Origin of the sequence: Porphyromonas levii (genome assembly GCF_018206105.1) — a bacterium.
GTDB classification, from domain to species: domain Bacteria; phylum Bacteroidota; class Bacteroidia; order Bacteroidales; family Porphyromonadaceae; genus Porphyromonas_A; species Porphyromonas_A levii.
In genome coordinates, this window is sequence record NZ_JADRGN010000017.1 from 1 (window position 1) to 42,805 (window position 42,805).

34 protein-coding genes are annotated in these 42,805 nt (G+C 46.5%); 1 reads left to right on the plus strand and 33 read right to left on the minus strand.

Going from position 1 to position 42,805, the window contains the following annotated elements:
- Positions 1-75: 75 nt before the first annotated feature.
- From rny to IX315_RS05015, 3 genes are all read right to left on the minus strand, one after another.
- On the minus strand, positions 76-1,653 hold the full coding sequence (gene rny / locus IX315_RS05005) for a ribonuclease Y (protein WP_018358577.1): 1,578 nt from the start codon (positions 1,651-1,653) through the stop codon (positions 76-78).
- A gap of 74 nt (positions 1,654-1,727) precedes the next feature.
- The gene (locus tag IX315_RS05010) at positions 1,728-2,036 is read right to left on the minus strand and encodes a cell division protein ZapA (RefSeq protein ID WP_018358576.1); all 309 of its coding nucleotides are present in this window, start codon (positions 2,034-2,036) and stop codon (positions 1,728-1,730) included.
- Between the two features lie 54 nt (positions 2,037-2,090).
- Positions 2,091-2,396, minus strand: coding sequence for a hypothetical protein (locus IX315_RS05015; protein WP_018358575.1), 306 nt, complete (start codon positions 2,394-2,396; stop codon positions 2,091-2,093).
- A 119-nt stretch (positions 2,397-2,515) separates the two neighbouring features.
- Here IX315_RS05015 and IX315_RS05020 point away from each other — a divergent pair, with 119 nt between their 5' ends.
- Positions 2,516-3,826 carry an L-cysteine desulfidase family protein gene (locus IX315_RS05020; protein ID WP_211635170.1) on the plus strand — a complete coding sequence of 437 codons (1,311 nt, stop codon included), beginning with the start codon at positions 2,516-2,518 and terminating at the stop codon, positions 3,824-3,826.
- 276 nt (positions 3,827-4,102) lie between these two features.
- Here IX315_RS05020 and IX315_RS05025 read toward each other — a convergent pair whose 3' ends face one another.
- The 30 genes from IX315_RS05025 to IX315_RS05170 all read right to left on the minus strand — a co-directional run.
- Positions 4,103-4,855 carry a biotin--[acetyl-CoA-carboxylase] ligase gene (locus IX315_RS05025; protein ID WP_134848978.1) on the minus strand — a complete coding sequence of 251 codons (753 nt, stop codon included), beginning with the start codon at positions 4,853-4,855 and terminating at the stop codon, positions 4,103-4,105.
- The gene (locus tag IX315_RS05030; protein ID WP_018358572.1) at positions 4,833-7,325 is read right to left on the minus strand and encodes a YfhO family protein; all 2,493 of its coding nucleotides are present in this window, start codon (positions 7,323-7,325) and stop codon (positions 4,833-4,835) included. Before IX315_RS05030 ends, IX315_RS05025 begins: the two co-directional genes overlap by 23 nt.
- A 6-nt stretch (positions 7,326-7,331) precedes the next feature.
- Positions 7,332-8,798: a CCA tRNA nucleotidyltransferase gene (locus IX315_RS05035; protein ID WP_211830490.1), complete on the minus strand. Its 1,467-nt coding sequence runs from the start codon at positions 8,796-8,798 to the stop codon at positions 7,332-7,334.
- A 102-nt stretch (positions 8,799-8,900) separates the two neighbouring features.
- A complete protein-coding gene (locus IX315_RS05040; protein WP_211837245.1) occupies positions 8,901-10,946 on the minus strand; it encodes a tetratricopeptide repeat protein in 2,046 nt (681 codons plus the stop codon).
- A gap of 14 nt (positions 10,947-10,960) precedes the next feature.
- The gene (gene def / locus IX315_RS05045) at positions 10,961-11,512 is read right to left on the minus strand and encodes a peptide deformylase (protein ID WP_018358569.1); all 552 of its coding nucleotides are present in this window, start codon (positions 11,510-11,512) and stop codon (positions 10,961-10,963) included.
- Entirely contained in the window at positions 11,509-11,940 is a 432-nt protein-coding gene (gene ruvX / locus IX315_RS05050) for a Holliday junction resolvase RuvX (protein ID WP_018358568.1), read from the minus strand. The genes def and ruvX overlap by 4 nt, the downstream gene beginning before the upstream one ends.
- Positions 11,925-12,380 (minus strand): 2-amino-4-hydroxy-6-hydroxymethyldihydropteridine diphosphokinase, encoded by a 456-nt coding sequence (gene folK / locus IX315_RS05055; protein WP_018358567.1) that lies wholly within the window; start codon positions 12,378-12,380, stop codon positions 11,925-11,927. Before folK ends, ruvX begins: the two co-directional genes overlap by 16 nt.
- Positions 12,381-12,416: 36 nt before the next feature.
- A complete protein-coding gene (gene queA, locus IX315_RS05060; RefSeq protein WP_018358566.1) occupies positions 12,417-13,472 on the minus strand; it encodes a tRNA preQ1(34) S-adenosylmethionine ribosyltransferase-isomerase QueA in 1,056 nt (351 codons plus the stop codon).
- Positions 13,473-13,477: 5 nt separating this feature from the next.
- Positions 13,478-14,164, minus strand: coding sequence for a tRNA pseudouridine(55) synthase TruB (gene truB, locus IX315_RS05065; RefSeq protein ID WP_211635176.1), 687 nt, complete (start codon positions 14,162-14,164; stop codon positions 13,478-13,480).
- A gap of 38 nt (positions 14,165-14,202) precedes the next feature.
- Complete coding sequence (locus tag IX315_RS05070) at positions 14,203-15,057, minus strand: undecaprenyl-diphosphate phosphatase (protein ID WP_211639558.1); 855 nt, start codon at positions 15,055-15,057, stop codon at positions 14,203-14,205.
- On the minus strand, positions 15,054-15,332 hold the full coding sequence (locus IX315_RS05075; protein ID WP_211639557.1) for a DUF3098 domain-containing protein: 279 nt from the start codon (positions 15,330-15,332) through the stop codon (positions 15,054-15,056). The genes IX315_RS05070 and IX315_RS05075 overlap by 4 nt, the downstream gene beginning before the upstream one ends.
- Positions 15,333-15,362: 30 nt before the next feature.
- Positions 15,363-16,250, minus strand: coding sequence for a cell division protein FtsX (locus IX315_RS05080; RefSeq protein WP_018358562.1), 888 nt, complete (start codon positions 16,248-16,250; stop codon positions 15,363-15,365).
- A gap of 204 nt (positions 16,251-16,454) precedes the next feature.
- Positions 16,455-17,504 carry a DUF4876 domain-containing protein gene (locus tag IX315_RS05085; RefSeq protein ID WP_211639556.1) on the minus strand — a complete coding sequence of 350 codons (1,050 nt, stop codon included), beginning with the start codon at positions 17,502-17,504 and terminating at the stop codon, positions 16,455-16,457.
- A gap of 133 nt (positions 17,505-17,637) precedes the next feature.
- Complete coding sequence (locus tag IX315_RS05090) at positions 17,638-18,711, minus strand: DUF4876 domain-containing protein (protein ID WP_211837246.1); 1,074 nt, start codon at positions 18,709-18,711, stop codon at positions 17,638-17,640.
- Positions 18,712-18,747: 36 nt separating this feature from the next.
- On the minus strand, positions 18,748-20,121 hold the full coding sequence (locus IX315_RS05095; RefSeq protein WP_134848986.1) for a hypothetical protein: 1,374 nt from the start codon (positions 20,119-20,121) through the stop codon (positions 18,748-18,750).
- A gap of 12 nt (positions 20,122-20,133) precedes the next feature.
- Complete coding sequence (locus IX315_RS05100) at positions 20,134-21,423, minus strand: hypothetical protein (RefSeq protein WP_211639555.1); 1,290 nt, start codon at positions 21,421-21,423, stop codon at positions 20,134-20,136.
- A gap of 15 nt (positions 21,424-21,438) precedes the next feature.
- Entirely contained in the window at positions 21,439-23,805 is a 2,367-nt protein-coding gene (locus tag IX315_RS05105; protein WP_156808699.1) for a TonB-dependent receptor, read from the minus strand.
- 574 nt (positions 23,806-24,379) lie between these two features.
- On the minus strand, positions 24,380-25,339 hold the full coding sequence (locus tag IX315_RS05110; RefSeq protein WP_211639554.1) for a PorV/PorQ family protein: 960 nt from the start codon (positions 25,337-25,339) through the stop codon (positions 24,380-24,382).
- Positions 25,340-25,362: 23 nt separating this feature from the next.
- Complete coding sequence (locus IX315_RS05115; RefSeq protein ID WP_211635163.1) at positions 25,363-27,987, minus strand: S8 family serine peptidase; 2,625 nt, start codon at positions 27,985-27,987, stop codon at positions 25,363-25,365.
- Positions 27,988-28,136: 149 nt separating this feature from the next.
- A complete protein-coding gene (locus IX315_RS05120) occupies positions 28,137-29,942 on the minus strand; it encodes a BACON domain-containing protein (RefSeq protein ID WP_211635162.1) in 1,806 nt (601 codons plus the stop codon).
- A gap of 31 nt (positions 29,943-29,973) precedes the next feature.
- On the minus strand, positions 29,974-31,764 hold the full coding sequence (locus IX315_RS05125; RefSeq protein WP_018358553.1) for a BACON domain-containing protein: 1,791 nt from the start codon (positions 31,762-31,764) through the stop codon (positions 29,974-29,976).
- Between the two features lie 612 nt (positions 31,765-32,376).
- Positions 32,377-34,650 carry an NADP-dependent malic enzyme gene (locus IX315_RS05130; RefSeq protein WP_026215689.1) on the minus strand — a complete coding sequence of 758 codons (2,274 nt, stop codon included), beginning with the start codon at positions 34,648-34,650 and terminating at the stop codon, positions 32,377-32,379.
- 78 nt (positions 34,651-34,728) lie between these two features.
- A complete protein-coding gene (locus tag IX315_RS05135) occupies positions 34,729-36,177 on the minus strand; it encodes a lytic transglycosylase domain-containing protein (RefSeq protein ID WP_211635158.1) in 1,449 nt (482 codons plus the stop codon).
- Entirely contained in the window at positions 36,177-36,893 is a 717-nt protein-coding gene (locus IX315_RS05140) for a DUF5683 domain-containing protein (RefSeq protein ID WP_211635157.1), read from the minus strand. The genes IX315_RS05135 and IX315_RS05140 overlap by 1 nt, the downstream gene beginning before the upstream one ends.
- Positions 36,890-37,789 carry a ParB/RepB/Spo0J family partition protein gene (locus IX315_RS05145; RefSeq protein ID WP_018358549.1) on the minus strand — a complete coding sequence of 300 codons (900 nt, stop codon included), beginning with the start codon at positions 37,787-37,789 and terminating at the stop codon, positions 36,890-36,892. Before IX315_RS05145 ends, IX315_RS05140 begins: the two co-directional genes overlap by 4 nt.
- A 2-nt stretch (positions 37,790-37,791) precedes the next feature.
- The gene (locus tag IX315_RS05150; protein ID WP_018358548.1) at positions 37,792-38,556 is read right to left on the minus strand and encodes a ParA family protein; all 765 of its coding nucleotides are present in this window, start codon (positions 38,554-38,556) and stop codon (positions 37,792-37,794) included.
- A gap of 266 nt (positions 38,557-38,822) precedes the next feature.
- Entirely contained in the window at positions 38,823-41,192 is a 2,370-nt protein-coding gene (locus IX315_RS05155) for a TonB-dependent receptor domain-containing protein (protein ID WP_211837247.1), read from the minus strand.
- A 132-nt stretch (positions 41,193-41,324) separates the two neighbouring features.
- Positions 41,325-41,660, minus strand: coding sequence for a GntR family transcriptional regulator (locus tag IX315_RS05160; protein WP_018358545.1), 336 nt, complete (start codon positions 41,658-41,660; stop codon positions 41,325-41,327).
- The gene (locus IX315_RS05165; protein ID WP_134849902.1) at positions 41,657-42,391 is read right to left on the minus strand and encodes a hypothetical protein; all 735 of its coding nucleotides are present in this window, start codon (positions 42,389-42,391) and stop codon (positions 41,657-41,659) included. The genes IX315_RS05160 and IX315_RS05165 overlap by 4 nt, the downstream gene beginning before the upstream one ends.
- 23 nt (positions 42,392-42,414) lie before the next feature.
- Positions 42,415-42,805: hypothetical protein (locus tag IX315_RS05170; RefSeq protein WP_211837248.1), on the minus strand; the 391-nt coding region annotated here is incomplete at its 5' end.

The window sequence follows — 42,805 nt, forward strand, 5'->3', positions numbered from 1 at the left end:
ACCCTATAATTAGGGGTATAGAAAAAGGGGCGCAGCCCATATGGCTACGCCTCTTAGGATGTATTTGTTGTCTATTTACTTCGCGAAAGCTACTGAGCGAGTCTCGCGGATAACGGTAATCTTTACCTGTCCTGGGTAGGTCATCTCATCTTGGATACGCTGAGCAATATCGCCTGAAAGTTGTTGTACCGCTGTGTCGTCCATCTTGTCAGCTCCGACAATCACGCGCAACTCACGTCCGGCTTGGATAGCGTAGGTCTTGATGACACCTGGATAAGATAGTGCTAGTTTCTCCAAATCGTTGAGGCGCTTTATGTATGCCTCAGCAATCTCACGTCGAGCACCAGGGCGGGCACCACTTATAGCATCGCACGCTTGGACTATTGGCGCTATCAAAGACTCCATCTCTATTTCTTCGTGGTGTGCACCTACAGCGTTGCAGATGTCTGCTTTCTCCTTGTACTTCTCGCAGAGCTTCATGCCCAGAATTGCGTGTGGGAGCTCTGGCTCCTCATCGCTTACCTTACCGATATCATGGAGGAGACCTGCGCGCATTGCCTTCTTCGGATTGAGCCCAAGCTCAGCAGCCATCACCGCACATAGGTTGGCCGTTTCGCGGGAGTGCTGCAGGAGGTTCTGACCATAGCTTGAGCGGTATTTCATCTTGCCCACTAAGCGAATCAGCTCAGGGTGCATGCCATGGATGCCAAGGTCGATCATGGTGCGCTTGCCCGTCTCTACTATTTCCTCCTCTATCTGTCCCTTCACCTTTGCTGCCACCTCCTCTATACGTGCAGGGTGGATGCGTCCATCCTGTACTAGCTGGTGTAGGGTGAGGCGAGCTATCTCGCGGCGTACTGGATCGAAGCAAGACAATACGATGGCTTCTGGGGTGTCATCTACGATAACCTCTACACCGGTAGCAGCTTCTAGTGCACGTATATTGCGTCCTTCACGTCCAATGATACGCCCCTTCATCTCATCGCTCTCGATGTGGAATACAGTTACAGCATTCTCGATAGCTGTCTCTGTCGCTATTCTCTGAATGGTCTTTACCACCAGTTTCTTAGCCTCTTGGCTGGCGGTCATGCGTGCCTCATCGATTATCTCGCTCACATACGAAGCCGCATTGGCACGCGCTTCATCCTTGATACTTTCAATCAATTGGATCTTTGCCTCCTCTGCTGATAGCCCACATATCTGCTCTAGCTTTTGCTCCGCCTCATGCTTTACACGGATCATCTCCTCCTCTTGTATGCGAGATACCTCCAGCTGCTGCTGTAGCTCCACTTCGAGTTTGTCTATCTCCTGATTCCGAGCGTTGAGTTCGCTCTGTTGCTTATTGAGAGATTGTTCACGGTTCTTCAGTTTGCCCTCTAGGTTCTGGAGGCGAGCATCGGTGCTCTGTACCTTGCTCTTCCAAGCCGAGATTTCCTGCTCTAGTTGCGTCTTACGCTGGAGTGCCTCCTCCTTTACCTCCAGCATCTTATCCTTTCTTAAGATCTCTATATCTTCCTTGGCTTGTTCGATATAGTTCTCCTTCTCCTCCTTGGCTCTTTGGTTAAGCGTCTTCCAGATACTTTTCCACAGAATTACGCCGCCCACAGCGAGTACTATGAGCGCTAATACTACAGCGATAATTATCTTTTCCATTCAAATTACTACTAAAAACTACATGAACTGCTCTCTTAGCATGTAGAAGTGTCTATTGGGGGTAGTTTTAGATATCAGAAGACTTGTTCCAGGTTGTTATTCAGCGTCTTTAGTCTTGCTTCTAGATTCAGTTCGTCAGCCTCCATCTCCATCTTCTGTAGTCGACTAGCCAAATCCAATGCTACATAACTAAGTAGTTCTGCCTGAGATACCCTAGGGAAAGCGACTCGGTAGCGTTCGATGGTCTCATTGACTCTCTCTGCTCCTCTTCTGAGGGCTTGCTCCGAATTCTCGTCTCGGGGTATTGTGAGCGTCATCCGTACGCTACCGACTCGGAGATTGATCTCTTGTGTGGGTTCGCTTTTCGCCGTTATGTCGCTCATCTCACAATATATCTATACGTGGCTCCCTTTAGGGGGTATACCGTTTGTCCAATATCACTCAATTCTGCCATCGAGCAGTGTAATACACTCATCTATCACTCCCATAATCTGCGACAATTCAGCCTCAAGACCCTCGAGTGCAGCCCTTGCTTCTGGTGAAGTAGCGCCACCCGATATTGTGGCAATGGATAGATTTTGCTCTAAGAGGTTGATCTTCTCCGCCTGCTCGCCTCTCTGGCGAAGGAGTGCTTCGCACTCCTCTGTCTTCCGAGCGAGAGCTTTTTTTTGCTCACTATATTTACGCATCAATGCAGTGATACGAATCTCCAACTCTGTTAGTTGGTCATTGCTATTGCTCATCAGTTCTACAGGAAAGGATATTTCAACTCTCAAGCAAATGTACCAAAAAATCCCAAAATTCGTGAGAATAGTGTATATTTACCGTCGCAAATATTTTTCAGGTCTAAGGCTATAATCAAATGGAGAGACAGACACAATTAGACATTATTAAGATGGTGCACCGTGAGGTGCTACCCGCTACTGGCTGCACCGAACCTGTGGCAGTAGCATTGACCACTTCACATGCTGCACATGTTCTAGAGGGTAACCCTACTCACATACAGCTCTACCTCAGTGCCAACGTGCTAAAAAACGCTATGGGAGTGGGTATCCCTGGTACCGGCATGATAGGACTTCCAATTGCTGTAGCACTAGGTGCAATAATTGCTCAGCCCCAAAAGGAGCTGAAGGTACTAGACAGCTTTACTGACGAACAGTTTGCCAAAGCCAAGAAGCTCGTAGAGGAGCAGCGCATAGAGATTGCGCTTAAGGAGGGCGATGTGGATAAGCTCTATATAGAAGTAGAGATAGATGATGATCAGGGAAACCAAGCCTTGGCAATCATCCAGCGCACGCATACTGAATTGCATACCCTTACACTCAATGGGAAACCTCTAGAGGTGGCGAACTCAGGATCGGGGGAAAGTGATGGCGGTAGCCATCTTTATGATGGTCCAGAGGTGCCTCTAACCTTCGATATGGTTTACGAATTTGCTACAGAGATGCCTCTTGAGGAGATTTCTTTTATCATGGAAGCTGCTCACCTCAATCGTAACGCTGCAGATTACTCTCTCAGTGGAGACTATGGTCATGGCGTGGGAAAGATGATTAGTGGTGCAAGAGCCAAAAAGTATCTCGGTGATAATACCTATACTCACCTTCTTACCTATACTAGTGCAGCATGCGATGCACGTATGGATGGCGCTCCTGTGACTGTAATGAGCAACTCTGGGAGTGGTAATCAGGGGATTACTGCTACGCTCCCTGTGCTGAGCTTTGCTGAAGACGAGGGGGCAACAGAGGAGCAGAAGATACGTGCTCTTATGCTTAGTAGCCTCATGGTCATCTATATCAAGCAGAAGCTAGGACGCCTCTCTGCACTCTGTGGCTGTGTAGTGGCTTCTACTGGTTCATCTAGTGGTATCACCTACCTTATGGGTGGCACTAAAGAGCAGATAGGTTTTGCTATCAAGAATATGGTGGGCAACCTCACAGGAATGATATGTGATGGCGCAAAGCCTAGCTGTAGTCTGAAAGTGACTAGTGGGGTAAGCTCTGCGATGCTCTCCGCTCTCCTTGCAATGGAGAAGCGTGTTGTGACCAGCAACGAAGGGGTAGTAGATGATGATATCGATAAGAGTATTGATAACCTCACCAGCATTGGTCGTGATGCCATGATAGAGACGGATAAACACGTGCTCCACATTATGACACACAAGAATCAGGCATAATGAGACTGTTGCACGGTGGCGGACTACTGCGTTACTTTCGACATTCGGCTTCGGTCACGTACGTGAGTACGCTCCCGTCAGACTCAGTCTCAGTGCCTTGTATTTCACCACCGTGCAACGTCTCAGCCGATTTGCTTACAAATCGGCGAGAATGGCACTTCGTGCAACATTCTCATAATACCTCCTCCTTTATAGTAAACGATTGCTCCTCTATTGAGAATGTCCATATCTCAGCAGAGGAGCAGTCATTTCATATTAGGCGGAAAGCCCTCCACACTATAGCAGCATGCGAATCTCTTTGAAATGGTAGTGATGGATGCCTTGTGGGGTATTTATTTCTAGTAGACCATTGGGGCGTACGCATCGGATGGTGCCGAGGAATTGCGTGCCGTCAGGAAGAGTATAAGAGCGTTCTTCTCCTAGCCCAAGTAGTCGGCTATGGTACTCTTGTCGGAGTTCATGCAGCTGCGTTCCCAACAGCTCCTGCCGCGCTTGCATCGATGATGCTATCTGCGCTATGAGAGTAGGGTGCCATTCTTCATAGTGTAGAGGGAGTTGGGCACCCTCAAGTGCGAGAGAAGTAGCTACGGGGTGATATTCACCAAAGGCTGTTTGTCGTACATTGAGTCCGATACCGATGATACTGTACTCAAGCTGTGAACCCAGCCATTCGTTCTCTATCAGTATGCCTGCAATCTTTTTGTTATGCCCTACTATAATATCATTGGGCCACTTTATTTGGATACTCTCAGGAGCTAGGTATCTACTGAGGGCATCGTGGAGTGCGAGAGAGACGACGATGTTGAGGTCGAAAGTGAATGCCTCTTCTGGTAGATTGGGGCGTAGGAGGATAGAGCAGGATATATTTTCTCCTGCGTTACTTTCCCAGCTATTACCCCTCTGTCCACGCCCTTCTGTCTGGGCATAGGCATCTACTATCGTGTACTCAGGGAGCTCGGGCTGTTGCTCGAGCATTTGCCTAAGGTAGTTATTTGTAGAGCCTACTTCAGGCAGGTGTATTAGCTCCATGGCGTCGCCTCTGTAAGAAGTAGTAGACCACTATCCCGATACCTGCGATAGCTAGTAGGATGCTTCCGACTATGGCTACTGCCTCTGTGGTGTGTAGGCTCTGAGGGTCGAAGACAAACTCTACTTCGTGCTCCCCTTGTGGTACCACAAGTGCGCGAAGGATATAATCGGCACGAAGTATCTCGGTAGGAGCCCCATCTATAGTCGCATGCCAGCCGTGAGGGTAGTAGATCTCACTAAATACGGCTACTCCTTCGTGGTTATTGGTGGTGCGGTACTTTACTCTATTGGGTGCGTAGCTAACTAAGCTAATTGAGGCGAGGCTATCTGGGGTAATTACACTTGGCGCTTTGTCGGCAAAGTTCCCCGCCAGCACTGCTACCTGATTGAGGGAGACTTCCCCTAGTGCGGTAAACTCTTCATCTGGAGTAGATACTGGCTTTACAGACCCCACAAACCAGGCATTGCCATAGGTGTCGGGATCGGTAACGGCTGTCGGTACTCCTACACTATCGGGTACGATATAATACTTGGTATTGAGGGCACGGAGGACATTGAGGTCTCGCTTTACCAGATATCCTTCGATGATATCTTGGTAGCGTTGTAGTTTGGCAGCATGATAGCCACCTACAGAGCGATGGTTGTACGAAGTCGTAGCGTCGTTGAAGGTATTGACGGTGGTATTAAATACCCTATACTGAGTTGTATCGGCAAGAATCATCTGGTCGGCAGCTGTAGTCTCTGTTACCCTTGCGGTTACTTGGCTCGCCTCCATATACTTGCCGTCATTGAGGAAGCGCTTATCCACACTCCATAGGTCTACGAAGATAAGGAGCACCAGTAGGGGCAGCATTACTTGCTTGCTTACCTTCTCTCTGTCGTAGAGGAAGAGGAGCGCTACTGATAGAATCAGAAAGCTGATGGTACGGAGTGTATCGCTCTTGAAGATATGCTCTCTAACGCTCTCGAGTGCACCCCTTAGTAGGTTCATATCGGGGTTTTGTGCCGCCACGGTAGAGAAGTAGTCTGCTTCGTACTTGCTGAGGAAACCTCCCGATAGGCTTGGTATGATATAGAGTATTAGCGCTACGCCAAGTGTGAGCGCTGTGGCAATAATCGCCTCTGTTTTATGTTTGCGTATGAAGGCTGGCTCTCGAAGGATGAGCACTAGTCCCCAGATAGCAAATAGCGGGAGGGTAAACTCTGCTACCACTAGGATAGAGGAGGGGGTGCGGAACTTGTCGTACAAAGGAAAGTAGTCGATAAATAGCTCTGAGAGCCACATGAAGTTGTGTCCCCAAGAGAGCATGATGGTGAGTGCCGTGACCCCGATGAGCGACCACTTCATGGGTCCTTTGGCTACCATCATACCAAATAGGGCAAGTAGTAGTACGATAGCCCCGATGTATACCGGTCCTGCTGTAAAGGGTTGGTCGCCCCAGTACCTATTCATACCGCTCCTTGGGTCGGATAGAATCTGTTGTAATTGGGGATTGGATACATTGCTCTTCTGCACTTCCTCCGCAGGGATAGCACCTGAGGCTCCACCCTTCGCATCGGGGATGAGGAAGGTGAGCATCTCGTCTATCCCATAGCTCCACTGAGTAATATAGGCGTGGTCTAGTCCGTTGTTGGTTACTTGGGTAGCATTTGGATTATCCAATACCGTTATTTCTCGTCCGCCGCGCATGGTCTCTTTGCCATATTCATAGGTGTGGTACAGGCTCGTGCCATTGATAGCGATACCAATAAGTCCGCCAGCTACGACTACCCCAAAAGCCTTAGCAAAGTGTGCCCACTCCTTCTTCCTCCCAGCCTCGATTGCCCAAGCAATAATCATTGCCAGCATGAGGAAGGCGAAGTAGTAGCTCATCTGTATGTGATTGGAGTAGATCTGAAGGGCTGAGAATAGTCCTGTAACGAAGAAACCAAGGAGGTACTTTCGCCTGTGGAAAGCGAGTACTAATCCAGCTATTGTAGGGGGAATATATGTGAGGGCTAGGAGCTTCCAAATGTGGCCTGCATCTATTAGAATAAGGAAGTAACTGGAGAAAGCCCACATAATAGCGCCCCCTACGCTGAGTTGTCGCTTTATTCCCCAGCTCCGCATAAAGATGTAGAAGCCAATCAGGAGCATGAAGATGAGGTAACTTTCTCCCAATAGTATGCTCCGTGGGCTATATATCTTCTGCACGGCTTTGATGCCTTCAGCGCTTGGGTATGATGGGGATATCTGATAGGTGGGCATGCCACCGAAGAGGCTCCCAGTCCAGAAGGAGCGCTCGCCTGTTTGCTCCATGTATTCTACGACATCACGCCCTGTGCCTGCGGCAGCTGCCCCATCGGCTTGGAAGAGTTGGCGCCCCTCAAAGGCTGCGGGGTAGAAGTAAGCAAGGGCGATGACGAGGAATAAAAGCACTACGCCTACAATCTGTACCCATGACTGATGATACCACTTTTGCTTATCCATAATCTGTTACTCCTCTATTCTATTGACTACGGTAAAGTGGGGGAACTGCTCCTCCACGATCTTATACATATATTGTAGAGCGGCTTTACGCTCATTGGGGATGATACCATCGAGTATGGCATCCTTGATTTGGTCTTTGATTTGTCCCAGTTCGCGACAGGGTTGGAGCTGGAAGACCTCCATGATATCATTGCCTGTTACTGGTGGCTGGAAGTTGCGGATACGATCCTTCTCCTCTATCTCCTTGAGTTTCTCTCTGACTATAGCGAAGTTGTCGAGATACTTCTGTACCTTCTGTGGGTTCTTGCTGGTGAGATCGCTCTCACAGAGGGTCATTAGGTCGTCAATATCATCGCCTGCCTCGAAGAGTAGTCTGCGTATAGCAGAGTCTGTGACTCCTTCATCTGCTAATTGTGCAGGGCGCATGTGCAAGCGTACTAGCTTCTTCACATACTCCAATCGCTCACCTAAGGGGAGCTTCACACGGCGGAAGATACGATTGACCATCTTCTGCCCTACGAAGTCGTGGTTATAGAAGCTCCAGCCAATACCCGATTCGAACTTCTTGGTTACCGGCTTGCCAATATCATGGAATAGAGCTGCAAGCCTTAGGAAGCTATTGTCGCTCACGCTCGCCACATTGTCCACTACGATGATAGTGTGGACGAAGTTGTTCTTGTGCCCGATGCCCTCACGAGTCTCAGCCCCTTGTAGTGCAGAGACCTCAGGGAGGTACTGCTCCATCAGACCACTACGATGCATCAGTCCCAAACCTATTGAGGGCTTGGAAGAGTCGATGATTTTCATAAACTCTGTAGTGATGCGCTCTATAGAGACCACTGGTGGATTGAGGCGCGTGGCATTACGCTTGATAGAGTGGAAGGTATCGTCGTCTACCTGAAAGTCAAGTTGGCTTGCGAACCGAACTGCCCTCATCATCCTTAGAGGGTCGTCGGAGAAGGTTTGGTCTGGTGCAAGCGGGGTGCGAATGACCCTCCTCTGGATATCTGCCACGCCACCGAAGGGGTCGTGGAATGCTCCTCGTGCTTCTCCATTGAGGGTGATAGAAAGGGCATTTATTGTGAAGTCGCGACGCTCCTCATCCTCCTCGAATGTGCCACCTTCGACGAGCGGTTTACGGCTATCGCTGCGGTAGCTTTCACGCCTAGATCCTACGAACTCTAGGTCTAGATCTTTCCAGTGGACTTGAGCAGTGCCAAAGCTTTTGAATACAGATAGTTTGGCACCACGCCCTAGCAGCTCGGCAACTCGCTCTGCTACTCGAATACCACTCCCTCGGGTTACAAAGTCGAGGTCTTGCTTGACTTCTCCCTTAAGAATCAAGTCTCTTACAGCCCCGCCTATGAGGCGTACCTCTTGCCCTACGTCGTCGCCAGCTGAGGCAATGGTATCTAGCAACTGATTGCCTAGCTTGGAGTAAAGCTCTTGATATATTGCTGAATAATTATTCATCCTTTGTTTGTTTCCCAATGTCTTGATAGGCTCAGCAGCCTAAAGACAATAATAAAACGACTGATGGCAACCAAGAGATTGGTTCCCGTCAGTCGCTATTCGTTATTTCATCCTCTTGATGATAGAGTATGCTTTATAGAGCCCCAGAGCTCCTGCTTGGCTGAGGTCTCGATCACCCTTCTCCTTCTCCCCTGTCGCGTAGTAGCAAAGCCCACGATTGTAGTAGGCACTGCCTAGGTTTGGCTCAGCTTGTATTGCTTGAGAATAGTACTTGATGGCGTCGTCATAGCTACCGAGTGCTGCATGGATGTACCCTAGATTAAAGAGCGCTGGTACATAGTTGGGCACTAGCTCAAGTACTTTCAAGAGATCTTTAGATGCCTCTTGCATGGTTGCCTTCTTCTGCACGTACTCAGTAGAGATGGTGCTCTCAGAGAAAATGATAGACGGCTGGCTCCCTCTGCCGTGTGTCGCTTGATCAGCCTCATAGGCGAGGACTCTGGAGACTGCTCTTTGGAAATAAGGGGCAGGGTCATCGGGTACTGCGTCTATGACAAGGGTCATCACATCGATGACTGATTGATGATCCTTGAGCGTGAGCTGGTCTAGAGCATAACGTATCATCGCATCTGCGCTTTGATTGCTCGTGATATCGAACTTGCTTATGCTATCAAGGTGCAATTGCAGTTGCTGACTAGTCAACTGTGGTACACGCTGAACGACTAAGACGTTATACTCCTCTGCTGGGAGTTGTAGTTGCGCTGAATAAGCGACGTTGGTATTCCCTTTGAGTTGCTTATCCACAGCTACATAGTAGGAAAGGCTAAAGAGTGGCTCTGGCTCTACAACTACCTCTAAATCCTGAATACGACCGCGGATACCTTGGTCTTCTGAATACAGCTCATCGTATGTATTATCGTTACTAGCATAGACGAGCGAACGGAATTTTTGGATATTCTCATCCTTATCGTCACGTACCCGATCCTTGGTCTCTGCCTCCAGAGCATCCTGAGTGTTTTGTTTCGCAGTGGCAGCGTTGAGTGCCTTCTGATCGTAAGTCATCTTGCTCGCAGCATAGAGGTCTTGTTTGGCAGCCATTGTCTTCCCCAGTCCATTCCGAGCATCAGCTCGCTCTACGAGAGCGGGGAGAAATGTAGGGTAGCGCTCAATAATCCTGTCTAGGTCTGCTTCGGCCTGCCGATATTCACCCACCTGATTGGAGAGAATTGCTCTATTGAATAGGGCGAAGTAATTCCCTGGTTCCAGCGTTGCCACCCTATTGAAGTCCTCAAGTGCACCATTAGTTTCGCCTACCTGACTTCGGAGCAGTGCCCGATTGTAGAGCGCAAGGGTATTCTCAGGAGAGAGGTCGATAGCTGTAGAGTAGTCGGTCATAGCTCCTTTGATATTGTATTGTTGGAAGCGTATGATGGCTCTATTGATATATAGCTCTGCTAGATCAGGCATATACTCCAGTGCTCTATCAATGTAGACTTCCGCATCGGTGTACTTCTGGCGGTCGTAGGCGATACCCGCCATAGAGAGGTAGGCGTTGGGTAAACTGGGGCTAACCTCCAAAGCCTTCTCAAATAACTTAAGTGCTGCCACGGTATCCCCTTGCTCTAGTCGTAGTCCACCGTCAATCACATAGGCATGAGCATAGTCAGGGAAATAGCGCTCTAGATGGTCGAGTACCTTTCTCGCCCCCTCATTGTCTTTCAAGGCAATACGTAGGATTGCGGAATTGTGCAACGCCCCCTTATGATCTGGATTATCCCGAAGCACTACTTCGTAGTCCTGTAGCGCTAGAGAGTCCTTTCCTAGTGTGTGTCTTGAGATTGCTCTCAGATAGTGTGCCCCATAAATAAATGGATTGCGTTCTAGTGCCGCATCGCTATCCGCTTCCGCTCCCAAGTAGTCGTCCAAGCTGTACTTGGCTAGTCCCCGTAGGTAGTAGGGGTCGGCAAGGTGAGGGTCAGCCTGAATAGCCGAATTGAAGTACTGAATGGCTAGCACATAGTCCTTGAAGTAGAGCGCATTGCGCCCTACTGTAATCGCCCTATCGGTATCAATTTGGGCAGTTCCCTTCGTGGCAAACAGCCCAAAGAGAAGGAAGGTAAGGAGTATAGACCTAGATAGCCGTGCCATATCAGTCTCCGTTTTTACTTAGTGATCACACGATAGTCGGCACGAACCTGCCCACGCGACATCTTCTGAAGTTTATTCTTAATCATCGCCTTGCGCATAGGCTTTACGCGATCGGTAAAGAGTGTCTGCTCTAAGTGATCGTACTCGTGCTGAACTACACGAGCATTGAACCCAGAGTAGGACTCCACATGCTCCTGAAAGTCCTCGTCTACGTATTTGATTGTAATCTGCTTAGGACGCTCCACATTTTCGGAAAGACCGGGTACACTAAGGCATCCTTCCTGCATCGTACAAAGCTCAGAGCTATGTTCGGTAATCACAGGATTGATAAATACTTTCTTGAAGCCTGCACTATCTGGATAGTCGTCTTTGAGAGGGTCAGCGTCAATGACAAATAGCCGAATTGCCTTGCCAATCTGAGGAGCTGCTAGTCCCACACCATTCGATGCGTACATCGTCTCAAACATATCCGCAATCAGCTTCTTTAGCCCAGGATAGTCCGCATTTATATCCTTGGTCTTTTCCCTCAGCACGTCCGTGCCATATACATATATAGGTAGTATCATCTGTACTTCTCTTGATAAAATCTACTTTCCATAAATCCTTGGAGGATAATCACGGCACTCACTTCGTCTGCCAGACCTTTCTCCCTTCTTTTCATCTTACTTAATCCTCCCTCTATCATTGCCCTATGTGCTAACACAGTGGTGAACCGCTCATCGTGCCGTACGATCTCTATGTCTGGTAATATCTTTTGTAGTCTATTCACTACAGGCTCTATATACTTCACACTCTCCGAGTCGCTCCCGTCGACTTGAGTTGGCTTGCCTATCACAATCAGGTCTACAGGTTCCCACTCAGCATACGCCTTGAGCCAATCAGCTACACTGCCTGTAGGCTGATACCCAAGACCATTGGGGGTAATTCGTAAAATATCAGTGGCAGCTACTCCCGTGCGCTTCCGCCCAATGTCCAATGCTACAATACGTCCCATAATAGCTCATTAATACGCTTCCCTGTCACAGGGTCAATGACCTCAGGGGCAATCTCTGCCAAAGGCTCTAAGACAAACTTGCGCTCCCTGAAGAGCTTGTGTGGAATTGTCAGAAACGCTTCCTCCATTATCCTATCACCATACAGAATAATGTCCAAATCACAAGTGCGATCAAGGTACACGCCATCCACACTCTTGCGCCATCGCCCGAGCTCTCGCTCAATATTCTGCGTCGTCTCCAATACTTCCAGAGGGGACAACTCAGTATCTACCGCTACCACTTGATTCAGGAAGGGATGCTCCGAGACAAATCCTACTGGTTCCGTCTCCACCACTTTTGACTCCACCGTTACCACCCCCACACGCTCCGAGAGTAGCCCCACAGCTTGGGCTAGAATAGATGCTCTATTCCCAATGTTTGACCCTAAAGCTATATACACCCGCTCTCTCACCTTGCTCGATATTATACAATGGTATTATAAGATAAGCATTGCATCACCGTACTGTCCGAAGCGGTAGCCCTCCTTTACGGCAACCTTGTACGCCTTCATTACATGGTCGTAGCCACCGAAGGCTGCCGCCAGCATCAACAACCACGAAGAAGGTAGGTGAAAACCTGTTACCATCGCATTCTGTAGACCATACTTATACTCTGGGAAGATAAACTTACTACTCCACCCATCGTAGGGTTTTACGAAGCCATCCATACTTACTGCTGTCTCTAGAGCCTTGGCTACGGAAGTCCCCACAGCTACAATGCGCTTCTTGTTCTCAACTGCCTTATTAATAACATCACAAGTCTCCTGTGTAACAATCATTCGCTCCGATCCCATCTTGTACTTAGAGAGATCGTCTACATCTATTTCATCATACATGACTCGGCTGGTGTGCAGGGTGAGATTTGTAAATCTGACGTCCTGTAGTTCCAAACGCTTAATAAGCTCCCTACTGAAGTGAAGCCCTGCAGCAGGTGCTACCACAGCCCCTTCCTCTGTAGCATAAATTGTCTGATAGCGCTCCTCGTCCTCCTCTTCTACGGGGCGTTTAATATAGTCCGGAAGCGGAGTCTCTCCGAGTTTGAAGAGTGTCTTCTTGAAGTCCTCATAGCTGCCATCGTAGGCGAACTTTAAGATTCGACCACGAGATGTAGTATTGTCTACCACTTCGGCTACTAGCTCGTCATTTTCCCCGAAGAATAGTTTATTGCCAATCCTAATCTTTCGTGCTGGGTCCACTAGCACATCCCAAAGCATAGGCTCATTGAGCTCACGGAGTAGAAATACGTCGATCATTGCATTGGTCTTCTCCTTATTGCCTACCATCTTAGCTGGAAATACACGCGTATTATTCATCACAAAGAGATCATCTTTGCCAAAATACTCGATAATCTGCTTGAATTGCTTGTGCTCTATTACGCCCGTATCCTTATGTAGCACCAGTAGACGGCTCTCATCCCTGTGCCTCACTGGGTACATTGCAATCTGATCCTTAGGTAACTTAAAATTAAAATTGGATAGCTTGTACTCTGCCATAATCTCTATTCCTCCTTGTATTTATCTAAACTTTCCTCTATAAATTCGCTAAACTCCTCAACCGTAATAGCCTCTTCTGTGGTGAATGTCCCCACTCGCTCTCTGCGCAGCGCTGTTAGGTGCCCTCCACTTCCTAGTGCTGCGCCGATATCCCTCGCAAGTGCCCTAATATAAGTTCCCTTGCCACAAGTGACCTTGATGTCAATGTCTGGTAGCTCATATCTTAGGAGCTCTATACTATATACTACGATGCGTTTGGTATCTAGCTCTATGTCGTGCCCCTTGCGTGCGTATTCGTAGGCACGTTTACCATCTTTCCTCACAGCCGAAAAGGTCGGTGGTACCTGGTTTATCTCCCCTACAAATCGTGCCAACGCTTCTTCTACTAACTTCTGAGTGATATGCTCTGTAGGGTAAGTGGCATCCGCCTCGCTCTCAAGGTCGAAGCTCGGGGTAGTGGCACCAAGTCGTACTGTAGCTGTGTAGACCTTCTCCTGCCGCTGCACCTCATCTATGCGCTTAGTGAACTTGCCTGTGCAGACCACTACGACGCCTGTCGCGAGGGGATCCAGTGTGCCAGCATGCCCCACCTTTAGTTTCTTTATCCCTAGTCTACGGCATAGTAGGTATCTAAACTTATTGACGATATCAAAGCTCGTCCACTTTAGTGGTTTATCTACCACTACAAACATCCCTTCGCAAAAGGGATTTTGCTTCTGTTGGTCGTTATTCACTGAAATACTGCTAAGTCCATACCCAGCGCAATCATCCCGAGTATCACGCCACCAATAATAATACGATAGATGCCAAAAGCCACAAACCCATGCTTCTGTAAGAACTTGATAAAGGTCTTAATCGCTATCATAGCCACTATAAAGGAGACTACATTACCAATGATTAGCGTAGTCATATTATCCGTAAGGATATTAAGCGTACCTGCCTTCCAAAACTTTATAATCTGGAGGAGGAAAGCACCTAGCATCGTTGGCACAGCAAGGAAGAAGCTAAACTCCGCCGCCGTCTCACGTTTCAGCCCAGTCACCATACCACCCACAATCGTACTCATAGAGCGCGACATGCCAGGGAAGAACATGGCAATCGTCTGGAAAAGACCAATAATGAAAGATTTAGGATAGGTGACCTCCGATGCATGATTATGCTTTATCAGTTTATCTATGAAGAGCATCAGGATGCCTCCAATCACTAGATTGGCAGCAATAATCCATACTTCGCCAAGCACCTCATCTACCCAGTCATTGAAGAGTAGTCCCAAGATAGCTGCAGGTACCACGCCCACGATGAGTAGGAAATAAAACCTAAATCGGCTCAGAGCCCTCCTGACATTGGAGTGGTTGCCATGCCACATATCGGCAGGAAGATCGAATCGGAAAAAGCGCTTGAAATATAGCGCCACCACAGATAGGATGGCACCAAATTGTATCATCACGGTAAACGCTTTCACATACTCCGTGCTCTCAATGCCCATAAGTGCTTGGGTAATCACCATGTGCCCAGTACTCGAGATTGGGAGAAATTCCGTAATTCCCTCTACTATCGCAAGTACAATAGCTTCAAATATTGTCATGCCTCTGAACCCTCCTTCCTCTGGTCAGCGCTTTTAGATTTCTTGCCTCTCCATAGCACAGCCACGAGGATGCCAATGTATCCTATGGTGAGTACTACAGGTGCTACCCTTATACGTATCGTACTAAAGACCTCGGGGTTGAAACTCACACCATCCTCCGATTTCCCCCCTGCCATCAGGGTATACCCCAGCACTATCAGGAGAATAGATACGACTAGGATTCCTAGATTAGTTTTGGTGAAGCCATACGTCTTCAGACCTTTCTCTTTACTCATTATTTTTATATGTGTGTCGTCTGTATGTCGTCAAGCTCTGTAGAGCTTATTTACATTCATTCTCAGGTACTTGGTTACTGCTCTAGAGGCTGAGAACCAACTAATCAGTATGCCAAGAATAAATACCACCCCGAGTACAATCAATCCATTATGGAGCGTTAGTACCGTCTGCATCAGTGGGTAATTGGTTGTCAAGTGATACCATAACCGACCGAGAAAACAGCTGGCAACAATAGAAGCCATGATGCCACTCCATATATTGTAGCGCACAAAAGGTCGGCGGATAAAGCGTGGGGTAGCTCCGACTAGCTTCATGGTGTAGATAAGAAAACGCTTGGAGTAGATTAGGAGTCGTATGGTATTATTGATGAGTACAATAGAGATGAGTAGGAGTAATACTGATAGTACAATCATCACAATCGTTAGCGTCTGTATGTTGGTATTGATTTGCTCTACTAGATCCTGTTTGTAGCTTAGTGATTGGGTGAGCAAGTAATTATTAAGAGCTTGCTCTACCTTGGTGATACTATCACGCTCCGAGATGTACGCTTCCTTCAGGGTAATCTCAAACGTTGGCGAAAGCGGATTCCATCCAAGAAACTCCTCAGGACTTTCGCCCAACTCCTCCGTAAGGCTTGCTAGTGCTTCCTCCTTGGAGAAATACTTAATGTCCCTTACGAAAGGCTCCTGCTTTAGCTGAGCCTCCATGATACTAATCTCCTCGGGCTGAGCCTCAGGCGAAAGCACTACTGTAAAGTTGACACTCTCTCGGACATACGTCTTGAGTCCATTACCTACCAATCCCAGCATCGTTACGATGCCCAATAAGAAAAGCACCATCGAGATACTGATGATACTTATCAGTCGTGAGTGTACAAAACTGGGCGTCCCACCCTTCTTATGTTTATTCTCGGACATAATTCCAATCTTATAGCAGCCTTTTATCTACAATACCCTGCAAATGTACTAAAATTCCAAGCGCTTTTCAATAGGGAATAGCCAATACCTGTTAGCTCTTGGAAATCATCACAGGGAGAGAGTAAAGTAGGAAGGAGTCCTCACTAGACTCCTTCCTACTGGGAAATGATTGAGTTGAATGGTAATTATTGTATATTGCCGTTATTACTTAGCATTTGCCGACGGATTGTGCTGTGCTTTATCTAGAGAGGCTTTAACGACTTCAAAGTCTAGAGAGGAGTTATTGGTGTCTTCATAACTCTTGCCATTCCACTTGCGTCTGATGGCTTTACCTGTGTCTTCTTTTTTCTTTTTCGCGTCAATTAAAGTCTTTTGCGAAACGCCAAACCATCCGGCATCAATCTTCTCGACAATATTTCTCATCTTGTAGTCGTTCAGAGGGGATATGTTTACTGCATCAATAATCCACTCATTAGGCACTACAGGAGCTTCCGTATTACTATCGTAAAGGGCGCCATGGTGATGTCGTTCGGTAATCGAATAGTGTTTGAAGTAAGTCGGCTCCTTGGTGCCCAGTTTAGTGAAGTACTCGTTATCCTTTACTTCGAAAAGGACTAAGGTTCTATTGGTGGGATCAAACTTGAAGTCCTCGTCTATGAAGAAACTCCGATTAAGGTTGGGAACATTGGGATTATCCTCACAGTCTTCTTTCTTAATTTGGTCTGAGGTGAGCCACTCAAAGGTTGCTTTAGAGAGGTCTATTGATAGCGGATTGCCCTCCTCCTCAGAAGTCGGATTGGGCTTAGTAAAGTCAATCGCCATCTTGGCAATAACGATAGTTGCACCTGCCTTGATGATATGCTCCTTCCCACTTCCTGGGATTTGTAGAATTTCATTTGCCGCAAAGTGGGTTTTGAAGAAATTGTCTTCTGGCTTATCAAACTTGGTCTGTGTGAGAGTATTGTTTGTATGGCGTGAAACCGCAATGCACAACCCATCAAGATATTTAGGCTCTTCAGTGGGGTTGAAGATCTTGATGTACATTGGTTTGGGGTCATGATACCCATATTCTTTTCCATTGACTGTGCGAGAACGCCAATTTCCTGAGTAGAAGACCTCCCATATTACGAGATGGTCTAGCTGAGTCTTGGAGCTATGTGGGTCAGGATTATCTCCTCCGTTTGCCTTAGGCTTACAGCCTACAAGGAGTGCAGTTAGGGATAGTATAACGATGTAAAACTTAACTTTTATCATAACTTTACAGATTTATTATCGGTGTCAAGATGCTAGAGAGAAGGGGGGGGCAAAGAGCTCTACGCTCCGGAGTCGTCCCCCTCCTCTCTCCATGTACAATGTCTAAGGATAGATTTTTAGATGATCTACCGCATTATTTTTGGGTACTTGCCGACTCGCCTTGTTTTGCTGTTTCGAGTGAGGCTTTGACGACTTCAAAGTCATGGGAAGAGTTGTTGGTATCTTCGTAGATCTTGCCATTCCACTTGCGTCTTATGGCTAAGCCTGTGTCCTTCTGCTTCATAGAGTTTACAGACCACTCACGTTGAAATACCCCATACCATCCTCCGTCAATCTTCTCATCAACGTTCCTCATTTTGTACGCATTGATAGGAGAGATGTTTACTGCATCAATAATCCAGTCATTCGGCACTATCGGAGATGTCCAAAACTCATCATACGTATTTGAAGCAGCGTATCTGGTGATAGTGTATTTTTTGTAGAACTCAGGCGCGTTTTTGTTTATTTTATCAAAGTACTCAATGTCCTTTGCTTCGAAAAGAATCAGGGTTCTATTAGTAGGGTTAAGCCCTTTCGACTCATCATCTTTATAAAAGAATTTCCGTTCGAGGTTAGGGACTTTTGGGTTGTCTTTACTGTCATCCTCTTCAAACTGCTCAGGCATAGAGAACCACTCAAAGTTGGCCTTGCTTAGATCTAGGGATAGAGGATTCCCTTTTTCTATTTCCTCATCGTCTTCAGAGGAGGGAGCACCTTTCGTGAAGTCTCGAGCAATTTTGGCTACCAAAATGGTTTCTCCTGGCTTGATAGGATGCTCTTGCCCACTTCCAGGGAATCGAAGAATTTCCCCCACTGCAGCGTTGGTCTTGCAAAAGTCTTGATCAGAATTCTCGAGTTTTATCTCGGAATGGGCTGTATTAAGGTGTGCTGATGTAGCAAGTCCCAGACCATCAAGATATTTAGTCTCCTCTGTCGGATTAAATATCTTTATGTACATAGGTTTCATATCTGCGTATCCACTAGCACTCCTGCTACCACCACCAGTTCTAGCTTGCCAGCTACCAGTGTAAAAGACCTCCCAGATAACGAGATGATCTAGCTTTGTTTGAGACGTAGGGATGTCAGGTCTATCACCTACTTTGGGTTTACACCCAGGAAGTAGGGAGAAGAGTAAAAGAATACTTAGAAAGAACTTAACTTTTGTCATAACAATATAAGTGATGTTGATAAATTATATAATGTATCATAGGAAGAAAGAGCCATAGCCTTGCCCCCCTGATCCGTCATTGCCGACAACAACTCTGTTTCTGCTCAGCTCATATGCTTCTTCTGGCGTTACTCGTATCTCTTTCGCGATACTCACATAGAATGGTTCGTATTGATGAGGCGAGACCGGATTGCTATCAAAAGCATCTGCGATAAGACAAACCGGAATATTAAATCTAATGATTTCTTCCCAACCGCTAGAGTCTATAGGTCCTGTATGTGGTGAACACATCATGGCTTCTGCACCTCTTGCTTTGTAATAATTCCTATTCTCTGGAGCTTTAACCAATAGTTTATTTCCATCTTTTCGTTTCATCACACGCACAGCAAGATAGAACTTTGGTAACAAGTGGGTCTTACGAGTATACGGTTGGAAAAAGCTTCTATCCCCTCCTTTTATACGTTTTTGCTCGACCCAATCTTTTGCTTCAATTCCATCGTCCCATCCCCAATCGAATGAAAAGTGTCCTTTGAGTCCCACACAATCTATATCACACTGATCCACATTCTCGGCTTCTTCTTTTGTAAGAGGTGGCAGAAGTTTGATGTTATAAAAAGCATTGACACCATTTGCCATATCGTCTTTCCTCCATGTGTCTCGGTAAGTGTACTGGAACACTTCGGGTGTGTGTTTCTGTCTCTCTTCAAGGCTTTTTTTGTCCTTAAAGTAAGGAGAGGGGATAGGCTCTTCCCCTCGAGGGTGCTTTGGCTCTTCCGTGGGTGTTAGCTGCCCTTTTCCTTGCCATCTTACATCCATTACATCGTAAGGTTTTCCCTCACTATCTAAATCACTGATGCAATAGAATATCTGGTATTTGTTGGAGTACTTAAGGATAGAGTCGTTCATCAAATTCCCCTCCTTGTCGAAGAAATTAAGCAATAATGCCCAACGTCTTTTGGCACCTCCGATAAGGCGAATATGCTTAGGTGCCTCTAGCTTACGCTCGTTCTCTAGATAGGTGTTTATAGACTTGCTATCAAGTACTATTTCAGGATGTTGTCCACTTGGGCGGTTGAAGACCTCGAGGAACTCCTCTTGTGGCCAGGGTCCTTTCTCGTAGACATAGTTCCCATGCATCATGCCATCACCATGGTCATGCCCTTCCTTGAACATGAGATAGCACGAACCCCAGTTTGCAAAGGCTCCATTGGGGTCAGGATTACTAAGGTTAGGTGTTTCATTTTTCTTCCCTTGGTAAAGATCCATCTTAGTTCTCGGTATCTTGTGTTGGATACGTGGGTCATCCTCTGGAGCTACTTCTATTCTTCCAAAGACAAACTCTCCACAAGAAGTAAGAAGTAAGAGAAGAGTGGAGAGGGTAAAAACGTGTGTTGAAATATTTCTTTTCATATGTTTGAGGTACTACATTGTTGTAGAAGGAATCCTATGGAAGTAGTCAGATGAGTTGTCAATCATACGACTTACCTCTTCAGAGGTCGCATTAGGGTAAAATCTTTGCAGACTCTCAACAAAAGAATCTCGTTCTCCATCTAGATCTGCGATTACCTTAAAGGGCAGTGGAAAGTCCATATCGAAGCTATTCCAAGCACTAGAAATCTGGTAATGATAACGGAGATGATTTGGGTTACTCCAGAGATCATACTTCCCTTCCCGGGTCAGAATATGAGCTATAGATATCCGCATTTGGAAAGCAATACCAGATTGCTTGAATTGGAGTACACCTTTAAAACCCAAGGCGTCTCTCATGGCACCGGGGAGTAGCGATCGCTTTTGTCTGAGTAAGCTTACCGGTTTCCCTATACGTAGTCTTCCTAAATCATCAGAACCTACAACTATACTCCCTAATTCTGATTGAACGGGGTCTGTATCTCGGTATTCATAAGAGAATACTTCGGGGGTAATTGCAGCCAGTTCAGGCAATCCCAAAGCTCTGTATAGATAGTAGGTTTGTGCACTCTTCGGATCTACAAATGGCTGTGTTGCCCGATCTGAGATGGCATTCTCTGTGGCCTTCTGAGCGAGTAAATAGTTGTAACGAAGCTGGTTGGGTTCATGCCCTTTTTCAGGTGCATAAACGACAAATGGCGAAGCCATAGAGGCCCGTCTGGGTTTGCCTTGCTCATCGAACTGGTAAAGATATTTATCGTAATACAAGCTATCAAGAGACATTGGGTACACTACAGTGCTTTTGTCAAGAGAGTAGTTGTGTAGAGTAAAGAGCGTCTGGTGTACCATAAGGGTGTTATAATCCTCAGCCCCTTCTTTTCCCTCCTTCTCTGTATCATAACGAGAAAATTGGTAATTAATCTGCTTGCCATTGATATCGAAATATTTGAGTTCTAAGGCATAATATATGTCCTTCCCCTTAATCACATCGAAGTGTTTCCTGTTAGAACTGATACTGAGACTTCCAGTCTCATCTTTGTCTAGCGTAATCTCTTGATAGATAGGGAATGGAGTTTCATGCTGGCTAAGGTCGTAAGCACGATAGGTGCCTTTATTTGTCTTTCGTGCATATCTGAGGATTGCCTGTACTGAGTAGATCTGCTCGTGCCCTCGGACATCGCGCTCGATACTAGACTCTGGTGCCACCACGATAGGTGCCAATATGCTCTTCATACGCTCATTGGAGCATCCTGCAGTAAGTAGTACCACTAGGGGTAGGTATAATAGCTTTCTTAATTGTGTCATATCTCTCTTATTATCTTAAAAAGAAATGATTGTGCGTAAGGAAATCTGTGCCCCTCGTGCGTGGGCATAGTAGCGGAAGCGGTCGGTGTACTCCTTATATAAGGTATTGAAGATATTATCTCCCATCAGCATGAACTGAATATACCGAGCATTGGGGAGGTCGTACTTGAGTTCTGCCTGGGCATTGAGTAGGGCATAAGCTGGAGGACTATCTGGTACTAGGTCTTTTTCTGGGTCGAAGCGATGTTGCTTCGTCACATATTTACCATCAAGAGAAATGCCTGCGTGCCACTTCTTCTGCTCTCCCTTGCCGAAGTCAAAGGAATAGTTGGCCTCGAGAGAATACCTATCCGAGGGCATAAATGGGAGCCAAGCATTGGTCGTAAGGTTGCGGGCGTTGATCCACTCACCTTTGGCTGTAAACGACAGACCAGCAAGCGGCGCTACGACGACCGTGAGGTCGCCTCCTAAAAACTGCGCATCGTCTTGGGTGAAGATAAACTTGGGGTACTTGCCACTTGGATGATTGTGGAAGCGATCCTTTCCTTCTCCAATATTGTCGTATATGTAGTTATTGATGCGCTGGTAGAAGATACTTGGTTCCACCGAGAGCCAATCGTTATGGTACCGTCCTGCTAGAATAGACTTATAGCCCACTTCACTAGTCAGATTGGGATTACCTACCACCCAGTAGATACCGTGATTGAGTCCTGCGGCATAGAGCTCATTGATACTCGGAGGTCTCCAAGCCAAACCAATATTGCCCCTTACATCAATGTTATTGGTAATCTGGTAGTGAGCTGCGAGTGTGCCGGTCACGTTTTGGTGTACCATGAAGTCGTTGAAGTACTCAAAGTTGGTAAGACTCTTATAACCATCCACATGCATTGCCCTGAGGTCGTACCTTGCTCCTATAGAGGCTTGTAGGTTGCCAATGGTTACCTTATTGAGGAAGAAGGTACCCACGGTCATGGCAGCATAGTTAGGGATAAAGGCGGGTTGCTTAGTCCCAGGATAATTGAGGTTGTACTGGTACATCCCCGATATACCTGCTTGGGTATTCATACCCCAGAAGTTCCACCTGCCGTCCCAAGAGAGGTCGCCGTTGTATGTGATGAGGCGAAGGTCTTGTACAGGAAGCCAGCTGTAAGCAGCTATCTTTCTATTCTCGTACTCTTCACGGAGATTGTCTTGGTAGGAGAGCTTGAGCTGTAGCGTATGTCGGGGATGGATGCGCGCTTCTATATCGCCCTTTACCGTGAAATGCTGTACCTGCTGGAGCGGTGGCTCAATACGATAGGAGAAGGGTTTGAAGGAGTCCTCTTCGGGCCTCCCCGCCTTAAAACGCTCAAGGAGTTGGTTGACATCTGATATCTTGCTCGCATAGTAGATACCCGAGCGGAGGAAATAAAGGCTGGCGTAGACTGTGGCTGTGAGCCACTTGTTTTCGTATCCTGCTGTGCCCGAGAAACTCAGGTTCTGTATGCCGGTATTATTGAGGATATACTCTGCTGTGGAGTAGTCCCCAGTGCGTTTGTACATGCCATGGAGCCTGAGTCCCCACTCTTTGTATCCGAGATTGAGGCTCCCTGCCATATCATAGCCCTTACCATTGCTTTCGAAGCCTGTATTAAGTTTGCCGCCAACATAGAGCTTTTGGTGTCCATAGGGCAATGGCGCTTGATTGAAGAGGACGACACCGCCCTCTGCTCCGTAACCATAACGAATAGCCTCTGCTCCTTTGACTACTTCGATAAGGCTCGCACCCGTGTGATCAATCTCGGGGGCATGGTCGTCGCCCCAAGTCTGGCTCTCTAGGCGTACACCATTATTCATCAATAGGATACGGCTGCCGTGCATCCCCTGTATCACTGGTTTGGAGATATTGCTACCCGAACTGATAGAGCTCACACCAGGCACTGTCTCTAATAGCTTCGCTAGCGTAAGGGAGGGCGCCTTCTCTATGTCTTTCTTGCTAATCTTCACGGAGTGTTGCTGATTGGTGGTGTGTCTTCGCTCAGAGACTACGGTGACCTCCTTGAGGAGTTCGACTGATGCCACCATCTTGATCACAAGAGTTTTGCCCGCCCGATACTGATAGGTATGGGACTTGATTTCTTTATACCCCAAGGACTTGAGAGACAAGGTTATCTTAGAGGAGGATGAGGTGGGGATGGAACAATAACCATCGGCATCAGTCACAAAGCCCGACTTTTCGCACTTGATGACCACGCCAGGGATAGGATAGCCAGTATCCTGCTCTACCACTTGAACCCTTACCTTACTACTTTTCTGAGCGAGTGCAGACTGCGGCGCTAGCCAGGAAAGCGCAAAACACAAGAAGAAAAGGAGATGTATGCTCCTTTTGAGATGACGAATCATAAATATAAACATGTATGTAATATGTAATAAATAAACAGCCTCCTATCCGTGGTAATACCTAGCGATAACGAGCGATCTCTAAGGATGGATAGGAATGTATCCAGGAGCAATCTTCTAGGCAAGATGGATGTGTGCAAGATCAAGGATAGAATGCTCCTTTAACATTGGCACAAAGATAAAAAGATTATGAATAATAGGGTATCCCTATAAGTAGGTATTTTGTGGCATCCATCAGCCCTTATCAGCAGCAAGGACGGAATATTACCTTTTCTATCTGTTATCTCCTATAGTAGTCAATGAATCTAGGTCGGTCGTCATTTTGAGACGTAGGGGTCGTATATTTTAGAATGTTGCACGGTGGTGAAATACAAGGCACAGAGACTGAGGCTGACGGGAGCGTACTCACGTACGTGACCGAAGCCGAAAGTCGAAAGTAACGCAGTAGTTCGCCGCCGTGCAACAGTCTCTTTATATGACCAATACCGAGTACAATTCAGGATAGCCAGCATGAAAAAAGAGGGCACCGAAGAAGTCTTCAGCACCCTCTTGCTTTATTCTGTAAGTAGGCCTATGCTCAGAAGCTATAGCCTAGGGATATGAGGAGCGTATTTACTCCAAAATCTTTTGCGGTAGAAATCCTATAGGCAGTATCTAGTGTAATACCTTGGTATTTACCACCTAGACCTAGTGTGCCAAAGGATTGTGCATGCTGACCATACTGGAATCCTGCACGAGCAAAGAGGAAACCTTTATACCCATATTCGGTACCTAGCCCCATGGTGAATAGACTCGCCTCCTTGGGGAGGAAGAAATAACGAGTACCTGCAAGTAGGTTTACTTGATGTTTAGGAGTCAGCTGGAGATCTAGCCCACCGCTCAATTGGAGAGAAGTAGGTAGAGCATAGCTCATGCCCTCCGCCTTATATGAGAGAGGTGCACCTATGTCCATTACCCTCAGCCCTACGCTAGCTATTGCTGGGATATAGCCAAGGGTTACGTCGCCTTGGTAGTAAACTCCAAGAGCAAAGCTGCCAGTGTAGGAACCCTTACCAATCCATGAGGCAATGAGGTTAGCAGAAGCATCAACCGAGAATTGTTCGCTAAGCTTGAATGCATAGCCAGCGTCGATGATCCAATTAAAGGGCTTGACAACGACTCTATTGCTCTCTAGATTGCCATCTATATAGGTATGCTCAGTGCCACCCTGGTATCTGAAGCCTAGGAATGCTGCATGGCGGTCTAGAAAATGATAGGCTCCAGTAAGGTTGTATTGCATAGTACGCCCTGTGATGTCCTGAACCTTGGGGTACATTTCTGTACTGAAGTCAAACCGTAGTTTCTGATCCTGAAAGAGCATAGCACTGGGAGAGCTAAATAGATACATTCTATCTGTTTTCGCTCCTGTGGCTCCGCCCATAGCCGCTGTGCGAGCATCGGGGTTGCTTTGCAATACTGGGAGAGGACGACCTATCTGAGCCGATGCACTCAATACCCAAGAAAGTAGCAGTGCGGAGATAAATAGCTTTGTTTTCATCTCTATAATAATCTAATTGGATATTAATGTTTTAGGAAAGAGGTGCGATAGGTGCCCTTTGCCGATACCACTGTTAGGGTATAGGTGCCAGCTACCAATTTATGTACATCAAGGGTCACATGGTGGCGATTATCGATGATCTTTTCTTCTCTGAGCAATACCTCTCCCCTTACAGAGGTAATCACAAAGGTTGCAGACTTGAGCTCTCTATTGAGTGCTATATTTAGTTCAGTCTTGGTAGGTATTGGGTAAAGAAGATATACTGAGGCTTCTATATCCTGGACTACGCTAATCTTCAGATCAGAGCTTGATCTATTAATCCCATCATCATAAGTGAGTGTCAAAGGAGAGACCCCAATAGCCTTAGGGTCGAGGATAAGCATGCCCTCATTGACCTTGGCATCGATGATGTTGTCTTTTGCTCCTGTGATAGAGATTGCTGTTTTCATCCCTTGGGCAAAAGAGATAATATCGGTAAGGGCAATCTTATAGCCTTTGTCTTTGAGACCTACGATAATATCCTTGGATCCTACAAATCTAGGCGCTTGGTATTTGACCACCTTGTAGGTGATAGGGTACTCCTTAGCTTTCTTGTGCTCATCGATGAGCTTTAGGGTAAAGGTGTATTCACCCTCAGGCTGCTCAGGATAGATAGTGATATTGACTTTATCTTCACCACTATTACGCTTTATCACTACGCCCTCGAGTATACCACTCTTGTCGAGAGTCCACTTATGACCCTCTGGATCCTTCACGGTTAGTACGAGGTCTAGGGTAGACCTATTGGTGAGGATAAGAGGCATATCGGATAGCCCGCTAATGACGGCAGGAGCTTCGTTCTTTTTGGTCTGGAACTCACCCTTTACGACACCAGACTTAGCACCCCAGCGGTCGACAGCACGGATAGCATAGAAGTACTTGCCTTCGTCTGTAAGTTCATCAGAGGTGTATTTTACCTTTTGTCCTACCCTGAGGGTCTCACCGAAGATCTTGATAGGGGTAAGCTGGTCTAGCTCACTATCGTTGGTGATAGCCTTGTCGGTAATATAGAGGTCGTAGAACTGTGCTACCTGGTTGTGCGCATCGGCATCCTTAGATACATCCCATGTAAAGTCTACATAGGTATAGTCTGCAGTAGCGACTACGTTGGCTGGGGTTGCAGGAGCAGTATTGTTTGCCCCTTTAGCGTCTAGAGCTCTAGCGGCATCTATGTATCCGGCACCAAGTTTCCCACGATAGTTGGCATGGTTGAGCGCATTGATGTCGTAAGGACGCAGTGCTGTAGTGAGCATCTCTTTAAGTTGTTTATTGGTAAAGCCCTGCTTGCCATATTTGGAAACGACCAATGCGGCAATGCCTGATACATGAGGACAAGCCATGGAAGTCCCCTGCATAAATCCATACTTATTCTTCGGTAATGTGCTGAAGACACCACCAAACTTCCCGAACTTGCCTTGGTCTCCACCTGGAGCCATGATATCGACCCAACTACCATAGTTGGTAAACTCCGACTTGGTGAAGTCACTTGCCATAGATGATACAGCAATTACTTCTGAATACATAGCAGGAGAGGCATCATAGCCTACGTAGTCATTACCAGCTGCAAATATCACTACTCCTCCTGCCATAGGAGAGTCTGGGAGTTGTTTCTTGCCGTCCTTATCCATGCCAGCATACTTGATAAAGTAGTCGATAGACTCTTTATCGTGTGGAAGTACTTGGCGAGGTCCTGGATATCTATAGCCCCAAGAGTTCTGGCTGATAACGGCGCCATGGTCTGCACCGTATTTGATACCTATGGACGAAGGAGGTGTTTTATCATTGCTATAGCCATATACCTGAGCACTGATTAGGCGAATACCTTTGCCTTTTCCATCTCCACCAGCGATACCGGCGACACCCTTCCCGTTGTTATTCACAGCGGCAACAGTACCAGCTACGTGGGTTCCGTGACCATCAACGTCTGGATATATGTTTTTGCCATGGTCTTTCCCATCTTTATCTTTAATGAAGTTGTAGCTATTCTCTATGTCGAGATTATCTACTAGGTCTTCATGCTTGAGGTCGATGCCGCCATCTACGACACATACCTTAACCTTAGGCGAACCTGTCTCTACCTCCCAAGCTTCGAAGAGGTTGATATCTGCTCTTGGCTTAGAGTACACTCTGGTACCATTGTTGTAGTAGTGCCACTGTAGGGATAGGAAGGGGTCATTGAAACCAGAGATTGCATCTGCCTTTTCTTCCTTAGGAATTTCGTCGGCAGACATAGGCGTGACCTTTACCTTAGGAAGCGTTTGAACATATGAGAATTCGACATACTCAAAGTCCTCCAGACTACGTACCATCGAGCGAGTCTCGGGTAGTTCTTGCTGTTCATCAAACTCAAGTATCATCCAACGGTCTAGTCCCTCTCGCTTTGTGCGCTCTTCAAATTCACCTGCAGGTGGAAATAGTCGCGTCATTCTCTTGGTGCCGATACTTCTTAAAATACTCTGAGTCTCACTAGGGAGACTTCTTAGGTTGAGCTCCTCAGGCATTACTCGATAGTCCCCCAAGCTTCTCAATCCAGAGTCGGATAGCTTTATGATAAGTTGTCCTCGTGTGATATTATTGGCTCGCAGAGCTGCCATTTCGTCCTCTGTCATATTAAAAGGAACAGAGGAGGAATTCTCCACTACGTCTTGATTCTTCTCCTTTATTTCCTCTCTACTATTGGCGCAGCTATGGAGAGTAAAGAGCAAAAAGAGTAGTGGTATAGTGGTATATAATTTTAATCTTCTTCTCATAATGGGTGTTAGTTCTTCATTTGTTTTAGAATAGGGGAGAAACACTGGGAAGCGTTGAGGATATCATTAACGAAGTGTCTCTCGGCGTATTCCCCTCGCATAGCAGCTTCATAAAACAACTGGTCGTCTGCTGCTATGGCAGCTTTGAGATTGCTTTCAGGACGAGTTAATGTCAATGACATCATCTTGTCATGCCCTTCAAACCATTTTTGGGCTTCTGAGCCTAAGAACATCTGAATCCGTAATAACATATTGTCGGACTCACGAATATAATCTATGCCATCTCGTCTTATACCTGAATACCTGAATCCATTAGCAACGAGTAGGTCATTGAATTCTCGTGTTACTTTATATGACTTTTCATCAGGCATAAATACTCCTAAGTTATAATCAACGAAGCAGAGTCGAAGCATATTCATGGATTGAATAAACTCTGGCGCTACGTTTTTCGCCCCATGTTTGTCAATTGATGTAACATTGTAGCTAGAGAATCTATAGTCTGCAATATGCTTATCAGTTTTATCTTTCTTTATTTTATAGACCATATGGATGGTCTCATCGTCATTTTTACAATACTGATGAGAAGGATCCATGTCTTTAACGGTCAAGTGATGCAAAACAGTGCTACCAAGTCCTTCTTCCAAGCTCTTTACATCGCTGAAGTGATAATTGGAGTTGTTGAGCATCTTAATTAGATCCGTAGGCTCTAGAGGGAGCTTAGGGAAGGTCTCATAAGGCTTGTCTTGAATGATCTGAGGCATAAACTGAGCAACATACCCTATCACCTTTGAGGAGTCAAACTTGTCTTTTACTGCTTTAAGATCTAGCCATAGTGAGCCATCTTGGTTTTCAAGCTTTGGCTTTTCATCAGTGGAACCATGTCTTTCTTTATAGCCATTTGCCTCTAGAAAAGTACGATAGCCACCTCCTTTTTGAAGTTCCGTCTTATCTGCGATTGGAACTTCAGCCGTCTGGTATGCTAGAACATACTCTGCGCTTCTTCTGTAGATAATTGTGGGCGTTTTCTCTAGTCCCGTAAGGAAGAATAGTACGTGGTCACTTTTTCCTAGCCATGTCTCTTCTGAAGGTAAATAAAACCCAAGTATATAGCCTTTTTCTACCCCGTGCCTGATGATAGCTCCTACATCAAATACGCGTAAGTTCTGTTCAAAAGGGAGCGCATAGGCTAGACGACCTTTCTGAGTGACCGTCATCTCTTTCTTGTCGCCACCCTCAACATTGATGCCGATAACAACCTCTCTTTGCTCAACTGTCTTATTAGGCTTAACCTCTAGATAGATAAGTCCTGCTTTTTTGTCGGCTTTTGCTTCAATCCAATCGTCCCCTTTCGGGAGGTCTGTGAGTGACCATTTGGTAGTGTTCGCCTTTACCTCTACTGTTATTAGTCCTCCACGGATAGGGGCATTGACTACATTATTGGTTAGTGTCAATGCTGCGTCGGCAGCACTCTGCCGTAGGCTTACTTTCTTCATTGCGCCCTCCGAGGTAACCACTATTGTGGTGCTTCTTGGCTGGGAAGTAAGGTTGGGATCAGTAGTAATCATGATCTTATCCCCTTCCTGCTTTATCGAAGCCCATTTTACCTCGGGGGTAAAGAAGGCATTCCAAGAAGTCGCTGAGGCTTTTACCATCACCTCCGCACTTGTCTCTATCTTCCCAAGCTCTATGCTTTCAGAAGATAGTTCAATCGTCTGGGGCGTGTTGCCTTTTCTCGAGGTATCACTCTTCTGGCAACTTGCCAAACAGACAAGTGTACAGAGAAGAGCACACCATTGAAGTATTCTGTTTTTCATCTGACAATTCTTTTAGTCTTAAATGCAATTCTTACTTTTGAAACAGAGGAGAGGTGTTGTCTCCCTCTATCAATATCAGTTGATATTCGCCTGACTTCAGACGTGTAAACTGATACTCAGGATATTTGTGACTGCTAAAGTTAGGTTTAGCTGAAGATCCTTCTTTTTCATTAGGTATTTGGAAGTAGCCTATCTGAACGTGAGGATTTCCTCCCATTATCGGGTCGTTGATATTATTGCTAAAGGTGACGTGTAGGACTTCTTTAGCATCCTTTATTTCTTTTAAATACAGCTGTGTACCATTGAGATTGCGCAAGAATGAGTAACCTTCTTTTTTGAGGAGTTTATGGAACTCTTCCGTTACATCCCATCCAGAGTTTTTAGGCTTGAGATAAACGGCTCGGGTGTACTCCTTGAAAAACAAGATGTACTCATTGACAGATCCTAAGTATTCAGGTGCAAACTGAATCTTAGACTGAGTGTGGTGGTAAAAGCCATACCAGCGTAAGTTTTCTTCTTCTGTCTTAAGTTGCTGATTTGCTTTTGGTTCAAACAATATATTTTCGATTTCTTGATCGTAGGGAGCATCATTCATCTTTCTCGCTTTCTCTGTACTCCCAAGGCTCTTCTCTAGACGAAGAACATCGTCAAGTTTCTTATCTTTTTTGTTGAAAACTGTGTCGTAAACTTTTCCATTTGCTCCCTTTGGTAGAACAGAGAAAGTCGCATAGGCTTGTTCTTGAGGATAAACAGGTACAAATCCCACTAAGGCAAAATCCCCATAGGCAGGGTCAAAATCTATAATGGCAATTGCCTTCCCATCTTTCCTTGTGAAGTGGCGCCTTTTTTCAGGTTGTCTTGAAGGTGTTTCTTCATAATTATTTTTAACTAGAAAGGCTGCGTACTCATCTATCTCCACACGATTTTCTGTATCCTTATATATTAGCTTGAGGATAGATTGTTCATACTTAGGATCTATTATTGTTGTTGTATAGATCAGTAACGGCATAACGCTACTAGACGTATTGAATATGATCTTCCCTTTCTTAGGTGATGAAAAAGCATCTCCCTTTTGAGGAAAAGCATATTGCTGCATTACAGATCCACGAGCTTGCTCGTGCTGTATGAGGTTATACTCACTGTACTCTCTCCAGTCTTGGTCAAATGGTAGCAGATACTTTGCTGTCCCTATTTGTTTGATGGAGATAAGTTTCTTTGTGCCATTGCTAAGTGTGGCAATAACTTCTGCCGTACGAGTTTCAAAGCTAGGATTAGTGGTGGTTTCTATTACGAGCATATCGCTCTGCCCGTTACCGCCCTTTATGCTAAGCCACTCTATCTCGCTTGCAAGAGGCTCTAGGCGCCATGAAGCGTTGTTGGACTCAACTGCTACGATCTTTATACCGCCCTGTGCAGGGAGAACCAATTCATTATTTTCTGATAAAGTGAAGATGACATCAGCACTTGATTGTTTGATGCTGATATTCTTATTTACACCATTGGCTGAGATGACTAATGTCGCTGTGCGGTCGTCAGCAGTTTTATTTTCAGATACAGAGATGAGTGCATTGTCGCCCTCTTTGGTTACCTTGAGCCACTCCTCTGTAGTGTTAGTAAAGAAGTCCCAAGCATCACTATTGGTCTCAATAGTTATCTTTTCTTGACCTCCTGTATTTGCAAAGGTGACGTCACCCTTACTGATAGATAGGGTCGTTACGTCACCCTTAGCATTGATGTCCTGGTTTGGGACACAATTGGTGAGACCTACAAGGAGTAGAAGCGAACCCACCAAGTAAATAGACAATTGTGTAATTTTTGTCATAGATCTGATTATTTTGTTGAATTGTTAATGTGACACAAGTATCGTACTCGGGTCAGTGTTATTTATCTCTCATATCTGGTGAAATCTAGCTTTGGTATAGATGTTATCTTATACCTAATGACAAGAATTCACTAAAAGTGGTCGAAAGATATATATTTTTCTTTAGAATAACAAACTTTTGTCTGGTGTATTAGGGTGAGAGTTTGGTGTGGAAAATGAATATTTAATGAGAAAATATAAGAAAATAGGTTCTGTTCCTTTCTCTTAGAAAATTTAGAGAGGCTGTGTTTTAGCTTGTAAATTAACGGAAGTTTTGTGCTGGGTGGCATTAATAGGAGAATTTTTCCCCTATAGAGAAGTTGTGTTGGCGTAATGCGTGCCCTTCTACAAGCGTTCGCACTGTACGGTAGTCTATATATCAGAGGCAGTCCCTCAGGCGAGGGACTCTAGTTCTTCCCGTCAGGGACTCCGGTCCCTTGCGGGAGAGACTTTCTCTACTCGGTATATTGAGTGTGTCTTCTCGGTAGAGGACGTTTGGGTGAGGTGTAAAGAGTAGGGCTGGCTCCGTACTTGGAACCAGCCCTATTCGCTAAAGTGTATGCTTTGCTGTTGTTAGTTGAGACAGCCTACGGTGTCTAATGAGGTGAGCGCTGCTACATCTACAATCTCTTTGACTGTAGCTCCGTGGTCTACGAAGTAGATTGGCTTAGCAAGCCCAATCTGGATAGGACCTACTACGCTCTCGGTGCTATCTAGCGACTTTAGTAGCTGGTAGCAGGCATTGGCGGCAGAAAGGCGAGGGAAGACGAGGATATTCGCCTTTTGCCCTTTTATCTTATTGTCAGGATACTCTTCATCGCGCTTTTGTGGATTGAGCGCTGTAGTTACTTGCATCTCACCATCTACATGAAGGTCGGGATACTTATCGTGTAGGATGGCTACTGCTTTGCGAGCCTCTACTGACGATTCTGCGCTGCCGCTTCCAAAGTCTGAGAAGTTGACGAGTGCGATATTAGGCTCAAGCCCTAGGCATCTTACCTTATCCGCAGCAAGCACTGTAATATCTACTAACGTATCTGCCTTAAGATTTTGATTGATAAGCGTGTCTACGAGGAAGAGAGGTCCTTTCTTGAGCGTTACCATGTGCATGGTGGCAAAGTGGCTGAAGCCTTCCTTGACACCTACTGTAGAGAGTGCTACCTCCTTGAGGTAGTTGTAGTTTGAATACAATCCAGTAATCATGCCCTCGGCATCTCCGCATTGTACCATCATCATCCCAAAGTAGTTGGGGTCGTACATTTTGTCTTGGGCTTCGCTAATCTTCCCACCTTTGCGCCAGTTTTGCTTAGCGAATTGCTGCGCATACTGTATTCTCTTCTCGTGGAACTCTGGCGATCTATGATTGATAACCGTCACACCTGTGAGGTCGAGCTCGTTGATCATCGCCTTGTGACGAATGCTTTCGGCGTCGCCCAAGATGATAGGTTGACCGATACCCTGTCGGAGCACTTCTACTGCTGCTTTGACAGATACGGTATGCTCGCCTGCTGCAAAGACGATACGTCTTGGATTGAGCTTCGCAGAGTTGTATACCCTACGGACTAGGCTATTGACATTGCCTACACGAGCAAATACTTCTTCTTCGTATGCCTCCCAATCGGTGATAACCTTGCGTGCAACGCCCGACTCGATGGCAGCCTTAGCCACTGCTAGTGAAACACGGAGAATCAGGCGTGGGTCGACTGGCTTGGGAATGAAGTAGCTAGGTCCGAAGTGTAGAGGTATATTGCCATAAGCTAGTGATACCTCTTCGGGTACTGGCTCTAGGGCTAGCTCCGCAATGGCTTTCGTGGCAGCCATCTTCATCTCTTCGTTGATGCCAGTGGCGCGTACGTCTAGTGCACCTCGGAAGATGTATGGGAATCCGATAACGTTATTGATCTGGTTAGGATAGTCCGACCTCCCTGTTGCCATCAAGACATCAGGGCGGGCTGCCATAGCCTCTTCGTAGGTAATCTCTGGATCAGGGTTAGCAAGGGCGAAGATGATAGGGCTTGGAGCCATCTGCTGTACCATCTCAGTCTTGAGTACTCCAGCACGTGAGAGCCCGAGGAATACATCGGCTCCTACGATAGCATCTGCAAGGTCATGGACATCGCGTGCTGTAGCGAAGTAGGCCTTTGCTTCGGAAAGGTTGGGTCTATCCTTACGGATAGCGCCTTTGGAGTCGAGCATTATAATATTCTCAATACGCGCTCCGAGAGCTACATAGAGTTTGGTACAGGAGAGAGCCGAAGCGCCTGCGCCACTTACTACAATCTTGACTTCCTCTATCTTCTTGCCCGCTATCTTGAGCGCGTTGAGTAGTCCAGCGGCAGATATGATGGCGGTACCGTGTTGGTCATCGTGCATCACTGGGATGTCCAATTGCTTCTTGAGCTCCTGCTCGATATAGAAGCACTCAGGAGCTTTGATATCCTCCAGGTTGATACCACCAAATGTGGGCGCTAGAGACTTGACAATCTCCACGAACTTTACTGGGTCTTTCTCGTCGATCTCTATGTCGAAGACATCGATACCTGCGTATATCTTGAATAGGAGACCTTTGCCCTCCATTACTGGTTTGCCTGCTAGAGCCCCAATATCGCCTAGTCCGAGTACTGCTGTACCGTTGGAAATCACTGCCACTAGGTTGCCTTTGGAGGTAAAGTCGTAAGCCTGTTCGGGCTCTGTCTCTATATCTAAGCAAGGCACTGCTACGCCTGGGCTATAAGCGAGCGTTAGGTCTCGCTGAGTAAGGTATGGTTTGGTGGGTCGTACCTCTATTTTGCCAGGCTGCGGAAGGGCATGGTATGCCCTTGCTGCCTCTGATAAATCCTTCTTCATCATATATATCTATTAATCGTCATTACGGAAATATTCAAAAAACGTTGTCGCTTCCCTCTCTCCTTAGTCTTTGAGAGGCTATCTCGGAATCTTGAGTTTCTGCCCAAGTCTAATCATATTCCCTCTGATGCCATTTGCCTTACGGATCTTGGCTACAGTAGCGCCCTTGTACTTTGCAGCGATACTGGAGAGCGTTTCACCGCGCTTTACGGTATGATACCTAAACTCGGGTTCTGGCTTGGTCTTAGTCACTTTTGCTATGGTTTTACTACCCGACTGCTCTATACGAAGGCTCTGACCTCTCTTGAGTCGGTCGGTGCGTAGACTATTCCAGTCCTTGATCTCCTTGACGCCGACGCCGTATTTGCGAGCAATGCTTGATAGCGTCTCACCCTTGGATACAGTATGCGTAATGGTTTCACCAAGCGCTTGCTCACTGTCTTCTTCGTGGGTGGTAGCAAGCGTAGTATCAGTAGTGCTGAGAGGTGGCAGTTTCTCTTTGTAGAGGAGAGCGAGGGAGTCCTTCTTGATACTAAAGCTAGTGGCATCGGCAGTAGGTAGCCGTAGTATCTGTGTGCCGTTATTCCCAGGGATAATCTCTCTACGGTATTGAGGGTTGAGATCCCTGATAATATCTAGGCCGACGCCACTAAGGGTACTAATCTCACTAAAGGTTACTTTCCTATTGATATGCACGGTGTCAGTTGCTAGCGGAACCGTAACAGTGTACGGGCGGATGTTGTGCTCCTGATAATGCTCCATCGCATAAAATGCTGCGATAAAGAATGGGACGTAGGAGCGGGTCTCCCTAGGCAGGTGCTGGTAGATCTGCCAGAAGTCTGTCTTGCCGCCCGACCGCCGAATAGCCTTATTGATATTGCCTGGACCGCAGTTGTAGGCAGCGATAGCCAGCATCCAATCGCCATATAAAGCGTACATATCTTTGAAGTACCGAGCCATCGCCTCGGAGCTTTTCCGAGGGTCGCAGCGCTCATCCACCATACTATCTATATGTAGACCGTAAGCCTTGCCTGTAGGGAGCATGAACTGCCATAGCCCTTTAGCACCAGCACGGCTAACGGCAGTGGGGGTAAGGGCACTCTCTACGATAGCGAGGTACTTAAGCTCTAGCGGGAGCCCATACTTATCAAGTGCGGCCTCGATAATGGGGAAGTAATAGGTGGCTTTGGCGAGCATTACACTTAGGAGACTACTACGCTTATTTACGTATAGCTCGATAGCCTCACGTACCGTAGGATTGTACGTGAGAGGGATAGCGCTCTCCATAGAATGGAGACGGTTGCGGTAGAGCTGGTCTAGGGTACGGGTCTCCTCGGTAGTTCGTACTGGTTTGGCGAGGTTGTAGTACTCTCTGTATCTATTATTGAATAGGGAGTCGAAAGTCATTTCGAAGCTCTCGGGCAATCGCCCGATGTCGCCTATCTTCATCTCCTCTTGTGCCGAAGCCATAGGGGGGAGCAGGAGGAGGGTTATCCCGATAAGTAGCTGTTGTAAGGCTCTATTCATTAGAATGTAAGTGCTAATTGTATGCCCACACCACTATCGGGGGTCTGTGGAGTAGGGGGCATGTATGCTGGCGAATAGGTGAGGGTGAGGTTGGGGGAGATGTCGAAGCTATACAGCTCGGCATCTACATAAGCATCGATCATAAAGAGCGCATAGACAGCCACGCTAACAATGATACTCATGTCGCGATAGCGGCGGAAGAAGTCCCGACCACGCTTCAGCTGGTCATGGAAGGCGGAGTTATTCACATAGCTCTCGGGATCCGCACCAAAGGGTACAAACTCTTTCCACGACTGAAACTCCATTGGTGTGTCGCTCTTGATGTCACGAAACGCAGTGGCATATTCGTTGAGGTTATTATTATTCCAGGAGATAGCGTAATAGCAAGCAGTGTAGGCACCTATAACGATAGGCAGTTTCCAGTAGACCCTATTGTAGATCTGTCCACCTCCGGGTATAATGCTAAAGAGTACGGCTTTCGTAGAATTGGGTTTCCAAGGTTTGCCGTCTTTAGTCTGTATAGGCGCTACTGCTGCTAATTTTTTAGCGGTTTCCTTTGCCGCTTCTGTTTTTGGGGTGACTCGCTGTATCTGATTGGCTATTTCCTCCTTGGTCGGCGTAGGTATAGTGTCGGGTACCTGCTGCCCATGGGCAGAGAGCGCGAAGACTACTGTGACTAATATAGTCCAGAAGCTATACCTGAGAGCCTGTATCATAGCTTGTCGAGGAGCGTAAGGATATGCTCCAGTTGGTCGTTATTCTCAAACGGGATGGCAATCTTGCCTTTCCCTTTCTCGCTGAGTGTCATAGAGACCTTCGTGCCGAATAGATTGCGGAAGCGCTTGGTGAGGAGCTTTACTTCCTCACTACTATTGAGTGGCTTCGCTTGCTTCGTAGGCTGTTTGCTGGGGGCTTCAGTATCAGGTTCGTTGTACGTGCGTACCATCTGCTCTAGTTCTCTTACCGATATCTGATCTCGGAGTACCTGCTCATAGAAAGCGAGCTGTACCTCTGGGTCTTCAATGCCGAGGAGAGAGCGTGCATGCCCCATCGATACTTTGCCATCCTTGAGTCCCATCTGAATCTCTGCGGGGAGCTTGAGTAGGCGGATTGTATTCGAGATAGTGGCGCGCTTCTTACCCACACGGGCGCTTAGCTCCTCTTGGGTGAGGTCGTAGCGCTCTATGAGATTCTTAAAAGCCAGAGCCACTTCAATGGCATTGAGATCCTGACGCTGTATATTCTCGATCAGCGCCATCTCCATAATCTGTTCATCATCGGCAGTACGGACATAGGCGGGAATCGCCTCTAGTCCCGCAATATTCGCTGCTCTAAACCTACGCTCTCCACTGATAATCCTATACTTGTTGTCAGATAGCGCATGTACAGTGATGGGTTGGATGAGACCAATATGCTTGATGGACTGCGCTAACTCCTGCAGTGCCTCGTCATCGAAGTCCGTACGGGGTTGCTCGGGATTAGGGATGATATCCACTAGTGCAATCTCATTGATGGATGATGAGCCCTCCGCCGCCACACCGCTGTAGTCGGTAGTGATGAGGGCATCTAGTCCACGTCCGAGACTATTCTTCTTACTGTTATTCTTATTCATAATCACTTGTTTTTCTCCAGAAGCTCACGTGCCAGCTGTAGGTAGTTTTGACTACCGCGCGATTCGATATCGAAGTCGAGTACCGATTGTCCGAAGCTAGGTGCCTCGCTGAGACGTACATTGCGGTGGATAACACTGGTAAAGACTAGGCTTTTGAAGTGCTTCTTGACCTCCTCGTATACCTGATTGGAGTGGCGCGTACGTGCATCGTACATTGTCATTAAGAAGCCCTCAATCTCTATGTTAGGGTTAGTGCGCTTCTTCACTACCTGCAAGGTGCTGAGGAGTTTGCTAATTCCCTCTAGTGCGAAGTATTCGCACTGCACAGGGATAATCACAGAGTCGGCAGCCGTTAGTACTGCTACAGTGATAAGACCAAGGCTCGGAGAGCAATCTATAAAGATAAAGTCGTACTCGTCACGGAGCTGCTCCGTAATGCGCTTCATCACTAGCTCTCGGTTCGCTACACTTACTAGCTCTACCTCGGCTCCTGAGAGGTCGCTATGAGATGGCAGGATCATCAGCCCCTCTACCGAGGTCTCTACAAGACACTCATGTGGATTGGCTTCGCCAATCATACAGTTGTACACCGTCTTATTGGGCGAAGCGATAGTAGCCCCAAGCCCGCTGGTGGCATTGGCTTGCGGGTCTGCGTCAATTATCAGAACCTTTTTCTCCAGTGCTACAAGGGATGCTGCGAGGTTGATTGTCGTAGTTGTCTTCCCCACGCCACCCTTCTGGTTGGATATCGCTATTACCTTTCTCATCTCTTACTCTATAATATCAATAACAAGCAAAGGTAACTATTTTCCCTAATATAGATATTGTATGGTGCCTGTTGTGCATATAGAGGCATTGCAACTATTTGTAGTACAGCATACTGTATACTATGACTCTACACGGTAGAGAGTAAGCACTTCCCCCTGCCGAGGATAAAAAAAGGTACCCATAGCTGTGCTCCAAGCTCTGGATACCTTTCATCACTAATCTTAAGAACTAATGTCGTTGTAGCTTAGGTCTCTTCGCTAGGAGGTTAGTTCTCCATACGTCCTACTACAGAGTCGAGAGCACCCGAACCTTTATACTTGGCGTTCGTCGTATTGAAGCGATAGGTGACCGTAAAGGTGAAGGTCGTAGGAACGTGCTGTTGATTGGTAAGAGTCGTATACCTATCTTTTGCCATTAGCAAGTTTTGCTTGCTATTAAATAGGTTGTTGACACTAAATGAGGTGGTCAGTTGTTTATTCTTGAGCCACTTCTTAGATATCTGAGCATAGGTGCGGAGTGTAGGCTCTATGAAGTCGTAGTTTTGGGAAGCTCCAGAAGTCATACAGTTAAGGTCGAGACTGAGTATGATATCCTTTGGCAGGGTGAAGTTATTCTTCAGCATAACCCTGAAGATAGGCTTACGATCCTTGATGTGCTGGTCGAAGTGCCATACATCATATCCTATCATCTTTGCAGCCATAGCTGTAAGCGTAGGTCTCCACCAGCCGATAGTCGGGCTAATCACAATTATGGCATTGATTGTGTGGTAAGGCTTGGCATTGAAGCTATCGAGGAGCGAGGTATAGGGTAGGTACTTGCCTGGGTTATTAAGGTCAGGCATCCGCACGGTTCTCTGGGATATATCATCGACAGTGTATTTGTCATTCAGTATGAGGGTAAACCACTTCTTATTTATCATCACCTGGGTATTGTAGCTGATACTGTTGTGTAGCGTAGGATTACCTGCAGAGTATTGAAATCTAGATACATAAGCATACCTAGGTTGTAGCTGCCAGTAGCTAGGGCGATTGATATTGCTCCTGAATGAGAGCTGAGTATTGAAGCCCCATAGACGACCGCCAATCGATAGAGTAGGGAAGAAGTTGGTGTACTGTCGGTACTGCTTATCGCCCTTCCCTCCTTTATTCATGTATTGACTCTTGAGGTGCTCAAGCCGAAGACCTGCAGAGAGGTTCCAGTTCTTCCCTATATTATGCCCATAGTCTATAAATAGAGCCGTAAGGCTCTCCTTATATTCGCTATCTAGGTTGGGGAGCTTGAGCGCTTGGTCGTTGTAGGTGAAGTATTGGTTATTCGTCATGGAGTATTCCCCACCGATGGTCAATTGTCCGCCCCACAGAGGTCCGTTGGCTTTGAGTCGGCTTCCTATAGAACTTTTGGATGACCCATTACTGCTATTGAGCGTTCGTAGCTCGTAAGCCTCCGTGTGTCCCTCTTTGATTTGTATATCGGATAGTGCGTTCTTATTGAGATAATAGTCTGCATCTATCTGGGCAGTCCACTCTCCCAACTTGCGCAAGTAGTAAAGTGAAGGTCTATGGGTATAGTTCCACTTGTCCTTCTCTATCTGTTTTACAAGGTAGCGGGTAGGGGTATTATTATCCAATTGGCTCCGCATGTCGGACTGCCCGTAACTTGTATTGTTATTGCCGTTAATTGAATACTTAGCCCCAGCACTTTGGTCTTTGTCGGTATAGTTCACGCCGACTATTACTCCGAAACTTATGCCATCCCATGAGTATTTGAGTGCTGATTTATTGAGCCAGTTGCCGTCCTCTGTTCGCCCATCCAGTATCATGGTTGGTGTATTGGTGATACCTGTATTCCTACTGGTATACAACTGGGTGAAGAAGTCCCAATTATCCATGCGGTAGTTGAGGTCGATATACGGATTGCCACTTACCCCTGGGCTTTCTAGCTGATGCTCAGCTCTGGCGAAGAGCATACCACTAAGCCCCGACCCAGGTTCGCGTCTGGTGTATATCTTCAGTACTGATTGTACTGAGGAGTTGTATTCTGCTCCTGGATTGGTGACTACTTCTATTCGGTCTATTAGGTAGGGTTTGAGTAGTTTCAGTTGGTTCGGATCCGTCATGCGTCGGTCATTAAGGTAGATGACAGGGGTGCCTTTCCCCGTCACGGTCACCTTTTCGCCCTCAATCTCTATCATCGGTACGCCTCTTAGGATACTGTAGATGTCAGTTAGCTTGCCAAGAGGGGTATTGATTATATCAGTGCTAAGCCCTCCAGGGACTAGTTTGTGCGGGATTTTCTGTCCCGTAATCACAGCTTCATTGAGCATGATAGCCTCCTCTGTAAGTGTAAGTATATGATTCTTGGGAGTGTTTATTTGCGCTTGGGCAGTGCTAAACCCTAGCATACTTGCCTCCAGTAGTAGCGGATAACTTTTCCCGTCTATCCGAAAGGCAAAGGTGCCATCTTTCCTACTGATTCCTCCAGCTATTACTATGCTGTCGGGTAGGGTGATAATCTTTACGGTGGCGAATTCCAGTGGTTCCCCTGTAGTGCTCACCACTTTACCTGTGACTTCTTGTACAGATACGCTCCAGGTGGTTAGTAGAGCGAAGAGCACTGATGCTAACATGTGTTTCATAATGCTGCGTTTCTATGTTTTTGTGATACTACTACTGCTTGCTCGAGAGGTAAGCCTCCCGAGCAGAGTAGTACAAACAAAATGAATGGTATTAGGAGACCTCCCTGAGCGGTCTCAACAAGACGTTATAGCTTATATCCTTAGTAGATCCTCTAGTGATAGCCCGAGAAGCTCTAGCTCATGGCGTAGGGCGGGGAGGGTTACCTCTCGAAGCTGACGCTTTCTGCTCTCCACCACTTTCGCTTTCGCCTCGGGGGAGACGAAGTAGCCCATCCCTCGTTTGTTGTAAATGAGGTCTTCCCGCTGCAGCAGATCGAAGGCCTTCATAGCGGTATTAGGATTCACCTCTAGCTCCACTGCCAAGTCGCGTACCGAGGGTATGCGTTCATCGGCTTGGTATTCGCCCGAAAGGATTCGGTCTTTGATGCCTTCGGCAATCTGCACAAATATAGACTGTGCTTCCCTCATGACTTCACCTCCTTTCTGCGTAATACAAAATAGGAACCTACAAGAGCCGCTATTCCTATCATAGAAAGGATAAGGGGGTACGCCTCCAATCCCAAGAAGCGAGGGGCATTTTCATTGCCCACTAGGTTCCATTGGAGCATAGAAAATAGTCTAGATAGTAAGTAGATAGTTCCTACAGGCGCAATCACAAAGAGCGGATAGGCAATTATCTTCCATGAGAAAGATAGCGAGATGAGTAAGAGCAAGCCTATTGCATAGATTCCTGTAATTAATACCTCTTCCCTGAGTAAAGCGGCTGGAGAGAGGAAAAGCGAATCGTTAGCCAGCCAACTACTCATCCAATCATTGTATGCCGATGGCTCTGGGTGGTAATTAATCTGCGGGTACAGTGCATGTTCTACCCACAGATTGATTTGTATGGTAACTGAGGCTATGAGGAAATAGAGCACCCCTAGTAGCAATATAAAGAGGTACTTCTCCCCAACTGTGGCGGGAACAGATACAAAAGGATGTGCCGCACTCTGATGAAGTAGTTGATGTATTCTTGCGAAGAAGGCTAATCCTGTGCCTGCAAACACAAAGGGTAGATAGGAGTGAAGCACCCGACTATACACTTCGTAGGTGAAGTCTGGTCCATTCAGTAGCACTAGTAGAATAATGGCTAACATGGTTATAAATCCAGTTAGTAAGCCCTTCCCCTCGATCATTAGCTCGAGGCGCAATAGTTTCATTGTCCTTTTTATTGAGAAATGTTTCATGATTTTACTTGTTTATTACGTATTGCGAAATAACTACCAATCAGACCTATAATGCCTATGCTACACAATATACCCCCTATATAGTTTTCTGTGCTCCCCATCTTACTCTCAAGAGCATTATCTATTGTAGAGTTATCTCCAAAAATAATGGTAGTAACATAGCTTAATAGAGCAATAATCGCTATTGGAAGGAGTATGTAAGCTGGAATTGAAAATCTTTTCTTCGGTATTAGCGAGGAAGTCAATAGCAAGTTTCCCGTAAAAAAGAGTGAGACATGTCCAAGCTTTTCATTTATCCCCCATAAAGGATTAACAAGAGAAGTGTTATTGATCAGTATAGCTTCACTTGATAGAAACCCAGATGTATTTATTAGCGTAGGGAATTTC

What these genes read in the sequence shown, in the direction of transcription:
- IX315_RS05165 (WP_134849902.1), bottom strand. Translation starts at nt 42,391, where the DNA reads ATGAAACTATTGCGCCTCGAGCTAATGATCGAGGGGAAGGGCTTACTA.
- IX315_RS05070 (WP_211639558.1), bottom strand. Translation starts at nt 15,057, where the DNA reads ATGACAATATTTGAAGCTATTGTACTTGCGATAGTAGAGGGAATTACG.
- IX315_RS05090 (WP_211837246.1), bottom strand. Translation starts at nt 18,711, where the DNA reads ATGACAAAAGTTAAGTTCTTTCTAAGTATTCTTTTACTCTTCTCCCTA.
- IX315_RS05145 (WP_018358549.1), bottom strand. Translation starts at nt 37,789, where the DNA reads ATGAATAAGAATAACAGTAAGAAGAATAGTCTCGGACGTGGACTAGAT.
- IX315_RS05075 (WP_211639557.1), bottom strand. Translation starts at nt 15,332, where the DNA reads ATGAGTAAAGAGAAAGGTCTGAAGACGTATGGCTTCACCAAAACTAAT.
- IX315_RS05115 (WP_211635163.1), bottom strand. Translation starts at nt 27,987, where the DNA reads ATGACAGAGGACGAAATGGCAGCTCTGCGAGCCAATAATATCACACGA.
- IX315_RS05085 (WP_211639556.1), bottom strand. Translation starts at nt 17,504, where the DNA reads ATGATAAAAGTTAAGTTTTACATCGTTATACTATCCCTAACTGCACTC.
- IX315_RS05105 (WP_156808699.1), bottom strand. Translation starts at nt 23,805, where the DNA reads ATGATTCGTCATCTCAAAAGGAGCATACATCTCCTTTTCTTCTTGTGT.
- IX315_RS05020 (WP_211635170.1), top strand. Translation starts at nt 2,516, where the DNA reads ATGGAGAGACAGACACAATTAGACATTATTAAGATGGTGCACCGTGAG.
- IX315_RS05155 (WP_211837247.1), bottom strand. Translation starts at nt 41,192, where the DNA reads ATGAAACACATGTTAGCATCAGTGCTCTTCGCTCTACTAACCACCTGG.
- IX315_RS05095 (WP_134848986.1), bottom strand. Translation starts at nt 20,121, where the DNA reads ATGAAAAGAAATATTTCAACACACGTTTTTACCCTCTCCACTCTTCTC.
- IX315_RS05100 (WP_211639555.1), bottom strand. Translation starts at nt 21,423, where the DNA reads ATGACACAATTAAGAAAGCTATTATACCTACCCCTAGTGGTACTACTT.
- ruvX (WP_018358568.1), bottom strand. Translation starts at nt 11,940, where the DNA reads ATGGGACGTATTGTAGCATTGGACATTGGGCGGAAGCGCACGGGAGTA.
- IX315_RS05040 (WP_211837245.1), bottom strand. Translation starts at nt 10,946, where the DNA reads ATGGCACGGCTATCTAGGTCTATACTCCTTACCTTCCTTCTCTTTGGG.
- queA (WP_018358566.1), bottom strand. Translation starts at nt 13,472, where the DNA reads ATGGCAGAGTACAAGCTATCCAATTTTAATTTTAAGTTACCTAAGGAT.
- IX315_RS05140 (WP_211635157.1), bottom strand. Translation starts at nt 36,893, where the DNA reads ATGATACAGGCTCTCAGGTATAGCTTCTGGACTATATTAGTCACAGTA.
- IX315_RS05015 (WP_018358575.1), bottom strand. Translation starts at nt 2,396, where the DNA reads ATGAGCAATAGCAATGACCAACTAACAGAGTTGGAGATTCGTATCACT.
- IX315_RS05025 (WP_134848978.1), bottom strand. Translation starts at nt 4,855, where the DNA reads ATGGAGCTAATACACCTGCCTGAAGTAGGCTCTACAAATAACTACCTT.
- IX315_RS05030 (WP_018358572.1), bottom strand. Translation starts at nt 7,325, where the DNA reads ATGGATAAGCAAAAGTGGTATCATCAGTCATGGGTACAGATTGTAGGC.
- IX315_RS05010 (WP_018358576.1), bottom strand. Translation starts at nt 2,036, where the DNA reads ATGAGCGACATAACGGCGAAAAGCGAACCCACACAAGAGATCAATCTC.
- IX315_RS05130 (WP_026215689.1), bottom strand. Translation starts at nt 34,650, where the DNA reads ATGAAGAAGGATTTATCAGAGGCAGCAAGGGCATACCATGCCCTTCCG.
- IX315_RS05135 (WP_211635158.1), bottom strand. Translation starts at nt 36,177, where the DNA reads ATGAATAGAGCCTTACAACAGCTACTTATCGGGATAACCCTCCTCCTG.
- IX315_RS05150 (WP_018358548.1), bottom strand. Translation starts at nt 38,556, where the DNA reads ATGAGAAAGGTAATAGCGATATCCAACCAGAAGGGTGGCGTGGGGAAG.
- truB (WP_211635176.1), bottom strand. Translation starts at nt 14,164, where the DNA reads ATGTTTGTAGTGGTAGATAAACCACTAAAGTGGACGAGCTTTGATATC.
- IX315_RS05120 (WP_211635162.1), bottom strand. Translation starts at nt 29,942, where the DNA reads ATGAAAAACAGAATACTTCAATGGTGTGCTCTTCTCTGTACACTTGTC.
- IX315_RS05110 (WP_211639554.1), bottom strand. Translation starts at nt 25,339, where the DNA reads ATGAAAACAAAGCTATTTATCTCCGCACTGCTACTTTCTTGGGTATTG.
- IX315_RS05035 (WP_211830490.1), bottom strand. Translation starts at nt 8,798, where the DNA reads ATGAATAATTATTCAGCAATATATCAAGAGCTTTACTCCAAGCTAGGC.
- rny (WP_018358577.1), bottom strand. Translation starts at nt 1,653, where the DNA reads ATGGAAAAGATAATTATCGCTGTAGTATTAGCGCTCATAGTACTCGCT.
- IX315_RS05160 (WP_018358545.1), bottom strand. Translation starts at nt 41,660, where the DNA reads ATGAGGGAAGCACAGTCTATATTTGTGCAGATTGCCGAAGGCATCAAA.
- IX315_RS05080 (WP_018358562.1), bottom strand. Translation starts at nt 16,250, where the DNA reads ATGTCCGAGAATAAACATAAGAAGGGTGGGACGCCCAGTTTTGTACAC.
- IX315_RS05125 (WP_018358553.1), bottom strand. Translation starts at nt 31,764, where the DNA reads ATGACAAAAATTACACAATTGTCTATTTACTTGGTGGGTTCGCTTCTA.
- def (WP_018358569.1), bottom strand. Translation starts at nt 11,512, where the DNA reads ATGATACTACCTATATATGTATATGGCACGGACGTGCTGAGGGAAAAG.